Source organism: Candidatus Poriferisodalis sp., from assembly GCF_965262965.1.
Lineage (GTDB): Bacteria > Actinomycetota > Acidimicrobiia > Acidimicrobiales > Poriferisodalaceae > Poriferisodalis.
In genome coordinates this window covers 4,019,852-4,076,713 of record NZ_OZ253573.1, presented here as the reverse complement: position 1 = coordinate 4,076,713, position 56,862 = coordinate 4,019,852, and the positions used below count along the sequence as shown (strand labels likewise).

Below are 56,862 nucleotides of genomic sequence, written 5' to 3'. Positions count from 1 at the left end.
CGGGAAATCACCAACCGGAGGGCGCACGCTGTCTGGCGGCGGCTCGTTGTCCCAGGAAACCCACGTCGCGATGTTCGCCGCGTCGATCTCTGCGCTCGCATGCGCCTCGCGCAATGCACGAGCGATGGGCCGCAGCACTCGCTCGGCAACATCACTAGCCAATGCCGCAGCACGTTCGCTCACAAGCGCTTCACCTGCGAAGGCGGCCCAGTGAATCCCGTCGAGCAAGGCCTCTTCGAGTCGGGCGTCGTTATTGGCGACCTTGCCTCGCATCCCGTCGAGCGCCTCGTTGATCGCCGTCCCCCAGTCACGGGACCACGTCCGCTGCCGATCAACATCGTTGTCCGTCAGGTCCTGATGAACTTCGTCCGCCAAGTACGAGGCCGCATGGCGACACAACTCCGCTACAACAAGCAGCCCGTGGGAGGCAACCCATCGTTCCACGCTGCCGACGACTTGTTGGCTGACTTTGGGAATCCACTCCAACGTCGACGCAGCGAGGCTTGTCTGGTACTTGCGCTCGTACGACTGCTGAGCCGCAACAATCGCCTCGCTCAGCGTCGATCGCCATCGTTCGGCTTCGAGGTGATGGCTCTCGTCAAGGCCACACCTCTCTCTTGCTTCGCGTTCGAATTCTTCTCGGAGCTGCGCGTGCTCCGGCGGACGCAAATCGTCAACGATCTCGTTGTCGTCAGGTCCAAGTTCGGTCAAGCTGGCCTGCCGCAAGAACGCCGGTAGATGGTGCTTTGCAAGCTGAGTGAGGATCACGTCGGGGTCCTCGGTCGCGAGTTCGCGCCCGACCTGGACCGCTTCGTCGGAATCGCTGTGGTACCTCGACAGGTGCCCGAGCGCGTCCTTGACGATCCGCTGCAGCGCATAGCACTCGAGATACTCCGTTCCGACCGACAGACGCGAGAATCCGAGCGCAGAAAAGCAGGGCAAACCCCTCTCGTGAAGCTCGCCCTGGTCGACCAGGATCTCACCCTGCTGCTGCGAGGAAGCCGAATTCGCCCAGTTGCCCGCCGTATACGCAACAAACCGTGCCTGAACGACCTTGTCACTGACCCACGACAGCAACGAGCGGCCAGTCATCTCAAAGAGGCGGTCAGGGGTGCCATAGTCGACGCCGCCCTGGCCCACTCGCCCGACGAGGAAGGGGTACGTTGGCCCGCTGCGGACCTGAGCATTGGGCAAGCCTGCCTGCCGCAAGACCTCACTTTCTTTGGGCGCAGCGATATTCGGTGAACCGATGTCGCTGCCCTGCCACCACTGGCCACTGAGCATCTCGCAAATGGCGGCGAGACTGTTTGGGTACACGCCGCCGACGGCGGCGCCTCCGAGCGAATGGAAAACCTCGGGCGTGTAGAGCAGCGCGAAAATGTTGTCCCCCGCCGGGGTCTCAAGACCGCGCAGGATGTCACAAACGAGATTGAGCAGCCCCGCGCCGGTTCCACCCGCGAGCGAACTCACGACAACGACGTACATGTTTGAGTCCGGGTCGGCTTGTTGCCCCGTGACGGTTTTGTAGAGCTCGCCGATCTCGCCACGTGCTCCAGGCGCGGTGATGCGACGCACTCGCTCTTCGAGCTTCTGCCGGATGCGCAAGGCGTACGCCATCGCGACCGTCTGACCCACGGCCCTCATTTGGCCCGCTCCAAGCTGCACGCCGACATTGAGCCCCGCAGGCTCGACTCGCCACGTCTGCATTTCGGGCCACAGTCTCGGGTTGCCATCCAGAATGTTCTGCAACGCCCTGAAATCCATGCCCGCGCTGATCAGCCCGAGATATTCATCGGCAGCCAGCGGCTCAGCCACATCGTCGATCTCGTCGCCGTCGGGCCTAACCGGTGTGTCGATGTGCAGGAACTGCCAGCCGTTGGGAATCCCGCGATCTGCGTCGTGTGCTGCCATCCAACGCAGAATTTCGCGCTTCAGGAATCGCAGCGTCTTACCGCCGGATCCGCCTAAACCCACGAACAGAAACTTGCTGTACATCTCAGTCCTCGTTTGAAAGGTGGATATGGTTCGGTTTCACCGTTGTGGTGTTGCTGGCCGTCGCCTTGTGCAGCGACGGACTACACAGCGTTCGAGCGTTTGGATCGATCATCGGGCTAGCGCGGCCGCGGCGGCGGCCGGTCTGGGCGTTGGGGGGGCGGCGACCGTTCACCGCGACGATCGGTTGCGCCGCCTGACGGAGATCGCGACGACCGAGATTCTGCGTCGCTTGCGGTAGTCGAACCTCGCGTCGGACCTGATCGAAGCGGACTTCGGGGCGGGGGCGTCCCGCCCGCATCGGGACCCTCGCTTCCCTCGGCGGGACCGGGCGGTTCGCCAGGGCCATCGCCCGGCGCTCCGGATGCCGATTGCACCAAGAGCCCCTCAACCTCTCGAGCATCGACCCGTTCGATGTCTGCGCTCGGGCCGTGCCGTGGCAGGGCAATCCAGCTCGACGCGACATGCTCTCCATCGGGGGATCGGCGAGGCGTGCCGACGGCAATGAGGGCCGGGAATTCAGCTGCTGCTGTTACCGTCCGTCGGGAACGACGGCTCGTCGCAGGCCGTACGGCCATGGGCTCGTTCAAGTCGGAGCGCACCTCACTCCAAGCGCCCCGCAGGAGCCCAGGCAGCCAGAGCCAAGGAGAACGACGGAGTGTGATTCGCAGTCCAGCGCACTCCCACGCCATCCAGCGTCTTCCGCGTCCGCCCCGGCTGGCGAAGCCGCCGATTCGCTGGCCGTCCGCAGCGGTTATTGCACTGCGGGCGCCCGAGCCGAGGGAGGGTCTTCCCCTCGCATCCGTGTCCACGGGGACGTCGGCTCGGTACATCCAGAAACCCATCGGGTCCGGAAGGCTCATGTTCAGCACGAGTGCGCCACAGAAGAGGAGGTAGCTGACAACGATGCTGAGCACAAGCAGCAATAGCGTCAGCCAGAAGGCCAATGCTGAATTGCTCCGCGCCAAGTAATTCTGATCGACACGTAGCTCGACAGTCTGTTCAGCCATTTGGCGATCTGCTCCGGCCTGGAGATCGCTGTCACCGAGATCCCAGGACGGCACCAGCGTGATCACGCCTCCGATTTCCCAATCACCGTTCTCTAGCTCGTCCGTAGTCACGAAGTGCAATGTCACGCCCTGGGCTTCGCCCTCGACACCGAGCAACAGAGTGGCGCCGTCGCCGTGCACCGTGCCGCTGCTCGATTCGCCATGGAACTCCCCGTCGAAGCGCCAGTCGAGGTCGCCCGGAAGACCTGCCGAGCCGTCGTGGCGCCAGAACAATTCCACCTCCGCGGTGCCGCGGGTCGGCGGGAACACGACACAACCGGCATCGCCCCTCAGGCGCTCGCGCGGCACCTCCAGACTGACGGGCTCGACGCGCATACGCCGCGGTCGAGTCGGCGATTCCTGCGCATCGAGCTCGCCCTGCGTGCCGTCACCGTCCGATGCAATGAACGCCTCTTGTGCGTCCGCTCCGGCGCACGACAACACCGGCGCGCCGAGACAGTCATAGAGCACGGATGAGGGACCATCGATGTCGATTTGGGACACGACAATGAGCTGCCGCGGACCGAAGAGTGTGCCGGCGTGCTTCGGTTCGAATTCGGCCAGCAGCGGCGCCGCTAGGTCATGGGATTCTTGGCACTGCAGCGGCTCGAGCTCGAATACCACGGTGCCGTCGTCACGGCAGAACCAATCTTGCACTCGCTCATCAGGCCAAGCGAAGTGCTCCATGCTGGCCGCTCCACAAAGCTCGAGCGGCGCCTCTGCAACCACGAGCACTTCCAGCGGCGGCGAGTCAGGTCCGAACTCGCTGCGCTCCACCTGCTCCAGCAGCTGTCCCTCGCTATTGGTTACTTGGCCGGTCTCGCTCGGAACGTCGCTGCGAGCTTGCTTGATGTAGCAAGCGACGTCGATTCCGCCGTCTCCTCCGCTCGTGACGAATTCAATTGTCCAGCCCGATTCGAGACCTGCGAGATCTGCGTTAGCGAGGCGGAGCGGCTCGCTTCCGTTGCCAGCACCACGACGGGTCACACCACCAACCGTCACGATCTCGTACTCCTCGATCGAGGTGGCGCGCGGATACGCCACGATCGAATCGATGAATCTGCCCGCCGGAAGAGGCGCCGAACGGCGGTCGTCAATGGAGGCAAGCCCGCAGTTCGACCATTCGACGAGGCTGTTGGCGGCGACATCAGCCACCTCAAGCAGCTGGATGGCAAGCCGGTCGAGATCGTCAATTGCGATGATCGCGCCGTCACGGTCGGCAGGCTGTTCGTCGCTCCATTGGGCACAGTCGAACCCACTCGCATAGGGCAGGCCGCGTACAAGCTGCGAATCAGCGTCACCTGTGAGAGCGCGCAAGATCTGCATTGAAGCCGCCGCCATCTCGCGGCCGATGGCATCTGGCTCATCAGGATCCGAGGGACGTCCGGCGCTGCGGAACTGATCCCCCAGCAGGATCGTGTAAGTGTCGACATTTGATGTCTCGAACGACCGCTTGATGTCTGCGCAGATTTCGGTACGAAGCTGATCGGCCTGTTGCAGCGAAGGGTCGCCAGTCGGGTCGTAGATGCCGTCAGTGAAGAACAACAACAGCCGGCACGCACCCGGGGCACTGTCCCCGAATGCTGCCTCTGCCCCCCGCAGCGCTGTCAGGTAGTCGGTGTGCCGACCCTTAACGAGGAAGCCACCGAGATCGTTTGGGTCGCCGAGCGAGTTCTCGATCTCGGAATTCGATGGGTGCTGAGGCGATGGAGCTTCGAAACCCACGATTTGTTGAGCCGCTGTGTCGAACCTCCACAGCCCCAGCCGTATCTCTGGGGCGTCGCCGCCATGCAGACCCGCCACAAGGTCCGTCAACCGTGCACGGAAGTCGCGCAAGGCCGTTCTGCGCTTGGTGCCGTCGCGGTCGACCCCAGCGCTTTCGTGGAGGGAGCCGGAGGCGTCCATCATCACCAGCAAATCGATCGATTGGCCCGGTTGGCACGGCGAATACCCGGATGCGTCAGTCCCTTGCGCCGCAGCCTTCGAGCTCAGAGGCACAATTGACACCAGCAGGCCGAGCATCACGGTGACGACAACGGTGCCGCCGCGGCCACGCGCCCAGCTTTCTATCGTCACGGTCTCGTCAGATCCCGTGCCCAGAAGAGCAAGTGCAGCGCCCCGAGCGACCAGCTCCCAAACGCAAGAATATTGACGGCCTTTCTGGCCCCGAAGTAGCGCCATTCCGAATACCGCCGAGTGGCACGCGCTCTGCCGTCGGCCTTCAAGAATCGGTAAAGCACTGCGATGTTGACGAAACAGCCGACGATGTAGCCGAGCGTGTTGAAGTCAACCTCGCGTCCGGTGTCAAGTATCCCGATCTCGACTCGGCTGCCAAGCCAGAAACTGATAGCAACGAATACCAATGTGGCAACCACGGCCAAGAAGCTCGCGACGGGCGGCCCCGTGTCGCCGCTTCGAAGCGACGCACTGGGAATGGGTCGGGACGGACCATCTCGCCGAGGCCGCGCACCGGTGCGACGCTGCGGTGGACGATCCGTCATCGTCATGTTGTGCCTGCTTCCGAACCGGCGACCCGAAACCCACGCCGCTAGCCGACGGCGCGTGGCACTAATCTATTCGGTTCATACTCGTCGCCAATCGACTGTATGCTCGCCGACTTGTCAACCCGGCGGCTGCGTCACGCAGCGCGGGCAGTGCATGAGCCGGCGAAGGCTCAGCGGCGGCGGCCCAATTTGCGGGGGCGAGGCTGGGCTGTGCGGGTATAGCTCTCGGCTGCGAGCGCCTGTGCGGCGGATTCCATCGTGTCGTGGCGGCCTGCGGCCTCGGCGGCAGTGCGTGCAGAAGCCCACTGCGGTTCGTAGCTCTTCAGCCACGCAACCATCGGCATCGCCACGAACAGCGAGCTGTACGAGCCGACGAGCAATCCGATGAGCAGCGCGTTTGCGAACTCTGCCAGCGTGCCTGCGCCCAAGATGCCCGCGCCGACGATCAGCAGTGAGACAACCGGCAGCACCGACGTCACCGTGGTGTTGATCGAACGAGTGAGCACCTGATTGAGCGAGACATTCGCAAGTGCCGGGTACGTGAAGTGGCTGCGAGCCGGCAGCGATCGCTCATTGGACTTGACCCGATCGAACACGACGATCGTGTCGTACAGCGAGTAGCCCATGATCGTGAGGAACGCGACCACCGTCGCCGGCGTCACCTCGAAGCCGAACACCGCATAGGCGCCGACGGTGAGCAGGATGTCGTGGGTGACAGCGACGAGCGCTCCCACCGACATCTTCCATTCGAAGCGGAACCACAGGTACAGCGCGATCAGCACGAAGAACACGACCAGCGCACGGCGAGCCTTGCCCGCCACCTCGTCGCCGAACGACGGACTCACCTGCCGGGTGGAAAGGCTCCCGACATCGACGCCGACAACGGAAGACAACGCATCCGCGATGTCGGCCGCGTTCGCGCCCGGTCCGAGCACACCGCGAATCCGGAAGATGTCCGACGCGCCGGTGACCGTGACGAATTGCACCCGTGCATCGGGCACACCGGCAGCGTCAGCGGCCTCGGCGATGTCCTCGGTCGTCGGCAGATCGCTGGCGGGCACATCGGCCCCGTCCGCGCTCGCCGGCACCGGCACCTCCCACACCGAGCCGCCTTCGAATTCGATGCCCAGATTCAGTCCGCGTGCCAACAATGCGACGACACAGATCAGCACCGCCACCGCGGAGCCGATGAGCACCTTGCGCGACACACGCAGGAAGTCCCAGCTGTTCTCACCCCGATACAGGGTCCTCAGCGCCGCCATCACAATGATCCTCCTGTCGGAACAGCTACCGGGAGGTCTGGCTCGCGCGGCGAAACGCCCAAGCGGCGGGGCCGCTCGGCGACAAGCTTGCGAGCCACGAACACCACCAGCGGTCGCATGAAGAAGTACGACACCGCCAGGTCGATGAGCGTGGCCAAGCCCAGGTAGAGCGCGAAGCCCCGCACCGTGCCGCTGGTCAGCTGGTACAGCACACCAGCGCCGATGAGCGAGGCGAGGTCGGCCCACACGATCGTGGAGAACGCGGCCTTGAAGCTGGCGTCGGCCGCCGAGCGCACCGCCCGGCCGCGGCGCACTTCTTCCTTGATGCGCTCGTAGTAGACGATGTTCGAGTCGACCTGGACACCGATCGACACGATGATGCCCGTGGTGCCTGCAAGCGTGAGCGCGAGGCCGCGGCTCTCGCCCAGCCAGCTGATGAGCGACCACAGAACCGAGCCGCTGATGGCCAGGCTCATAATGGCAACCACGCCGAGCAGCCGGTAGTAGGCCAGCATGTACAGACCGACGAGGATCAGCCCGACGATGCCGGCGATCACACCAGCTCGAAGCGTCCCCTCGCCGAGGGTGGCCGATACCGTCCGCACGTCGTCCTGCTCGAACTCGACCGGCAATGCGCCGAATCGCAGCGCGACCGCGAGGTCGCGGGCCTCTTCCTCGCCGAAGGTCCCCGAGATGACCGCACGGCCCTCGAACTCGGTGGCTCGTATGGCCGGGGCCGATTCGACGACGCCGTCAAGCACGATGGCGATTTGCTGGCCGAAGTAGCGAGCTGCCATCGCGTCGAAGCCGACCGAGCCCTCGTCGGTGAGGTCGACATTGACGACCCACTCGTTGTTGAACGTGGCCGCCGCCTCGGCCACTGCCTCGCCGGTGAGCTCGGCCGGACCGAGCACGTAACCGACGGGCTCGCCACGCCCGGGTAAGACAACCGCCGAGTCGGCGACGTCATCTTCGGGAAGCGTGAAAGTCGGAATCTGATCGAGCTCGATGTCTTCGACAGCATCCTCGGTGGACTCGGGTTGGAGCGATTCGTTGTAGGCATCCGCAAAATCCCGCGCAGATCCGAATTCGGCCTCGTCGAAGCGGCCGAACGTGTGCAGCACCGGCCGGAAGCGCAGTTCGGCTGTCTGCCCGACGAGGTCCACCGCGCGCTGCTTGTCCTTGACGCCGGGCAGCTGAATCACGACTTGCTCGCCCTGGCGGGTGATGTCGGGCTCGGCGACGCCGAGCGCGTCGACGCGGGAGCGAATGATCTCGATCGCCCGGTCCAACTGTTCGTCGTCGGCCGGTGACGTCGGTCGCAGCAGCACCTCGACACCGCCCTGCAGCTGCACTCCCAGAACCGGAGTCCAGCCCGCGGCCAAGACCCCGGCGAGCGCGCCGAAGCCAATCAAGATCGCCAAGAGAAGCGAAATAATCTGCGATCGTCGCATCTCAGAATGGACGGCGAGCCGGGATCGTTGCCTTCAAGCGAGCGTGCGGGACTCAGTCCGCGTCGTCGGCGTCGGCGATGTCCTGCGAGTCAGCGTCGGCGACCCCCGGCGCGGGGGCGAGAATCTCGCCGATGGCTCGACGCTGCACCCGCAGCTCGACGTCACTGTCCACCTCGAGGTACACGACGTCGCCGGGCTCCTCGATGGCGACAATCTTGCCGATCACTCCGCCAGCGGTGGCAATCACATCGCCGACGTCCGCGCTGCGGATCATGGCCTCGCGTGCCTTCATCTTCCTCTGCTGCGGCCGGATCATGATGAAGTAGAGGACGACGATCAGCAGGATCGGCAGCAGAAGTCCGGCGTTCATCAGTTGCTCCACAGGGCTGCGGTGTCGGCAGTGGCACCGAGAGGTACGTGAGGTTCTCGCTCACCGAGCCGCTCCGGGATGGATTGCACTCGGCTGCGGCCGGCCAGCGGCCAGCACGGCGGGCCAGCGTACCGGCCTGTCGCCCCTGCGAGCGTCTCAGGACCAGACTTCGTTGACCTGGCGTCGGAAGGTCTCGAAGCTGCCCGCTGTGACGGCAGCACGAGCTTCCGCTACCAAGCTAACGAGGTAGGCGATGTTGTGCAGCGTGAGGATGCGGGCCGCGGTCGGCTCGTTCACGCTCATGAGATGGCGCAGGTAGCCGCGGGAAAAGCGCCCGCCCGGGCGCTCTGGCGCCGGATCCAGCGGTGTGTCGTCGCGGGCGAACCGTGCATTGCGGATGTTGATCCGGCCCTTCGGCGTCAACGCCGTGCCGTGGCGAGCCAGGCGGCTCGGCAGGACGCAGTCGAACATGTCCACCCCCGCCGCTATGGCGTCGGTGATCCGTGCCGGGTCGCCGACGCCCATGAGATACCGCGGTCGATCTGTCGGCAGGACGTCGGTCGCAGCCCGCAACGCAGGTTCCATCTCGGTGCGCGTCTCCCCGACCGACAGGCCCCCGATGCCGTAGCCGTCGAAGCCGATGCCCGCCAGGGTCTCCGCACTGTGGCGGCGCATCTGCGGGTCGCTGCCTCCCTGCACAATGCCGAACAGCGCCTGACCGCCGAGGGTGGCGTCACCGCGAGCCGCCTCCATGGCGACAGCATCACTCCGAGCCGCCTCCATGGCGGCCTTGGCACGAGCCGCCCACGCATGCGTGCGCTCCATTGCCAGCCGCACGTCTTCGGGCGGCGCCGGCAGTTCGGGGCACACGTCGAGCGCCATCTGGATGTCCGACGCCAATCGGCGCTGCGCGTCGACGGCGTTCTCGGGGGTCAGCCGGACCTTCGAGCCGTCGTACACCGACCGGAACGTGACGCCCTCGTCGTCCACTCGGGACTTGGCCAAGCGACCGCTTGGGGCGGCACCCGAGCGAGGCCGGCGACCCAGTGACATCACCTGAAAGCCGCCCGAGTCGGTGAGGAAATGGCCGCCCCAGCCCGTGAAGCCCTCAAGGCCACCGAGCGCGGCGACGGTATCCACACCCGGACGCAGCATGAGGTGGTACGTGTTGGCCAGCACGATTTCGAGCCCCAGCGATTCGTAGTCGCCGGCATCGAGATGAATGACCGCACCTCGGGTTCCGACCGGCATGAACACGGGTGTCTGGAACGTGCCGCGCGCTGTCGTTACCTGCCCTCGCCGGGCCGCACCGTCGCAAGCGAGCAGCTCGAAGCGGGCCGCCGGCCGTGCCCCCTCGCTCATGACCGCCCGCTTCGCTCGAGCAACATGGCGTCGCCGAAAGACAGGACGCGGTAGCCCTGCGCCAATGCCGACTCGTACAACCCACGCCACCGGGGCCCGATGAAGGCATCGATCAGCAACAGCAGTGACGAGCGAGGCAGATGGAAGTTGGTGAGCAGTGCGTCCACCACCCTGAACTCGTCGCCGCGCCGCAGGAACAGATCGGTGCGGCCCGACACTGCACCCGACGACGCCCCCAAACCTGCATCGCAGCGCATCCTCGCTGCCGATTCGAGCGCCCGCACCGTCGTCGTGCCGACCGCCACCACTCGCTTCGCTGCCCCGCAGGCTCGCAAGGTCGCCGACGGCACGCTGAAGTGTTCGGCGTGCATCGTGTGCTGCGAAGCGTGCTCGGCGATAACCGGAGCGAAGGTGCCCAGGCCGACGGTCAGATCAACGGTGACCACTTCGATGCCCTGCTGGCGCACGTCTGCCAGCAATGACTCGGTCAGGTGAAGTCCAGCCGTGGGCGCGGCTGCAGACGCACCCGTGCGCGCGTACACCGTCTGGTACCGCGCCAGCAGCGCCTCGTGTGGCGAGACGTCGACTGCCGAGCTCGCCGAGGCGAGATCGGCCACACCGCGTCGAGCAATCGCAGCGTCGATGTAGGGCGGCAGCGGCGGTTCGCCCGCTCGGTCCAGCTTTGCGGCGTCGGACGCGTCGACGAGCGGTGCGTCGCCCACGACAACGGTCACTGCTCGCCGCTGATCGTCGAGCCGCGCCCCCATCAGCACTCGCAGCGACGGATCGCGGTCCGATCTCAGCTCGGCCCCGTCGCGAACGCGTCGAGACGGCCGCACCAATGCTGACCACGCACCCTCACCTGCGCCAACCGCATCTGTCTCCGCGGCGGGGAGCGGCTCCAGCAGGAGCACCTCGACAGCGCCGCCACTGGACTTGCGCAGCGGAAGGCGGGCCGCCATCACACGCGTCTCGTTCAGCACGACGACGTCCCCGTCGCGCAGCAGTGAAGGCAGATCCGACACCGTCAGATGATCCGGCGCTGCGTCAGCACCGCGATCTACGAGCAGGCGGGCCGCGTCTCGAGGCTCGATCGGCACCTGGGCGATCGCCGAAGCCGGCAGCTCGTAGTCGAACTGGCACATCGCAAGCCGCGGCGCAGTCATCGCCCGGCGAGGCTACGTCGGGCCTCGCGGCACCTGCGCAAGCGCGGTCCAGATATGTCGGAACGTCACCAAGGCGTTTCGTCGGTCTGCGGACGCTCGGGCGCGGACTCCGACTTGGCCCCAGACGCCTGCGCTGGCTCATCGGGGGACCCCGATTCGGGCTCGCCACCGGACGCAGCTTGGGATTCGGGCTGCGGCGAAGCTTGCTCAAACAGGGTGGCCTCGATTCGCTCGTCGCGCGGCTCCGCGAGCGCTTCGAGCGACAGTGGAACGGCGACGCCAAGGTGGGCATATGCCGCAGCGGTGGCGATGCGTCCGCGGGGGGTGCGCTGAACGAGTCCCTGCTGGATGAGGAACGGCTCATAGACGTCCTCGACGGTCTCGGCCTGCTCGCCCACCGTGATCGACAGCGTGGACAGTCCCAGCGGCCGGCCTGCGTGGGTGATTGCGAGAGCGTCGAGGATCGCCCGGTCCACCTTGTCGAGACCGAGGTCGTCCACTCCGAATACCGCCAGGCCTGCTTTGGCCACAGCGGCGTCGACGGCTCCGTCAGCACGCACCTCGGCGTAGTCACGGACTCGGCGCAGCAGCCGATTCGCGATACGCGGCGTGCCCCGGCTGCGCGTCGCAATCTCTGCGCCACCTTCGGAATCGATGCGCACGCCCAAGATGGATGCCGCCCGTCGCACGATGGCGGCCAGATCATCGGCGGAGTAGTAGTCGAGCCGCTCGACGAGACCGAAGCGATCACGCAGCGGGCCAGAGATGAGACCCGTCCGGGTGGTGGCACCCACCAGCGTGAAACGCGGCAGATCAAAGCGGATTGAACGCGCAGCAGGTCCCTTGCCGAGCACGATGTCGATTGCGAAATCCTCCATCGCCGGATACAGGACCTCTTCGACCACCTTGGGCAGGCGATGGATCTCGTCGATGAACAGCACATCGCCGTCGGCGAGGTTCGTCAGCATCGCAGCGAGGTCGCCGGCACGCTCGATCGCCGGCCCCGAGGTGATGTGCAGTACTGCGCCCAGCTCTGCCGCGATGATTCCGGCGAGGGTCGTCTTGCCGAGGCCCGGCGGTCCGGCGAACAGCAGATGGTCGGGGGGCTGAGCGCGAGCGACCGCGGCGTGCAAGGTGATGGTGATGTGTTCGCGCAGTTCAGGCTGACCGATGAACTCGTCAAGCGTGCGCGGCCGCAGGCTGGCCTCCTCGTCGGGACTGCGGTCGTCCTCTGGAGTGCGCACGGGGTCCGTCAGCTCTGATCGATCGACGCGGTCCTCGCGTCGGTACGCCTCGGTTCGCGCTGTCTCGGCGCTCATCGGGGACCGAGCTCCCGCAGCGCCACACGCAGCAGAGCAGCGACGTCGGCGTCCGCGTCGGCTGCGGCGGCGGCGGTCACGGCTGCCATTGCATCTCGCACCTCGGCGGGCCCGAAGCCCATCTGTGCGAGCGCCGTGCGGACTTCGGCGGCAGCAGAGGCCGCTCCGCCCCCCGACCCCGCGGGCGTGCCCGTGATCGCCAATTCAGGCACGCCCAACCGGTTCTTGAGGTCGAGCACCATGCGCTTGGACGTCTTCGCGCCGATGCCGGGCACCAGCTCGAGCGCCGCTGCGTCGTCAGCGGCGACGGCACGGCGAAGCTCGTCGGGCGGGAGGTGGCTGAGCACCGCAAGGGCGAGGGCAGGACCGACACCGTGCGCGGTGAGCAGCGCCTCGAAACAGTGCCGCTCGTCCAGCTGGGGGAAGCCGTAGAGATCTGAGGTGTCCTCGCGCACGTGATGGTGCACGTGAACGAAGCACTCCTCGCCGATCGCTCCGGCGCCAGCCAGCGTCGACGGGGCAACCGTGACGCGATACCCCACCCCGCCAACCTCAATGAGCAGTTCGCCAGAGGGATCCTTGTCGAGCAGCGCACCGCGCAGCGAGCCGATCATGGTCGCTGTCTCGCCCCGGAGCTCTCGTCGTTAGGCCGACGATGCACGCAGCTCACCGGGGTGTGGCCTGGGGCACGCGAGGGCCACCGCGCGCAGCCAACTCGTGCAGCGGGGCCTGCGCCAGGTGGCAGAGGGCCACTGCCGCAGCGTCAGCGGCGTCGGCGGGCCGGGGCGGCTCCCGCAGGCGCAACAGTTCTTGGACCATGCGCTGCATCTGGTCCTTGTCGGCGCCGCCCCATCCCGCAACCGCCCGCTTGATCTGCGTTGGCGTGTACTCGACGACCTCGACACCGACTGCGGCGGCTGCGGCCATTGCGAGCCCTGCCACCTGCGCCACGCCGATAGCGGTCCGAGCATTCGACTGAAAGAACACCCGCTCGACGGCCACGACGGACGGTTCGAATTCCGCAATCAACGCCTGTATCTCGCGCTGATGGGAAGCGAGTCGCTCGGGCACCGGCTGATCAGGCGGCGTGCGGATCACTCCGAGCGCCACGGCTTCGGTTCTGCTGGCGACGGGACCCGTCGCTCGTACCTGCTCGACGACGCCATACCCGCAGCGTGAGAGGCCCGGGTCGATCCCCAGTACGAACATCGGTACCACCGTACCCAGCGCTGCGGCTCAGCTCGTGTATGGCACCCGGCCCGCACACGCCAGACATGGCCCGCCCTCCGCCGGGCGGTCCGGCGTCACGGCGGTCAGCCTGCGATGGTTTCGAGCAATGACTCGCTGATGTCGAAGTTGGCGTAGACGCCCTGCACGTCGTCGTGATCGTCGAGTGCGTCGAGCACCGCCATGACCTGCTTGGCCGCCGATGCCTCGGTGAGCTCGATCAGGTTCTGCGGGACATAGGTCAGGTCGGCAGAGCTCACCGTGATGCCTGCGGCCTCGATGGCCTCGCGCACCGCCATCGTGTCGCCGGGGACGGTCGTGACCCTCCAGATGTCGCCTTCGCGCTCGAGGTCCTCTGCCCCGGCGTCGAGCGCAACGAGCATCAAATCGTCCTCGTCGACTGCGACGCCGTCAGGCTCGGCCGGCACAACGACGACGCCGGTGCGCTGGAACTGCCACGCGACTGCACCTGGCTCGGCCAGCGTGCCGCCCGCGCGCGTAAAGACGCTGCGGATCTCAGAACCGGTCCGATTGCGATTGTCGGTCAGCACATCCACGAACATGGCGACACCGCCGGGCGCATAGCCCTCGTAGTGGACCTGCTCGTACGAAACGCCTTCCAACTCGCCGGTGCCTCGCTTGATCGCCCGCTCGATGGTGTCCAGCGGCACGGAGTTGTCGCGGGCCTTGTAGTACATGGTGCGCAACGTGGCGTTGGAATCGAGGTCGCCGCCGCCTTCGCGCGCTGCCACTTCGACCTGGCGGATCAGCTTCGCGAAGAGCTTCCCGCGTGCCTTGTCGACAGCGCCCTTGCGATGCTTGATCGTCGCCCACTTGGAATGACCTGACACGGCCGGCCTCCCTCGTGACCTGCGCTGGCCCGGACATTCTGCCTGACGCGCACTCGCTGAACGGCGGCGGCCGCGACAACCGCAACCATCACACCCGTTATGTGCCTGCGGTGGCGACCATTTCCAAGAAGATCCTGTGGATGCGGTCGTCTGCGGTCAGCTCGGGATGAAAGCTGGAGACCAAGATCGGACCGGATCGGCACAAGACAGGAACCACGTCTGCGCCGGATGCCGAATTCGAGGGCACAACGATGGCGAGCACCTCGACATCGTCGCCGGTGCGCTCGACCCACGGCGCCCGGATGAAGACGGCATGAAACGGCTCGTCCAACCCAGCCGTGGGCACATCGGCTTCGAAGCTCGCTACCTGGCGGCCGAAGGCGTTTCGGCGCACTGAAATGTCGATGGCACCGAAGGAACGCTGATCCGGCCGGCCGTCGAGCACCTCGGCGGCCAACAGGATCATGCCCGCGCACGTCCCGAAGGCGGGCATGCCCGCCGCCAGACGCTGCTCGAGCGCATCAAAGAGGCCGCTGGTCCGCAGCAGGTGCGACATCGTGGTCGACTCGCCGCCGGGCAGCACGACAGCGTCGACGCCGTCGAGATCAGCTGGTGTGCGAACTTCGATCGCGCCCGCGCCGAGGCTTCGAAGTACCGCAACGTGCTCAGCCGCAGCACCCTGCAACGCTACGACTCCGACAAGCGGCACGCCTTGCGGCGTCGCCGGGCTAGTCGGCACGCCTTGCGGCGTCGCCGGGCTTGTCGGCACGCCTTGCGGCGTCGCTGTGCTCAGCGTCTACCAGCCGCGCTCGGCCAGCTTGGTCTCGAGCGTGTCGATCTCGAGGCCCTTCATCGGTGTTCCGAGGCCGCGGCTCACCTTGGCCACCACCGAGGCATCGCGGAAGTGCGTGGTCGCCTCAACGATCGCTTCGGCGCGCGGACCCGGGTCCTCGCTCTTGAAGATGCCCGAGCCGACGAACACGGCTTCCGCGCCGAGCTGCATGACCAGCGAGGCATCCGCTGGCGTGGCAATGCCGCCCGCACAGAACATCGGCACCGGCAAACGCCCGGTCTCGGCAATCTCTTGCACCAGCCCAAGCGGCGACCGCAGCTGCTTGGCCCAGTCGAACAGCTCGGCCGAATCTGCCTGGGTGATCTTGCGGATGTCGCCGCAGATGGAGCGCAGGTGCCGGACGGCTTCGACGATGTTGCCGGTGCCTGCCTCGCCCTTCGAGCGGATCATGCACGCGCCTTCGGAGATGCGCCGAAGCGCCTCGCCCAGGTTCGTGGCGCCGCACACAAACGGCACAGTGAACGCCCACTTGTCGATGTGGTGGGCTTCGTCTGCAGGCGTGAGCACTTCGGACTCGTCGATGTAGTCGACGCCGAGGGCTTCGAGCACCTGTGCCTCTGCGAAATGGCCGATGCGCGCCTTGGCCATGACGGGAATCGTGACCATGGCCTGGATGCCCTCGATCATCGCGGGGTCGCTCATTCGGGCCACACCGCCGTCTCGGCGGATGTCGGCAGGCACCCGTTCGAGCGCCATGACGGCGACGGCCCCGGCATCTTCGGCAATCTTCGCCTGCTCGGGCGTGACGACGTCCATGATGACGCCGCCGCGGAGCATGTCGGCGAGACCGCGCTTGACGCGCACTGTCCCCGTCAGGCCTGCGTTCTGCGCGGCGTCGGGCGCCTGTGGCGCGGCGGCGTGCGTTGGGGTTTCGGCGGACCCTGTGCTCATGGGGTCAGTGTACGAGCCGGTTCTCGAAGCGCAGACGGGATTGTCCGTCCCGAACGCCGCTTGCCCGGTTGCAATGCCGCAGGACATGCGCGGCCCACACCGCAACAGTGCGCAAGAGCCAGCTTGCGCGTCAATGCCGGTCGGTACGAGCGCTGCGGTGGTCTCAGAACTCGCGCAACACTGCGACGCGTGCCTCGAGGTCTGCGCGGCAGTCGGGCAGTGCGTCGGGTGCCGCGCTGGTGGCGGCTCTCGGGTCAGCCAGCCACAGCGGCCACGTGACCGCCGGCGCATCGACCCCGACACCGACCCCAGACATCGACTCGAGCGCGTTGGCGAGCCCAGGCGGATAGCGGGTCAGCCGCACAGCCTCAGCATCGGCGTCGAAATCGCTGCCGGTGCTGGCCTCGCGTTCCAGCCGAGAGCGCACGATGCCCCGCAAGCCGACCGACCAGAGTGCGGGCAGGCCCACTGTCGTCACCGCCGTGGTCATGTAAGCGGTGCGGCCATCGCGGATCTGTGTCAGCACACGAGCGACGGCGGCCTCAAGCTCGATGAGATTCAACGAGTCGAGGAGACCGCGCGTCACGACAAGTGTGGATTGATCGGATCGACGGCCGACCGCAGCGATGTTGGCTGCTGGGCTCTCGGAGACGACCAGCGAAGGTGCCTCGACGCCGACAAGCAGGCACAAGCCGTCGACGATGTTGGCCAACCGCGGTGCCCCAGCAGACCCGAGCATCGTCGAATCCTCGGGACACAGTGCGGTCGCAAGCCGTTTCTCGCCTGCGCGGTGTCCCCACAACGCGACGGCACCCGCCAGCGCAAGCGCCAGCGGCATCGACCACCAGTCGAGCGGGCTGAGAACCGCAACTAAGACGCCGAGGATCGCTCCCGCCCCCAAGTGGACCGCCCACAGCTCGGCCACAAGGCGATCGGCGCGGCTTCGGTAAATGACGAACAGCGGGTCCACGCCGCCCATTCAACCCATTGGACCGCCATGATCGAAACCGCGACGGGAAAATTGGGCGCCCGACGCGGCCGAGCGGCCGTCGATTGCTCGTTCGTAGATGTCGAGGTAGGTCTGCGCCAGACGTGCCATCGAGAACTGCTCGGCACGCTGTCGGCCTGCGGCCACGAGATCAGCTGCGCGGTCGGGCTGAGCCAGCACTCGCGTGAGCGCCTTGGCCAGCACGGCGGAATCGCCGGGCGGCACGAGCTCGGCCTCGTCGCCGACGCGGGCCACATTTCGATAGCCCGCCAGATCGCTCGCCACGACGGGTGTGCCGGCGGCCATGGCTTCCAGCAGCACCACGCCGAAGCTCTCGCCGTGCAGCGACGGCACGCAGAACACGTCAGCGCCCTTGATGCGCGCGAGCTTTTCGGCATCGCTGACCGGACCTAGCCATTCGATGCGGTGATCGTGCTGGTACCGGCGCTGCAACTCCTCGGTCTGGGGTCCGCGCGACATCACCCACAGTCGCACTCCCTCGGGGAGCTTCGACATGGCGTCGAGCAACACCGTGAGGCCCTTGCGCGGCTCGTGTCGGCCGATGTAGGCGATCGTCGGCCCACCGACGCGCATCGCCGTGGCTTCGTCGAATCGATCCAGCTCGACGCCGTTGAACACGACCTCGTACGTGCCTCCGACACCGTCGGTGGCCATCTGCGCAGCTTCGGCAGACACCGCCGCCCGCACTGCTATGCGGGACGCCAGCCAACGAGTCCCCGGCACCAAGTACGCCATGCTCTCGCCCGCTGCATGCCAGGTGCCAACGATCGGCGCTGAACGCAGGAACAATGCGGTCTGGGTCGGTCCTGGACACAGCGGCTCGTGCAGGTGCAAGACATCGAATTCCTCGTCGCGCAGCGCTCGCACCGTGCGCAGCGTGCATGCGAAGTCCGGGGCGATGGGTGCGACGGACCCGTTTGTGAAGGTCGGAATGCTCGCACCGAGCGGCGTGACGCCGGTCTGGGGTGGGGCGCCGTCACACGGTGCCAGCACCCGCACCGCGTGACCTCGGTCGGCCAGCGAGCGTGCTAAGCCCAGCACTTGCACCTGGACCCCTCCGGCGCTCGTCAGGCTGTACGGCGAAATGATGCCGATTCTCATCGGGCGAGCCTGGGGAGCCGCATCAGCACAACGAGCCTGGGGAGCCGCATCAGCACAACGAGCCTGGGGAGCCGCATCAGCACAACGAGCCTGGGGAGCCGCATCAGCACAGCGAGCCTGGGGAGCCGCACACGCACAGCGAGCCTTGCGAGACGAACCTCACAGCCGCAAACGCTAGGCGCGTCTCGGCAGAGGTGGTGCCCTCGCGCTGGGCCAGCGTGGTCGTTGCGGTCAGGAGCCTGATGCGCCCTCGGGCTCGTCCGACGGCCAGTTGGGGTTGAACAGGTGCCATTGATGCGGCTCCGACACGATCAGCTCGACGAGCTCGTCCGCGAGCTGCTGGGTGAGCTCGGCAACGTTGTCGCGGAAGCGACCGTGTCGCTGCGTGTCCAACGGCGGCCGCACGACACCGAGATGCCCGCCGCCGCGCCGGAAATACACCGCGGTCGGAAGCAGGGCCGCCCCAGAGCGAAGCGCCAGCACGGCGGGACCCGCTGGCAGTGTCGTGCGCTCGTCCCCGAAAGTGACCTCGATACCGTCATTCGTGAGGTCGCGGTCGCACAGCAAGCAGACGATCTCGTTGCGTCGCAGCGCTGCGAGCACTTCCCGACCCGCTTGCGGGCCAAGCGGCACCACCCGCATCCCGAGGCGCTCACGGAATTGCGCGAACCAGGCGAACATCTCCGGAGGATCCAGCGGCTCGACAACCACGGTGATCGGCAGCCGGTTCACCGAGGCCATCCAGAATCCCGCCCATTCCCAGCCGCCGAGATGCGGCAACGCCAAGATGACGCCGTTGCCGCGCTCGAGCGCCGCTTCCACGTGCTGATACGCGGGCACCTCGATACCGCGGTCCAGCGCCGCCTCGCTCAGCGCGGGCAGCCGGAATGACTCGAGCCAGTAGCGCGCGTACGAACTGAATGCCGCATCGGTCGCACGTCGCACATCGGCCGCGTCAACGACGTTCGATCCAGCCGAGCTGTCGTCGCTGCGTTCGATTGCCCATCGACGTGCCCTCGCCTGGTGTCGTTCGACGAGCGCTCGCCGCTCGGGCATGAGGCGGGAAAGCGGCGGTCCCGCGAGCGCCGCAAGCCGTTCGCCGAGCCACAACGGCACGGCGCGAGCCGCGGTAGCCCCCGCCTGATACATCAGCAGTGTCGCTCGGTCACTCCATCGCGAGCGCTGCGCCCCGATCACTTCGACGGCGAAGCGCTGGCCTGGCGCCACACCTTCGCGAAGCGCGTCACGGCAGTCACCACAGAGAGCACCAGCAGCACCCACAGCAGCGGGATCAGCAGCACTTCGAACGCCACCGCCACCGCAAGCACCACTGTGCGCTCAGCGCGCTCCATGAGGCCGCCCTTTGCGACGAAGCCCAGCAGCTCGGCCTTTGCGCGCTCGTAGGAAATGACTGCGCTGACACCCAGCACGGCCATTGGCAGCACAGCGATGTGCCCGCCGTGCTCGGAGGCGAGGTACCAGGCGATGCCGCCCAGCAGCAAGCCGTCGGTCACTCGGTCTGCAGTCGAGTCGAAGAAGGCGCCGCGGCTCGACGAGGTGCCGCGTGCGACCGCTACCGGGCCGTCGAAGAGGTCGGCGAGCGCGGTTACCACGAGAAACGCCGTGCCGAGGCCCAGACGACCCGAGCCGATCGCGACAGCGCTGGCACCCGACATCACCAAGCCGCCGGCGGTGAGCATGTCGGCACTCAGGCCGATCGCGGCGAGTCCGCGCCCGATCGGCGCTGTGACGCCGTCGACGCCCTTGCGGAACATGCCGTCAAACACGGCTACACACCACCGCCAGGTTCATCCGGCATCGCCGTCGCGGCCTCGGGCTGCACTGCGGTTGGCTCGTCCGACGATGGGGACTGCGGCGCCGTCTCGATCCAGTCCTCGGGATTGTCCTCGACCCAGCGCTCGAGTACCGCTCCATTGAGCGCATCCACCATGACCAAGCCGCGGCGTTCCGGCGGGTCCTCCGCGGAATACACGAGCACTCGCCACGTCGGACGGCTGAGCCAGCCTCGCCATCCGAGCTGCGCGCTCGCATGTCCGACGGCGAAGCCGACGTCGGTCACTGCCGCGACAAGCGCTTCGTTCTCGTTGACGCCAAAGCGGCGTCCGGCGGCGAATTGGTACAGCCCCGCCAGCGCCAGCGCGATCCCTCCGACGGCGACCCCTCCATTGAGCAGGACGGCATCGGAGTCCGCTGCAAAGGCGGCTGTGGCCGCCCACACCCCGACCGCGAAGCACAGCGCGCCGGTGATGCGGCGTCGCGAATTGTCGGGGAACTTGTAGGCGCCGACAAATCCGCGGTCCCCCTCGGCGGGAAGCTCGTCTCGGACATCGGCCAACCCAAGGTCACCCGAAGGGCCAACATCGTCACGACCGACAGTGCCGAGATCGGCCGCATCGGCCCCTGATTCCGACGGCTCGGGCATTTGAGCTGAGGCTACCGGGGTGCCTGCTGGGGCCTGCGACGAACGACGCGATGCCTCAGAGCACCACTCCCAGCAGCGCCGCTGCGTCACTGACACCCTCGCAGGCTTGGGCTGCCGCGTCGATTGCTGCGAGCGCACCGGGCGTGTCGAGGTCGTCGTCAAGACACTGACGCACGCTGGCCAGCGCACCATCGCCCCGGCCCGCTGCCCGCCAGCGCTCAAGGCGCTTCGCAGCCTCGGCAATCCGGCGTTCGGACCAGTCCCAGTCGGTGCGGTAGTGCTCATCGAGCAATGCCAGACGCAGCGCCATCGGCTCGGTGCGTTCCCGAAGATCGGACACGAACACGAGGTTTCCGGCCGACTTGGACATCTTGTGGCCCTCGTTGCGCACCATCGCGGCGTGCATCCAATGCCGCACGAACGGCTGGCCGGTTGCGGCTTCTGATTGAGCCTTGGAGCATTCGTGATGCGGGAACACGAGGTCGCTCCCGCCGCCGTGAACATCGATCGTGTGCCCGAGATGCGCCAAGGCAAGCGCTGAGCATTCCACGTGCCAGCCCGGCCGCCCGGGGCCCCACAGCGACGACCATTCCGGCTCGCCTGGCGCCGAGCGCTGCCAGAGAACGAAATCCAGCGGGTCTCGCTTGTGGGGGTCTTCAGGCCGGCCGCCTTGCCCGAGCGCCACCTCCAGCATCTGGGCGCGGTCGAGGCCGCAGAGCTCTCCGAAGCGGGCCGCTGTCGAGACATCGAAGTAGACCGCGTCGCCGCTGCGATACGCGTGCCCTTTGTCCGCCAACTGGCCGATCAGACGTCGAATCTCCGAGATCGCCGAAGTCGCCCGGGGCTCGCTGTCGGCCCGCAGCAACCCGAGTGCGGACATGTCCGCGTCGAATGCCGCGAGCGAGCCAGCTGCCAGATCCAGGTAGTGAACGCCCATGGCACGGGCGCGGGCCAGAAGATCGTCGTCCACGTCGGTGATGTTTCGCACGCAGTGCGTTCGGCAGCCTTGATCGTGCAGCCGACGCCGCAACACGTCGTACGCCAGGAACGTCGCGGCGTGGCCCACATGCGTCGCGTCGTAGGGCGTGATGCCGCAGACGTACATGCGCACGGTGTCACCGGCCCCAGCGCGCAACTCCACGATGCGGCGTTGCCGAGTCTCATAGAGCCGCATCAGACGCTCAATTCGCGTATGGGGATCACCCCGCCAACACCGCCCCGACGTCGTCCACCGGTCGAACGAGGCGTCGATCCTCCCTGCGGAGGTTCAGCGCCGTGGGGCCCCGGCGGTCTCGTCGGCGACCGGTTCGGGGCTCGGCCCGCCGCCGAGCTCGCTGATCGGAACGTGGTCCAGGCCCACGAGGCGCAGCGCCACCCGCGAGCGGTACCGCGTGTTTAGCTGCAACAACACTGCCGTGAAGGCCTCGATCGCGGTGGCGTTCGAGAGGTTCCCGCAGTCCAGCGCCCGCGCTCCCGGAATGCGGTCGACGATCTCGGCGATGTGCCAGGTGGCTTCCCGGTAGTCGCTGCAGATGAGGATGTCACCGTGGAGGGGCTCGTCAAGGTTTCCGAGTTCGGTGGCCGGCACATGCTGCAGCGCAGCCGCCACCCGTGAATCGGGCAGCGTTGCCTGCACCGAGGCCGCTACCGAGCCACGCGGCGGGATGAGCGGCACGAATTCGTCGTCGACTCGCGCGAGCGCGTTCGACATGGTCGCGACGATCTTGCCCCGCAGTTGATCACCGACGCCTCTCGCGGTGATCGCGGCGGCGTCCCAAGGTGTGGCGATCGCCACTGTCGGCTCGGCCGCCGCCGCGCTGTTGTCGCCCGGGTGGATGCGCAGGTGCCGATCGGGCCAGAGGTCGATGATGTTGTCGACCACTTCCATCGAGCGGTACTTCGAACGCGATCCCAGCGTGATGACGCAGCCGATGTCGGCGAGCCGAGCGGCCAGCGCTGCTCCGGCAGGGCCGGTGCCGCCGATAATGCCGATGCGCGTCGGCTCGGTGTCGATGGGTGCGATCGAAGACACGCCGATGCCCTCAGCGGTCCCGTTGCCCGTCGTGTCTGGTGCCACGGGTGCAACGGTATGGGCAGTCGGCGGATCCGACAATGAGCGCATGGGTCCGCAGCACGAGCGGGCCTGCGGCCGAGCGCTAGCTTCCGGCAATGGGCATCCCACGAGGGTGGCCCGCGTGCCACCGAACGGGAGCGTGCACATGGCTGATGGCGCCAGAGCTGGCAAAGGCATCGTGGAGGGCAAGAAGCTGCTCATCACGGGCGTGCTGACGGACGCGTCGCTGGCGTTCAACGTGGCCCGGCTGGCCCAGGAGCAAGGCGCGGAGATCGTGCTGACCGGCGCTGGTCGGGGCTTGCGTCTGACCGAGCGCACCGCCCGCAAGCTGCCTTCCGCATGCGATGTGCTGCCGCTCGACGTCACCTCTCCCGACGAGATCTCCTCGGTGCGCGACGACCTGACGCAGCGCTGGGGCCGCTTGGACGGGCTGCTGCACGCCATCGGCTTCGCCCCGGCGAGCTGTCTGGGCGGGAACTTCCTCAACGCACCGTGGGAGGACGTGTCCACCGCGATGCACATCTCTGCGTACAGCCTCGCCGCGCTGGCGTCACCAATGGCACCGCTGCTGGCCGAGGCGAAGGGCTCGGTGGTGGGCCTGACGTTCGATGCGAGCGTGGCGTGGCCCGTCTACGACTGGATGGGCGTGGCGAAGGCCGCCTTCGAGTCGACGGCGCGGTACCTGGCAAAGTCACTCGGACCGCAGGGCATCCGGGTGAATCTGGTCTCGGCCGGGCCCATCCGCACCATGGCAGCCAAGTCGATCCCTGGGTTCGCCGAATTCGAGGAAGCGTGGGAAGCACGCGCTCCGCTGGGCTGGGACATCGGTGACAGCGAGCCCGTGGCACGCAGCACGCTCGCGCTCATGTCGGACTGGTTCGCCAGCACCACCGGCGAGATTCTTCACGTCGACGGCGGCTACCACGCCATAGGCGCCTAGCCAGCCGTACCTGAGCTCTCGGGCGATGTGACGGTCGCGGGCGGATCGCCGAGGAGGCCGCGCAGCACGTCGTCGAGTGTCACCACGCCCAACGTCCGTCGCGACTCGTCCGCGACGACCGCTAGATGGATCCGCGTGCGCTGCATGCGGCGCAGCGCCTCGTCGAGCGTCGTCGTCGGTTCGAATCGCAGCATCTGACGCACGAGCCCCCGGCCGATCGGCGGCCGGGCTGTGGCGCGACGGTCGGCGTCAGCCAGATCGGCGGCACCCGTGGGGGACGCCACTGCAAGATCGTTGCTGTGCAGCATCCCGCGGACGTCGTCGGCGCTGTCTCCGAACACGACCAGCCGCGTACGGCCTGTTCTCGCGAACTGCTGCTCTGTATCGGTGACCGTGTCGGCGAGCCGCACGGCCGCCACGTCGCTGACGGGCGCCATCGCCTCGCTCACGGTGGCCGCGCCGAAGCGAAGCGCTCGTTCGATGAGCTCGCGTTCGGCCGCAGCGATATGTCCCTCGTCGTACGAGTCGCGAACCATGTACCCCAGCTCTGCGGGGGTGGCAGTGTCAGCGAGTTCGGTCGTCGGCTCGATTCGCAGCGCCCGCAAGACACCGTTGGACACCGCAAGCAGCGAGCGCACCACTGGCCGGGCGAGCACCAGGTAGGCCGCCATCGGGCGGGCGAGCACGAACAGCGTCCGCTCGGGCCCGATCAGCGCCAGATTCTTTGGAACCATCTCGCCGACCACCATGTGCACCATTGCCACCGCGCCGAGCGCGACGCCGAAGCCCACCGAGTGCAGAACGGTGTCGGGAAGCTCGACAATGCCCTCCAAAGCGCTCTCGATCAGCGCTGAGATCGCTGGCTCGGCAAGGCGACCGACGGCGAGCGAGCACAACGTGATGCCCAGCTGCGCTCCCCCGAGCGTGGTGAGCACATCGGACTGCATGCGCTGTGCAGCCAGCGCAGCAGGCTTGCGATCTGCCGCCCGCGCATCGACAACGGCTCGCTTCGCGCCAATGAGGCCGAACTCGGCCGCGACGAATCCGCCGTTGAACACGATGAGCACGAGGCTCACGATGATCGCCAGCACGGTCACGATGTCTGCCCTCCAAGCCCCAGACCCTCGACGCCATCGGGCTCGGGCGCCTTCACCAGCACACCGGCGATGCGGAGGCGGTCGCGGTCGGTGATCTGCAATCGCCAGCCATCCCACTCAGCAACGGCGCCAATCGGCGGTATCTCGCCGAAGCACTGAAGGGTGAAACCGGCCAGCGTTTCGTAAGGGCCTTCGGGCGCCGCGAGGCCGGTTGCCTCCTCGAGCTCGTCGAGCGTCGTGGTGCCGGACAGCACGATCGCCCGGCCGCGCCGGCGCGGCGTGAGCATGGCTGGTTCGTCGAACTCGTCGGCGATGTCGCCCACCAGCTCCTCGGCGATGTCCTCGCGCGTCAGGATCCCTGCGGTGCCACCGTGCTCGTCCACGACAACGCACAGCCGGGAGCCCGCCGTAGTCATGTCGGCCATGACGCCGTCGAGCTTGCGGCTCTCCGCCACGACGACAACAGGGCGCATGATGGCTTCGACGGTGGTGCCCGGGCGGTCAGGGGGCGCTATCTGGAAGACATCGCGCACCTCGGCGATACCGAGCACGTCGTCACTGCTGGTGCCCAGCACCGGAAACCGCGAATGGCCGCTCGAGCGCGCCAACTCGACGAGATCGTCGAGAGTGGCACCGGCGGCCAGCGACGACATGGCCGTACGGGGCGTGAGCGCATCCGCCGCGTCCTTGCGGCCCAGCCGCAGTGTCCGCACGAGCAACGCGGCCTGCGCGTCACTGAGCGTTCGGTGCCTCGACGAGCGCACCACGTACTCGAGCTCGTGCGGGTCCGAACGATCCGCAGCTCCTCGGTCGGCCGCAAGCCCAGCGCCCGCACGGTGGCGTTGGCGATCCCGTTGAACAGCAGCGTCACCGGTGCAGCGATGATCCCGTACAGCCGAAGCACGGGCGCCAGCGCAGTACTGACACCGAGTGGGCGCGACACCGCCAAGTTCTTGGGCAGCAGCTCGCCGAACACCATCTGCGTAACTGCAACCAGCGCAATGGCGACCACCGAGATTGCTGCGGCAGCAACGGCCGGCTCGGCCCACGAACCAAGCGCCCGAACGAGCAGTTCGCCGATGGTGCCCTCGGCGATGATGCCCAGCACCAGCGACGTCAGCGTGATGCCGAGTTGCGCCCCGCCGAGATGGAAGCTGAGCCGTCGCAGCAGCGCTCGAACGGCACGTGCCCGGCGATTGCCCGCTCCCGCCTTCACATCCACCTCGGACGTGTCCACCGCGAGCAGAGAGAACTCCCCTGCCACAAATACCCCGTTCAGCGCAATGAGCACGACGACCAGCGCCAGCCCTGCTGCGGTTGCCAGCGTCATGCCGGTTGCGTTCACCTCCGAATCGCCTGATGGGTACCGCAACCGTATCGGTGGTCCTCGCGATGGCCGCGTTCGGTCGGATTGATCCTCGACGGCGGTGGCATTGACAAGTTCGTCGCCAAGGTCGAGAGGTCTCTTCGCGCGGTGACACTCCGGGGCCGGATTCCGGCTCGCTGAATGGGGGCGCCGGTAGCCTCGCTTCGATGCGGGTAGCTGGGACCTCTGCGCCCGCAAAGCCAGGGCCGCAGCCACGGCTGGCGCCTGCGGGAACCGATGCATCCCCCGCCGAGCCGTTCGACGACCTGTCGGCCGACTCGGGACCTGCGGATGCAATTCGGGCCGACAGGTCGCTGAGCTGGATCCGGCGCCTGGGACCGCTGCTGGCACGACATCGGATGCGCATCGTCATCGCCGTGCTTGCTGCGATCGCCGCGATGACCACCCAGGTCGTGGCACCCCGCGTCGCGGGGTACGCCATCGATGCAGCGCTGCCGATAGAGGTCGGCGGCGAGTCGGGCACATTGTGGCCGTACGTCGCCGCGCTCGTCGCGCTCGGAGTGGCACGCGGCGTGTTCACCTACGCCTACCGCAACGGCCTGTTCTCGATGGGCTACCGCGTCGAGTTCCAGCTGCGCGCCCTGCTGTTCGACCACCTCAGCCGCTTGTCGTTCGCGTTCTACGACCGGGTGCAGACCGGCGAGATCATCTCCCGCTCGAACTCTGACATCCGCTCAGTCCAGATGTTCCTGGCCTTTGCCCCCATCGTCGCAGTCCAGCTACTGAGCTTCGTGGTGGCGATCTCGCTGATGGCGTGGATCAGCCTGACGCTGACGGCCATCACGATGCTGGCCATGCCCGCGGTCTATGTGCTGGGGCAGCGCCTGCGCAAGATTATGTTCCCGCTGTCGTGGATCATCCAGTCCCGTAACGCCGAAGTCGCCACGGTGACCGACGAGAGCGTGAGCGGGGTGCGTGTCGTGAAGGCATTCGCCGCGGAGGCCCGCCAGGTCGAAGCGATGGCGACCGCAGCCCAACGACTGCGCTGGGCCAACCTGGTGCAGCACAACTCCCGGGCGTCGTACACACCGGTGATCGAGAATCTGCCGCGCCTCGCGCTGACGCTCGTGCTGCTGGTCGGCGGGCATCAGGTGATCAACGGCTCGCTCACCGTCGGCGACATCGTCACCTTCAACCTCTACATCGTGCTCCTGCAGGCGCCGTTCCGATTCATCGGGATGCTGTTCATCATGGGTCAGCGCGCGAAAGCGTCCTCCGAGCGCATCTTCGAAGTACTCGACGAGCCGGTGCTCGCAGCGGATCGCCTCGGCGCAGTCTGCTTGCCGCGACGCACGACAGCCGCGGGCGACACGGCAGGCGTCGAAGTCGAGTTCAACGACGTGCGATTCGCCTACGGCACCGAGACCGTGGGCGGCGTGGATGCGCCCGAGCGGTCGGCGCCGCTGGTGTTCGACGGCATGAGTTTGCGCATCGGCGCCGGCGAGCGAGTCGCTGTGGTGGGCCGCACCGGTTGCGGAAAGACGACGCTCGCGCGACTGCTGCTGCGGTTCTACGACCGTCAAGGCGGTGCCATCACCGTCGACGGACACGACATCACCGACATCACTGCCGACAGCCTGCGTCGCACCGTCGGGTTCGTGCCCGATGAGCCGTTCTTGTTCTCCGCCAGCATTCACGACAACATCGCCTACGGGAGGCCTGACGCGGATCGGGCCGATGTCGTCGCTGCTGCGGTCGCCGCGCAGGCCCACGGTTTCATCTCCGAACTCGACGAAGGCTACGACACTGTTGTCGGCGAACGGGGCTACGACCTCTCGGGCGGACAGCGACAGCGAATCGCCATCGCGCGCGCGTTCGTCGCCGACCCTTCGGTGCTGATCCTCGACGACGCCACCAGCTCCATCGATGTCGCGCACGAGGCCGCCATCCACGAAGCCCTCGTCGACCTGCTGGCCGACCGCACCACCATCGTCATCGCGCACCGGCTCTCGACCATCAGCCTCGCCGAGCGAGTAGTGCTGATCGAGCACGGCAGGATCGTGGCCGACGGAACCCACGCCGAACTGCTGGCCAACGAGCCTCGCTACACCGAAGTCTTGGCCGCAGGAGCGAGCGACGAGACCGACAACGACGACGTGCAGCCCCCCGACGGCCCGTCCGCGCCGGAGGCCACAACGCGATGGTGATGGTCGGCGGCCACGGCGGCATGGCACCGAGCGCGTCGCAGTCCAGCGCAGCCGCAGGGCTGCCGTTCGCAGGCGTGCCCTCGGAGTTGCAGGAGGGCGCGAACCGGCTCCTTGCACATGAGCCCGAGCACCCACCGCCGCACATCGATTTCGACCCCGTCGCCGACAGATCCCCCAACGGCGCTGTGCGACGATTCGGACTTCGGGACATGCTGGTGCCGCACCGCCTTGGCGTGATCGGCGGCCTGGCGCTGCTGTGCGCAGAGACCGCAGCGATGCTGGCGGGGCCGGTGCTGGTTCAGCAAGGCATCGACCACGGCATCATCGCCGGCAACCGCTCCACGCTGAACCGAGTCGTGCTCATCTACCTCGGCATCGTGGCGACCAGCATCGTGCTCAGTCGAGTCCGCCAACGGCACAACGGCCGCATCGCAGAGCAGATGATGTACGACCTGCGCCTGCGCCTGTTCAGCCACTACCAGCGCCTGTCGCTGGACTGGTACACCAGCGCCAAGTCCGGCGTGCTGCTCAGCCGCATGACCTCCGACATGGAGTACGTGGGGCTGCTCGTCAACGAGGGCTTCGTCAACCTGATGATCCAGGCGCTGACGGTCGCGGTGGTAACCGTCGTGCTGTTCGTGTACAACCCTCTGCTGGCGGTCGTGCTGCTCGTCGGCATCGTCCCGCCGCTCGCAGCGCTGACGCTGTGGTTCCGGGCTCGCAGCGAAGCCGGCTACGGCGAAGTGCGCGACCGCATCGCTGACCTGCTCGCGGACCTGTCCGAGAACCTCGCCGGCATCCGGGTCATCGCTGCGCTCAACCGCCGCAAGATGAACGTGGCCCGCCACCGGCACGTGGCGGCCCGCTACCGCGACGCCAACTTGGAAATGGCGAAGGCTTCGGCGATCTACGGTCCCACGACCGAGGCGATCGGCATCGCGGCGCAGGGCCTGGTGCTCGCAGTCGGCGGCGCGATGGTGCTGCGAGGAGGACTCGCCGTCGGCGAGCTGACGGCATTCGTGCTGTTCGTCACGACGTTCTTCGCACCCATCCAGCAGCTCGTGCAGCTCTACAGCACCTACCAGCAAGGTCAGTCAGGTCTTGCCAAGATCGGCCAGATCCTGGCCCGGCATCCGTCGGTCGCCGAACGGCCCGATGCAGTCGAGCTGCCGCAGATCGAGGGCCGTATCCGGCTCGAGAGCGTGTCGTTCTCCTACGACGATGCGGATCCCGAGATCGACGGCTCGCCCAACGGCGAATCAGGCAGCATCCGCTTGACGGCCGACCCGATGGCGCCTGATGCAAGCCTGCAGGCGCTGTCAAACGCGGCGGCGCCTGTGGTCGGGCTGAACCCGGGCCACAACGGCGCTGCGGCTGAGCCCGAGGACCGCCCCGCGGTGCTGCGCGACGTCAGCTTGGACATCCGGCCCGGCGAAACGTTCGCGCTCGTGGGCCCGACCGGTGCCGGCAAGAGCACTATCGCAAAGCTCATCACTCGCTTCTATGACCCCACCGTCGGCAAGGTCACCATCGACGGCTGGGACCTGCGCGATGTCACGTTTGCATCGCTGCGCAACCAACTTGGCGTTGTGCCCCAGGAGCCGTTCCTGTTTCACGGCACCATCCGCGACAACGTGGCGTTCGGGCTGCGCCATCGCAGCGGCGGCGCGGCCCGGGGCGAACAACTCGATGCGGACATCGACGCTGCGCTCGACCTGGTCGGGCTGCGCAAGCTCATCGAGAGCCTTCCCGACGGCGCAGACACCCAAGTTCACGAGCGCGGCGTGTCCCTTTCGGCCGGCGAGCGCCAGCTGCTGGCGCTCGCTCGCGCGTTCGTGGCCCGTCCGCGGGTGATCGTGCTCGACGAGGCCACCTCGAGCGTCGACCTCAGCACCGAGGCCGAGATCGAGGGCGCGCTCGACCTGTTGCTGGAGGGTCGCACCGCCGTGCTCATCGCCCACCGGCTCGCCACGGCGATGCGCGCCGACCGCATTGCTGTGATCGACGACGGCGGCATGGTCGAGCTCGGCACCCATGACGAGCTGGTCGCACTCGGCGGTCGCTACGCGCTGATGTACGCGACGTGGGTGTCGCACACGAGCAATGACCGACAGGCGGACTCGTGAGCAAGGGGTTGGGTTCGGCGGACCTCGTTTCGGAGCTGCCGTCTGCGCTTGATGCGTCGACGGAAGCGCCGACGGTCTCGCTGCGCAACGTCTCAGTGGTGTACGACGAAACAACAGTGCTCGGACCGCTCGACTGGGACATTGCCCCGCACGAGCGATGGATCGTGCTCGGCCCCAACGGCTCAGGCAAGACCAGCTTGGTGAAGGTCCTGTCGCTCTACCGCTTCCCGACCACGGGCACCGTGGAGGTGCTCGGTGAGCGCTGGGGCGCAGTCGACGTGCGCGAGCACCGGCGTCGCATCGGACTGGCCAGCTCGTCGCTGCGGGACCAGTTCCGCCGCAACATCACAGCACTCGACATTGTGATGACGGCTCGCTATGCCGCGCTCGAGACCTGGTGGCACACCTATTCCGATGACGATCGTGACAGCGCGAAGTCGTGCCTGCGGCGAGTCGGCGCTGCGCAGTTGTCCGAGCGCGCGTTCGGGACCCTGTCGTCGGGGGAGCAACAGCGTGTGCAGCTGGCTCGAACGCTCATGGGGCGCCCGGAGCTGCTGCTGCTTGACGAGCCGACCGCTGGCCTCGATCTCGCCGGACGCGAACAGCTGGTGGCCAGCCTCGAATCGCTCGCAAACGATCCGGCAACACCCGCGACGGTGCTGGTGACGCACCACACCGACGAGATCCCACCTTCGTTCACCCACGTGCTGCTGCTGCGCCATGGGGTGCCGCTTGCGTGCGGTCCGCTCAGCGAGGTGCTGACCGCCGAGTCACTCTCGGAGTGTTTCGCCCACCGTCTGCGCCTCGAGCAGCGCGACGGCCGGTGGCTCTCGTGGGCAGTCAACAACGACACCGAACTCGCCGAGCAGGTTCGGTCCGGCTCGTCGTGAGCCAGCGCCCCGGAGCCTGCGAGACTGCCAGCATGGGCAAGCACTCCCGAAGCGACGTGGCGATGGCTGTCGACATCACGGCCGATATCGAGCAGACGATCACGGGCTACTTCGACGCGTGCACATCAGGGCAGGCGGCTGCGGTTGCTGAGCATTTCACCGACGACGCAGTCATTTTCGACACCAACCATGTGCCGATCGCGAGCGCCGCGACGATCGGGCAGTTCTGGTCGCGCATCGCAGCCAAATGGCAAGGCGCCGCGTGGCACGTCGAGCGACTCGTGACCGACGGTGACACCGCCGCCATCGAGTGGGTGATGACCGGAACCGCACCGACTCCTGACGGCAGCGACGCAGCGTTCGCAGTGCGGGGAAGCGAGCACTACGACTTCGCTCAAAGCAACGAGACGGGCGAGCTGCTCATCGCCGAGATCCGGCAGTACTGGACATTCGATCCCAGCCAGCCCTCCAGTGAGCTCGTCGAGTACCCGTACGGCGAGCCGGGCCGCCTCGGCGCCTGAGACGAGATGGCCTGAGACGAGATGAACAGCGGGGCAGCAGCCAGCGAGAGCCCGCAGGCTGCTTGGGCCGGCGGCAGCGCCGACGTTCACCTGATCTACCCGGACCCGCAGTTCTCCGAACGAAGCCAGGCCGCGGGTGCCTTACGCCGGCTGGCCAACGCATTCGTCCGGTATCGCACCGACGAGGCCACGCTGGCCGAGATCGCCGCATGGGCGCACGAAACCGCTGCACGCCTGGAATCCGCCTCGGATCCTGTGCCGAGGCCTGCCGACTACTTCGCCCGCCGCTACAGCGATCCGCGCCCGCCCGACGGGGCCGAAGTGATGGCCTTCAGCGACCGCGCTTTCAGCGGGCCGGCCAACCCGACAGCCATGGACGTCGACATGCGGCGTCAGGGCGAGGGGGTCCGTGCCAGCGTCACCTTTGGCGCCGCGTTCGAGAGCGCCCCGGGCCGAGCGCACGGAGGCGCTGTGTGCGCGGTCACCGACGACGTGCTGGGCTACCTGATGGTCTGCTTGGGCATCGCGGCGTACACAGCCCGGCTCGAGATCGATTACCGCGGCGGCGTTCCGATCGACGAGCCCGTCGTGTTCGAAGCGCACGAGGCTCACCGCGAAGGCCGCAAGTGCCATGTTGCGCTGACCGTGCGTCCCGCCGACGCTGCCGCCGACGCCCCACCGCTCATCGAAGCCTCCGGCCTGTTCGTCATCGTGACGGCCGAGCAGCTCGCGAGCGACAGCTGACGCAACCGGGCGCCAGGGCCCTCTCCGCGCGGCCTCTCACGGCAGGCGGAGGATGATCCCTTCGAGTGGTTCACCGACGTGCGCCCGGCCAGAGGGCACCTCGTCCGGGCCGGCTTCGACGTCCCAGACCATGACGTCATCGGCGAGCGTGTACAGCAGGAAGCGGCTGTGTGGCGCCCACGCCATCTGACCGAGATCGACCCCGAGCTCAGGCGAGTGGCGGCCCCATTCCTCGTCAAGGTCGATGACCATGATCCCGACCGGGCTGCCGTTGCCGTGCTGCAGTCGCACCGCGAGCCGACTGCCATCGGGTGAGAGCAGCCCCTGCTCGCTCCAGCGATCCGGCGACGACGCCAGCAGTTCATCGGGCAGGTCCACGTAGCGCTCGGCGATGTTGCCCGTGGCGATGGGGTAGCCCTCGCAGACCGTCTCGCAGTCCTCGGCGGAGGCGCCCTCGGTGCCGTCTGCCGAAGAGTCGCCAGCGAGCTCGCCGCAGATCTCATCGCACCATTCGTCGCGTCGCTCGACCCCCACCGTCGCGCTGAACGCCGTAGCGATGACCTGACAGCCGTACTCCTCGCAGTGCAGCCGCACCACGTTTCCGGGACCCACGGCCAGGACCCGCCCGGCGCCGAGCTGAAGCGCTGCGTTGCGCCCGTCGACTGCCATCACGCGCCCGGCCAGCGTGACCACCACATGGTCGCCCAGCGCGCCGTGCACGACGGCTTCGTTCGGCAGCTGCACCGCGGAGCGGAACACCCCGTCGGGACCGACGACGCGAGCAAACAGATGCTCGGTGCCGCGTACAACGGCGACAATGCCCGACGGAGAGTAGGCAGGAAGAAGCTGCTCGACATCCTCGGCGAGCAGCACGAGATCACCGCTCGCCAGATCAACTCGCATCACATCGCGACGGATGCCGACGACAACAACGCCGTCGAGCTCGGTGAGCGTGTGCGGCAGTCCGGGCAGCGGCACGAACGTCACCTTGCCCGAAACCAGGTCGAGCTGGTAGAGCCACGCCGGCGGGCTGTCCGTCGGGTCTGCGGCGAGCGTGCCGATCAGTTCTGCTGCCGGCCGCACGGGCGGCAGATCGCCGACGGGAGTATCCAGCTCCGACGGCGGCGGAAGCGTCGTGCGCGGCGGGCGTGACGGCACCGTCGTGGAGGTGGCGGCTGGGGGCTCGCTGGTGGTCGTCGGCGCTGTTTCCGCTTCGGCAAGCTCGTCGCCGCCGCGGAGCCAGGCCACGGCGATTGCCGCAATGCCCAACGCGGCGACCAGCGCCAGCCCCGCGACGAGTCGCGGCGGCACCGGCGATGGCTGCCGTTCGATCAGCGATTCCTGGACACCGCCAAATTCGGCACCGCCCTCGGGCAGAATCTCCAAGCCCCGTGGCGGGTCAGGAACGCTCACCGTCTTACATCCGTCTCATCCAGTGGGCGCCAGCGTGGGGGCTCGCGTTCGAATGGCGTCTGCGCACGGAGTGTGCGAATCGGGAACCGTCACCAGGATGTGGCGTTCTGAGGCAGCTCGCGAAACGGCGTTGCGGGATCGGGACCGGGCTCTCTCGGCAATCCCAGCACGCGTTCGCCGATGATGTTGCGTTGGATCTCGTCGGTGCCGCCGTAGATGGACGGAGCGGGCGAGAACACCGTCATCTCCTGCAGCACGCCGTCGGTCGCCGCGTCCGCTCCCCACAGCGTCATGTCTGCGCCGAGGATGGAGCCGGCCAGCGATCTGGCACGCCGCAGCGCGGCAGTCATGCGAAGCTTCGCGAGGTTGCCCTCGCCGCCGGTGCGCTGCGAGCGGTGGCGCCCGCGAACAGCCGACAGTCGCATCAGCTCGAGGTCGGTGTGCAGCGCTGCGAGCTCTTGGCGGACAACCGGATCGTCGGCTCGGCCCCGTTGGCGGGCCTGCGCGGTGAGCTGGCCGAGCGTGCCCGGACCCACACCTCCTGCGGCCAGCGGCAAGCGCTTGCCGCGGAAGGGACCCGCCGGTCGGTCCAGGTGACCCGCGATCGAGCCAGGGTGAGCGGCTGCGTACGCGAGGCCGTGGCTGCCTCCGATGCCGGCTCGCTCGACCGCGAGCGTGGTGTTGGTCACGCGCCAGCCGTCGTTCAGTTCGCCGATGACATTCGCGTGGGGCACGCGTGCCTCGTCGAGGAAGACCTCGTTGAACAGCGATCGGCCCGTCATCTCACGAAGCGGGCGCACCTCGACGCCGTCGGCGGCCATGTCGAAGGCGAACCAGCTGAGTCCTCGATGCTTCGGCGCAGTGGGGTCGGTGCGGGCGACGAGCATGCCGAGGTCCGCGTGGGCGCCTTCAGAGGTCCACACCTTCTGGCCAGAGACAATCCACTCGTCGCCGTCTCGGATCGCTTTGGCCTGGAGGCCGGCAAGGTCGCTGCCCGCACCTGGCTCGGAGAACAGCTGACACCACGAGTCGGTGCCGTTGAGGATCGACGGGACATACCGTTCGATTTGCTCCGGGGTGCCGTGCTCCAAGATCGTCGGGGCGGCCAGCAGCATTCCCAGCCCAGCCGGGGAACCGATTGCACCTGCGGCACGGATGGCCTCTACCAGCACGCGTGTCTCGTTGCGGCTCCAGCCGCGACCAAACGGTTCACCGAGCGTGGGATTTGACAAACCGGCGGAGGCGAGCCGCTGCCACCACTCCCGGACGCTCATTGCCGGGTCCCAGTTGTCTGCCATCCACGCGTCCAGTTCGGCCCGAAGCCCGTCTGCCGACGTTGCACCGCCCACCGTTTGCCGCCCGCTCATGGCGCCGAACGCTACCTGCGACCCGATACCCGGGCGTTCGGCTGCCGAAGCAAGCTGAGGATCACGCTTGCTGCCCAAAGCGCAAGAAGATCGCTGTCGTCGGGGCGAAGAACAGACGCCATGCCTGCAGGATGCCGCCATTGGGACCGCAGACAAGTTGGGTTGTCGCGCCGGCCGAGAGCTCTACGACAACCTTCGGGCTGAAGATCCACAGCAGCTGGAGCCGGAGCGTGTAGCTGCCCGGACGCAGCACGTACGACTCGGTGCCGTCGTCGCGGATTCGGCCCACGCGCTGCCCTTCGATGAGGACGTGGTAGCTGCGAATGGTGTCCCGGTAGTGGTGGATGCGCTCGAGCACGATCTCGGAGGTCGGGCCGTCGTAGTCCTGCGGTTCGGACTCCGCCTCGGACTCCGCCTCTGGCATTTCAGGGATGCCCATCGGCCTACTCGGAGCGGTGGCGTTGTGATCAGCCATCTTTCGACGGGCTCGCTCCCAGATCGACGGGCTCGCCGAGGCTGCGCCGCTGCCTCCGACTGCGTCCCGATGTTCAGCCATTCGATCCTCCGCTCACCGGGGAGCCGTTGCGATGTTGCGAGACCGACCGGCCAGCAATGCCTCGAGCACAACTGCAACGCCGTCTTCGGAGTTGCTGGGCGCAATGACATCGGCCGCCGCACGCACCGAATCCGGGGCATTCGACATCGCGACCGAGTGCCCCGCCCACCGCAGCATCTCGATGTCGTTGAGCCCGTCGCCGAATGCGATGACTTCGGACGGGGCGATTCCGTAGCGTTGGCACACGATTTCGAGCCCCGTCGATTTGCTGACGCCGGCCGCTGCGATCTCTGCCATTTCCAGCCCTGACGGACGGATCTCGGTACCGAGCGGCATCTCCGACGCCAACTCGCTCACGACGGTGAGCGTGTCGGTGCTCGGTGCGTGCACCAGCCACGTGAGCACCGCGCCGTTGACAGCGGCGATGGCGTCGTCGACGCGCGAAACCTGAAGATCGGCGAGCAAGTCCGATGGCATGCCAGGCGCGAATTCGTGTTCCCACAGGTGCCGCCCGTCCGCTAGGTCGACCGCGAGATGCACGTCGGGCAGCAGCTTGCGGGTGATCTCGGCTGCCTCGATGGCCTCGGTGTGCGTCATGGAACGGTCTGCGATCCGCTCGCCGGTGGCGATGTCCATCACGACCGCGCCGTTCAGGCACACCGCGTACGTCAAACGGCGGGCACGACGCACGACAGTGGTCGTTTGCGGCCATGGTCGGCCTGTGGCGAGCACCGTCATGACACCGGCGTCAGCAAGCTCTTCGAGCGCGGCAGCGGTGCGGTCGGTGAGCACGCCGTCGCGGGTGATCAGTGTGCCGTCGACATCAAACGCCGCGAGCTTGGGCAGCGCTGCTGGCGTGTCCCCCGCTGTGTGAGTCGGTGGAGTCGTCATGACCAGAACCGTAGAGGGCAGGTGTGACATGCCGGACATCGCCCTGGAACGGTTCAGGTGCAACACCTAGTGCTCCACTCTGGTCGATGCCCACGCCCCGAGCGAAGCTCATTCCCCTCGTCCTGGCCGACTGGGCACGGGGCGGGCAGTCGCCGACGTCTCGCGCCGATGCCCGGGCGATGCTGGCAGGCTCGCTGCCCGGCTCGTCGGCACTGTATGACCGATCCCAGGATTGGCCTGAGTGATCGTCGCCGATGCGAGCTGGATCGCCGCGCTACGCGACCCGAACGACGGTCACCATGACGCAGCCGTCGAGATCAATCGTGAGATCGCCGACGAAGACGCCCTGCTGCACCCGGTAACGCTTGCCGAATGCCTCGTCGCGCCAGCCCGACTCGGTGCGCTCTCCGATGCGACGTCGAGGCTCCGCGCCTCGCTTGAAGTGCCCGACATGGACCGAGAAGCACCAGAACGCTGGGCATCGCTACGAGCCGAGACCGGCCTGCGACTCCCCGATGCAATCGTCCTCGACATCGCCCTGAATCACAATGCACGGGCGATCGCCACCTTCGACGCAAGAGTCGCAGCAGCCGCGAAACAGCACGGACTCGAGATATTGGGGCAGCCGAACCCCTCTCCCTAGTCCTTCGTCGTGATCGTGATCGGGGCTGCGTCTGCCCGGAGTGTGGTTATGGGCTGCGGGCTGTGGCTGGTGCTCGGGCGGGCGGACTGGAGTGGTCGTGCTCGGGTGGCAGCAGGCGGGGGCGGCCGTCGGGTGGGGTGTCGATCTTGGTGTCGTGCTGGTGCAGGTCGTGGTGGCAGGGTTCGCACAGCGACGCCAGATTGGGGATTTCGGTGAGGCCGTTGTTCTCGAAGTATTGGATGTGGTGGGCTCGGGTGGGCTCGCTGGTGAGCTCGCAGCCGATGCAGCCGCCGTCGCGTACGGCGAGGATGAGCCGTTGGGCGTCGCTGGCGTTGCGTGTGCGGCCCAAGGCAAGCTGGGACCAGTCGGCGCTGAACACTGCGGGGAGCACGTTGGCGTCGACGGCGTAGTCGGCGAGCTGTCGTGCTGATAGGGGGGTGCCGTCGTCGCCCATGCGCATCGACCCCGAACGCTCAAAGCGCTGCAACGCCAGCTCCGCGTCGATGGGGCTGAGCCCCGCCGCGGCGGCCTCGGCTTCGAGATCGGCGTACACCGCCAAGCTCTCATACGCCAACGGGTTGCGGGCAACGGTGTCGCAGGGATACGTGCGGCACAGCTCCAAGAACTCGTCTTCGCTGCGGCGGTGCTTTTGGGGAGCCTCGCGTGCGATCACCTTCGCATGCGACGTCTGGATCTGCCCGCACTTCAGCGCGTCGAGTGTGGCAGACAGGTCGTGCTCGACAAGGCTTTCTGCGAGCCGGGACTCCGTGCGTGCCTGGGCGGCGTTCATGCGGGTGAACTCGCGCAGCTGATATGCCGCGGACTGCGCGCCGCAACGCGACGTCATCTCGCCCAAAGCAGCCAGATACTCGCCCTCGACACGGGCCCGCAAAGCCACCAGGCCCACGACCCGGTCCTCCAGATCGCTGTTGCTCAACGCCCCAAGATCGACACCGGCAACGGCATCAAGCGCAGTCACGGCCGCGCCGGCCTCGTGCTCAGCGACGGCGGCGCAGCCGGTTGAACCGGTCGTGCTCGCAGCCGATCCGTCGCCGCAGGTGCGGTACGCGGGCGGGTCGATGAACATAGGTAAAACATACATATGTTCGCTGCCGGTTGCAATCGTTCGTGCGCATCAATTTCCAGAAATCTCCGAGAATCGCGGCGCGAACGGTCGCTTCACGCGCTCGAGGACCTCAGCTTGCACGTCTTTCCGGGAATCTTCGAGAATTGCGACGGTGAATCCGGCCGTGACAGGTTCACCGGCGTGCAACCCCGCGATACGCCGAAGCCCGGGCCACAAACGAACTGTCTCGCCCGTCGCCCGTCGCCAATCGCTCAGCCGGCTCAATGCTGCCGGCATGTTTAGATGAGGGTGCTTAGTTCGAGTGCGTGACTGTCACGGGATGGGGGCCGGCAGCCCGGCGAGCCCCAAGTTCTCAGTCCAGGTATTCGGCAGTTGCAGTAGCGGTCTGCAGCAGCCGGTCGGACTCGCCTGCGGTCTCGAAGATGCGGGTGCGGCTGGTCACCACATGTCCGGTTTGGGCCAACACCTCGCCGTCGACGCGAAACGGTCCGCCACGAGCCGGCGCCAAGTAGTGCATGTCTGCGAACACACAACGGGCCCGGCGCTCGCCCCCATCGCACATCCCAGCCAGATGTGTTGCCATGACCTCGGCAACCACGATCGAAGCCCCGCCCTGCAACGAGCCGAACGAGTTGCGGATGCGGTTGTGCATCGGCAACTCGATGCGCGGCTCGCCGGGCACAGGTGAGATGCGCAAGTAGTCCTCCAGCGGCGGCCGGGGATCCAGCTCGTGATCTTCGCGGTAGTGGACGGTGTTGTCGCGTGCCGTGGAGTCCACGACCGGCGTGTCGTCACGGCGGGGCAGGCGCGCGTACGTGCAGGTCGAGCGGGCAATCTCGGTGCCCGCCTCGTCCGTCACCGAGGTCTCGGTGACGACTTGATTCCGCCCGATTCGCAGCGGCGAGCACCGGGCCGTCACCACCGAACCCTCAGCTCGTGCTGCGAGCACCGTCGACAGGTGCAGCGTGGCCGACCAGTCCGGGGACACGACCAGGACCGCGTGGTGGCCCGCCACCGAGTCCACCAAGGTGGCGACGGCGCCGAGCCGCAGCCACCCGCCCTCGGTCAGCGGACCGTCAGCCAGATCGTCGAGGATCGGCATCGTCGCGGTCAGCGACCCATCGGATGACATCTGATGGCTGAGCTGCAAGTGCCGCAAGACGTGGTTCTGAGGCGGATAGCGCACCGGCTGGTCGCTCCGGGGGCCGTCGACAGTTAGATCGTCGCGTTGTGGTGGAACGCCAAGCTCACCGGTGTCAGCTGGCCGGCCACCGGACGGCGTCGCTGCTGTGGTCATGCGGCACGCTCGTCAGCCAGATTGCGCAGCGCGTCCCAGAGTTGCCCTGCCGCATCAGCCAAGTCGTCGGTGCCGCCACCGTTGCCGATGACGAAGTTCGACGCTTCGCGCCGTTGGTCATCGGTGGCTTGAGAGGTCAGGCGGGCCTTGGCGTCGTCGGTCGTCATGCCGCGGCCGGTGAGCCGTTGCAGTCGTACATCGGGCGGCGCTTCGACCGTCACCACCACTTCATAGGGAAACCGAGTGTCGCGGCCCAAGGTGCTCTCCACCAAGACCGCCATGTCGAGCACGACGACATCAGTTGCACGCGTCGCCGCAATCGCTTCGATCCGCTCGTCGAGGAGGTTGTTGATGGCCGGGTGGCTGATCTCGTTGAGAGCGGCGAGCTCGTCCGGATTGTTGAACACGACCGTTGCGAGCGCCGGCCGGTCGATGCCGCCGTCAGATCCGCGCAGGTGACTGCCGAATCGCTCGAGTACCGGCTTTACCGCCGATCCCTCTGGGGCGATGATCTCGCGTCCGAGCGCGTCGACATCCACCACCGCCGCTCCATGGGAGGCCAGCAGCTGCGCAACGGTGCTTTTTCCGGCACCGATCCCTCCCGTCAGCCCGACGATCAGCACCGCGCCTCCCGCGCACTTCTCGACACCGTGCTAGGCGGCGCGGCGGTGTTGGGTGTCGGTCGGCGGGCCAGCGAATGCCTGGGCGATGTCCATCCATGCCAGCGCAAGCGACCCCTTGATCGACAGCCCGGTCTCGATGTGGTGACGACGCTGGGTCACCGCCAGGCAGAACTCGTAGGCGTCGCCGCTGACCTTGTCGGCCGCGTCCTCGGGCCCCCAAGTCCACACAGCCCCGCTCGGGGCACCCAGTTCCACCCGTACCGGCCCGGCGGGCACCTCAAGGCCCCGGTTCGCATAGCTCCAGCCTCTGGTGCTGACCCCGATGTGGGCGACGTGTCGCAGCCGATCAGTGCGGGGAAGCTCTCGACCGTGCGTGTCTGCCACGTCGTGTCCGTGCGACCACGTCTCCATGAGCCGGGCGGTAACAAACGACAGTGCTCCCATGCTCGGGCCGAACCAGGGAATTCGGTCCTTGGGGTCAAGAGGCCGAACCGCCGCCACCATCTTGGCTCGCTCGGTGCGCAGCCAGTCCCAGATCTCCGCACCGGACATGGAGGCAAAGTCGAACCCCGCCGCCGTGTGCAGATCCATCTCGCCCCGAGCGGCAGCGGCCGTGAATCCAGCAAAGCCGTCAGGATCGACGACGGCCACCGTCGCCACCCAATCGGTCATGCCGAGGTGCACCATGGTTTCGCGGCTGTCCCAGCCCTGCGCGGGGGTGGGCAGGCGCCATTGCTCCTCAGTGATGCCGCTCACAACTTCGCCGAGAGCGTCGGTTTCCGCCTGAAGGTCGTCGCAGATGCCTTGCATGACGGGGGACACTACCCGTACCGCGCGACACGGTCCCGCGGCCCGCAGCACTGTCGGATCTGGCCGATGTGTGTCACAGGCGCTGAGTAACTTGCCATCGATGACCGATGCACCCAGCAACGCAGTTCCGGAGTTTGGTAGCCACGACCCCGCAGTGCTGTGGCGCCCTGACACACGGCGCCGCGAAGCCACACAGCTCTGGCAATTTGCAGAGCGGGTCGGCCTCGGGCTCCACCAGCACTCCTATCGCGACCTGCACGCATGGTCGGTACGACACCCGACGCAGTTCTGGCGTGCCGTGTGGGAATTCAGTGGCGGCATCGGCCACCTCGGGGAGCAATTCAGCGCCGCCGGCGACCGGACGACCGCGCCGCGACCCGGCCTTGAACTCTTCGCAGGCTCGCAGCTGAACATTGCCGAGAACTACCTGCGGCCGCTCGGCGGCGACGGACCGGCCCCAAGCGATGCAGCGCTCTTTTTCTTCGGCGAAGACCAAGTACGGGCGACGATGTCGCACGAGCAGCTGCGAGCCGAGGTCGCCGCGTGCCAACGGGCATTGGCGAACGACGGTGTCGGCGTCGGCGACCGCGTGGCGACCATGCTCCCCAACGGTCCCCACGCGCTCATCGTGTTCCTCGCCGCATCCTCGCTCGGCGCCGTGTACTCCTCGGTCAGCCCAGACTTCGGGACCGACGGCGTGCTCGACCGATTCGGCCAGATCGCGCCCAAAGTGCTCGTCACCGTCGACGGCTACTACTACAACGGCATCTGGCACCGCACCCTCGGCAAAGCGTCCGAGGTGGCCGACGGGCTCGCTGGCTCCGGTTCGCCCCTGCACCGGCTGGTGATCGCTCCCTACGACGTCGAGGGCGCTGGCGACGCCGCCGCCCTGGGCAGCACCAATTGGTCCGAGTGGCTCGATCCGCATCGGTCCGGCACCGGCACGGACATCTCGTTCGAGCGGCTGGGCTTTGACCAGCCCGTGTACATCCTGTTCTCGTCAGGGACGACCGGAAAACCCAAGTGCATCGTCCACCGGGCGGGGGGCGCGTTGCTCAAGCTCTGGAGCGAGCATCGGCTGCACTTCGACGTGCGCCCCCGCGATCGGCTCCTGTACTTCACCACCACCGGCTGGATGATGTGGAATTGGCTGGTCGCCGGGCTGGCCAGCGACGCCTCGCTTGTGCTCTACGACGGTTCGCCGTTTCACCCCAGTGGGTCGCGGCTGTTCGATGTGGCCGACGAGACCGGCGTAACGCTGTTGGGCGTCAGCGCCAAGTTCATCGAGAGCGCCGTGAAGGCAGGCCTGCGGCCCGCGCAGACTCATTCGTTGGACACCGTGCGCGCCGTCGCCTCAACGGGTTCGCCACTCGCCCCCGAGGGCTTCGACTGGGTGTACGAGAAGATGTCCGCAGACGTGCACTTGGCGTCGTTCTCGGGCGGCACCGACATCTGCGGCGGCTTTGTGATCGGCGACCCGACGGGTCCGGTCCGCCGTGGCGAGATACAGGTGCCTGCGCTGGGTCTCGACGTCGACGTTGCCGGAGGCGACGGCGCGACTGCCGCTACGGGCCAGCAGGGCGAGCTGGTGTGCCGCAATGCCTTTGTGTCCATGCCGCTGCGTTTCTGGGACGACCCCGGCCACGATCGCTACCGTGCCGCATATTTCGATCGGTACCCCGGCGTGTGGCACCACGGCGACTTCGCAGAGTGGACGACCAGCGGCGGCATGATCATCAGCGGCCGTTCCGACGCCACGCTGAATCCTGGCGGCGTGCGCATCGGCACCGCCGAGATCTACCGACAGGTCGACCAGATTGACGAGGTCCTCGAGAGCGTCGTGATCGGCCAGCGCGTCCCGGCCGGCGAGGCTGCGCCTTCCAGCAGCGACACACGCGTCGTGCTGTTCGTAAAACTGCGCGATGGGTTGACGCTCGACGACGAGCTGACCGGCCGCATACGTGCGCAGATCCGTTCGGGGGCGTCGCCGCGCCATGTCCCCGCAGTGGTCGCACAAGTGCCCACTATCCCCCGTACCCGGTCTGGCAAGCTGGTGGAACTCGCCGTTCGCGACGTCGTCGAGGGCCGGAAGGTTGCCAACGCCGAGGCCATCGACGACCCGGGTGCACTCGCCCATTTCGCCGATCACCCCGCACTGCGAGCACCGCGAGCCAGATGAACCCAGCGAGCACCGCTAGCAGGATGACCATCAAGGAGCCTTGAGACATGGCCTACAGCAAGCCCGTAGCCATCTACATGAAGCTGGTCGCCGCAGCCGTGGTCGCGAACTTCTTCGCCTACCCGTTCTACGGACCCGGCGACAACGGTGAGGCCGCCAACCTCGACATCTGGAATGTGCTGGATTGGTTCATGGCCGCAGCTCTGCTGCTGCTGCTCCTCACGACATGGCAGCGTCGCAGCGCAAACGGCAGCGACCCCGGCGCACGGCGGATGTTCTACGCAGCCGTTGCGCTCACCATCGCGTTTGTGCCGAACTGGTTCAACGCAATGGTGAACGACGGCGGCGACTTCACGATCTGGCATCTCATCGACACCGCGCTGCCCATCGTGCTGTGGACCGAAGGACACCGGCTCTGGAAGCGGGCGTAAGGGTCCATTCAGAACAGGGACTCGTCGGTGCGGCGCAACCCCTCGATGACCAGCACCGACAGCGCGGTCGCCGCCATGAGCACCACGGCAAGCGCCATCGCCTGACCCCGCAGGCTCTCGCCGGGCGTTCCGAGCAGGCGAAACAGCGCCAGCGGCGCGGTCAGCGTGTCGGGCCGGCGCGGCAAGAAGGCGGTCGCACCGAATTCGCCGAGCGAGACGGCGAACGCGAACGCGGCACCCACGGCGACGGCCCGCGAGGCGATGGGTATGTCAACCTCTCGGCGCGAGCGCAGTGGCGCCGCGCCCAGCACAGCAGCCGCTTCGCGCAGGCGATGGTCGATCGAGCGCAGTGTCGGCACCAAGGTCCGCACGACGAACGGCATGCCCACCAGTGCATGCGCGACGGGAATGATCCACCACGCGGTTCGGAAATCGAGCGGCGGCCGATCCAAGGCCAGGAGCATGCCAAGCCCGACGGTGACGGCGGAGACTCCCAGCGGCAGCGTCAGCCCGACGTCAAAGAGGCGCCTCAGCCATGCTGCACCACGCGACGCTGCGCTGCGGCGGACCGAACCCCCTACGACGACAATCGACGCCAGCACGCCGATGACAGCGGCAATGCCAGTCGCGAGCGCGGCGAATCCAAGCGAATGCCACAACGCCGCGACGGCCGTAGTGGGCAGCATGGGCACACGCTCGGCAAGTGCCGCGAAGTTGGCCCAGCCGTAGCCGTCTCCCGTCGACAGGGCACGCTCCACAAGCGTCGCGATCGGCACGCCCAGCAGCGCAATTGCCACGATCGCATTCACCCCGATCACGGCCCGGCTACGGCGCGGGGCTGTCCGGCCTGCTGAACGTCGGGCCACAGCGCGGCGGCGCTCGGCAATCCCCGCGAGCGCCACCAGCGTCGCTACCGCCACGAGTTGGCAGAGCGCCAGCGCTGCCGCTGTGTCGAAGTCCAGCCGCGTCACCGCGTACCGGTAGATCTCGGTCTCGACCGTGGCGCGCGTCGGGCCGCCCAAGATCAAGATCACCCCGAATGAGGTGAACGAGAACAGGAACGTGACCGCCGCCGCTGCCGCCACCGCGGGGCGCAGCAGCGGCCAGGTGACGTGCCAGAACGCCCGCGCCGGAGTGGCGCCCAGAATCGCCGCTGCGTCGGCACTGCGGCCGTCGAGGCCCGCCCACCACGAGCCGACCGTGCGCACGACGACGGCGTAGTTGAAGAACACGTGCGCCAGCAAGATTGCCCACACGGTGTGGTGCAGCGACAAAGCGCCCGCATCGAGCCCGAAGCGGTCGAAAACCGCCTCGAACGCGCCAGCCACCACCACTGTCGGCAGCACGAACGGCACGGTGATCAACGCTCGCACGACTCGACGCGCCCTTGGCCCGAGCCGTGCCAGCATCGCCGCGCCCGGCAATCCGACAGCCAGTGTCAGCGCCGTCGACGCGACCGCTTGCCAGAGCGTGAACCAGAGCACGCCGCGAATCGGGGCGCTCCCCAATAGGTCGCGCAGCCCGCTCAGCCCGTCGCCCACCACGGTCAGCACGGGGTACGCGAAGAAGATCGAGAGGAATCCCAGCGGCAACGCTGCTGCGACGGCCCAAGCGACCGTCGCAGCACCCCATCGGCGACGCGTCGGTGACACCTCGGTCAGCCGTTCAACGGTCAGCGCAGAACGATCTCCACCCAGCGCTCGGTCCAGGCGTCGCGATTGGCCTCGATCTCAGCCGGGTCGAGCATGAGCGGTGCGGCGGGAACTGCGGTGTGCTCGACGAATTCCGGTGGCAGCGCGGCACTGGAGATGACCGGGTAGACGAACATGTTGAGCGGCACATCGTTCTGCCACGTCTCACTGAGCATGAAGTCGATGAGCGCCTGCGCACCGGCTTCGTTGTCGGTCCCCGAAAGGATCCCGGCGAACTCGATCTGGCGGTAGCACGAGTCGGTGATGACTCCCGTCGGCGCCACATCGGTCGGCGGGTCGGCGTAGATCACCTCGGCTGGCGGACTTGACGCATAGGAGACGACCATCGAGCGCTCGCCGCCGCCGGCGATGAACTCGCCGTAGTAGGCGTCCTCCCAGCCGGCTGTTACCGCAACGCCATTCGCCCGCAGGTCCGCCCAGTACTGCTCCCAGCCGTCACCGAACGCAGCGATGGTCGCAAGCAGGAACGCCAGGCCCACAGATGACGTCTCGGGATGCTGCACCACCAGTTCGTCGGCGAAGTCTGCGTGGGTGAGGTCTGCGAGGCCGACAGGCTCACGCGGCAACGCGTCTTTCCAGTAGTTGACACACACGTCGCCGTAATCCACTGGAGTAACGCGATGGGAAGGATCGAGCTGGAGGTCGGCCGCCACATCGACAAGCCGTGGCGACTCGTACGGCACGAAGATGCCCGCGTCGAGACCTCGCTGGAGAAACGTGTTGTCGATCCCGAACATCACGTCGCCGAGCGGCGTGTCTTTCGTCAGGATCGCTTCTGCGACGAGCGTGCCCGCGTCGCCCACTTCGAGCAGCTCCACCCTCACCCCGGTCAGTTCGGTGAACGTCTCGAGTGTCCCGTCAGACAGGGTGAACGAGTCGTGGCTCAACAGCGTCACCGTCGTGCCCTCGACGGGGACGTCTTCAGCGTTGGACGCAGCACTCGGCGACTCAGTCTCGGGCGGCGCCGGAGACGCCGTCACAAAATCGTCGTCAAAGTCGGTGTCACCAGTGGCGGTGCCCGTGTCGCTGCCGCACGCGGCAGCGATCAGCACCACCGCGCCCAGCGCGACGATGAGTCTGAGGGTGAAAGGTGACTTCATGTGCTTCCTCCGCTGGCATTACCCAGATCAGGTTCTCGGGTCGGCGCCAGCGCATCCCATGCGCCACGCCCTCTCAGCCCTGCGGGCTCCCCGGTGTGTGTTGTGCGATTCACCCTACCGCCCCGCAGGGTTCACGCTGCCTGGGCGATGAACCCGCCCGTGCCGCTCGCCGAGCTCAGAACCAGCGGCGCGACGAGGTCACGCGGGTGAGCACCGGCGCGGTCGTGATGAGGTCCAGAAGCTCGAGCTGGTCGCCGGTGAGATAGCGGGTGTGGCCAGCGACCTCGCCGAGCGGTCGCAGCGCAATCTCGGTGGAGTGCACGCCGACGAGATGCCCTGTGCAGCCCTCCATGAGGACCTCCACCGCTCGAGCGCCCAACCTGCTGCCGAGCAGCCGATCCGATGGCGACGGCGGACCTCCGCGCTGGATGTAGCCCAACACGGTCGTGCGGGTCTCGAAGCCGGTTCGCTGCCCAAGCAGGTCGCCGACGAACTGGCCCATGCCGTCGAGGACGCGGTTGCCCCACTCATCGGTGCCCGTATCGGGGACTGCCACGCTGCCGTCGGGAATCGCTCCCTCTGCAACGACGATGATGGACGCATTGCGATCGCGGTGATGCCTGGCGATGAGGCGTTCGGCGATCTCGTCGATGTTGAACGGCGACTCCGGCACGAGGATCGCTGCCGCCCCGCCGGCGATGCCAGCGCCCGCGGCAATGTGCCCCGTTTCGCGGCCCATCACCTCCAGCACCATGATGCGGTCGTGTGACTGGGCGGTGGTGTGGAGCCGGTCGACGGCTTCGGTGGCCACGCCCAGCGCAGTGTCGAAGCCGATGCACACGTCTGTGCCAAAGACGTCGTTGTCGATCGTCTTGGGCACAGCGACCACCGCAAAGCCGGCCTCGGACAGCCGATGTGACGTGATGAGTGTGCCGTCACCCCCGATCGTCACCAGCGCTTCGACGCCGTCGCGTTCGAGCTGGGCGATCAGCGGTGCAGGGCCCTCGGTCTGAAGGCGTCGACTGCTGCGCGAGGTGCCGAGCATGGTGCCGCCGCGGGGCAGCGTGCCGCGTACGGCGTCGGGATCGAGCTCGACGCTGTCGCCGTCGAGCACGCCGTTCCAGCCACGGCGGTAGCCGACGACGCTGCGATCCAGCTCGTGTCCGGCGGTCCTCACCACGGCTCGAATGGCGGCATTCAGGCCAGCACAGTCGCCGCCGCCAGTAAGCACCCCGATTTGCACGCGCTCAGGCTACGTGAGGCGTCGCGAGCAGCCGGAGTCACACGTCGCCGTCAATCGGCCCGCATCACACGTCGCCGTCAATCAGCGACCAGCACTCCAGCGCTCTCGAGCTCGTCGAGCCGGGCGTCGTCAAGATCCAGCAGGCCGCCGATGGTCTCGCGGTTGTCGGCGCCACGGGCCGCAATGTGACCGTCAGTGCCGATGCCCGAACCGAGCGCCGGGCGTGCCGGCACCGCGTAGCCGCTCTCGGCTTGGGCCAACAGACCCCGATGCTGGGCCCAGTCGGTGCGAGCCAGCTCCGAGATCGAGCGCATCTCCGACACGCTGAACGGCGAGCCGGCTTCGAGGGTTCGGCGAAAGTCGTCGAAGTCGGCGAAGCCCGCTGCCCACTGGGTCATCTCGGCGTACAGCTCGTGCCGGTTGGCCATGCGAGCCTCGGGAGTGGCAAAACGCGGGTCGTCTGCGAGGTCGGAGCGCTCCATGACCGCCACCGCATCGTCGAACCATGCCGCAGGGTTGCCCGCGAGGCCCCAGACCCGTCCGTCAGGAAGGACGAGGATCGGGCATTCCTGGCAATTGCCTGCGTTGGGACCGTCCCAACCGCCCGCCAATTCAGTCGCAACCCACTCTTGGATGTACACCATCGACTCCACCATGCACACGTCGAGATGGCCGCCGCGCCCTGTGCGCAGCGCCTTGACGAGCATGCCGTTGATCGAGCTCGCGGCAAGCAGCGCCGTCACGATGTCGCCGAGCACCAGCGCCGGCTGCTGCGGGCCCGAGCCTGCCTTGCGCATGTTGTGCTCGATGTACCCCGACTCCATGTGCCCCACGGGCGCATACGCACGCCGATCGGCCCACGGCCCTGTCTGCCCGAAACCCGTCACCGAGCAGTACACGAGCGCCGGGTGCGCTTCGCACAGGACGTCGCGGCCCAGGCCGAACTTGGACATCACCCCCGGCCGGTAATTCTCCACGACCACGTCGCAGTGACCCACCAGCTCGCGGACAAGCTCCGGCGCCCCAGGTGCGGTGAGATCAACCGAGCAGAAGCGCTTGCCAGCGTTCTGCTGGGAGAAGTAGGGGTTCTGGCCTCCCGGTGCGTACGGCGGGAACGTCCGGCACAGGTCGCCGTCAGCGGGCTCAATCTTGATGACGTCAGCGCCGAGGTCGGCCATCACCCGTGTCGCGAGCGGCCCGGCCACGACGCGGGTGAAGTCCAGCACCCGGATGCCCTCCAAGGGCCGCTGATCAGCGCCGTTCGCACCCGATTCCGCCATTGCGCTGCGAAGTCTGGCACGGCAGGCCAGCGCATTTCAGATCCGGATCGAATTCGAACCGAGTGCCCGAGTTCGGTGGAGGCCTCGGTCGGGCTAGTTGCTAACGCGCTGAGCTGAGGCGGCCGCCGAAGCGCTGACCGTCTGGTCGCGCATCTCAGCGATGCGGTCGCGAAGCGCGGGCACCCGAGCTTGTAGGTGGTTCAATGCGTCGTTACGCCGGTCTTCGTAGTCGGGGTCGCTCGGCAGGGTGCCAGGACTCTCTAGCAGGCGGGTCATCTCTTCGAGAGCGCGGGGCGGGTGGGTGTATCCGAACCGCTTGCAGTAGTACCCGAGCCCGGCCTCGAGGCTGCACGCCCCGGACTGATCCATCGCGGCAAGATCCAAGTAGTCGCGTAGCTTGGGCCGGAATCTGATCACGTCGAGCTTGGCGGCCATCAGGTCCGGAATGGACCCCACCTTCATGCCTTCGATAGTTGTGCCCGCAGCAACCCATCGCATCCGTGAGGGCTCCACACCGTTCGAGGGCAGAGCGCGGAATATGTCGACTTTCACTCCGTCGACGAAGCCATGGAACATGTTGTCGGAGACCTCGTCGATCACCACGCTGGAGGCCGCTCTGCGCAGGCGCTTCTCTTGCGCTGTGCCTGAGAACTTGCGCAGTGTGATGACATCGAGATCCTCGGAGACTCGGTGGCGCAAATGGATCGCGACAGCTGTGCCTCCCATGAGGGCACCGCCGACGCGGTTCGCGCAGTCCGCAACATGAGGCCACACACGTCTCAGGTTCTCGGGCAGCACGTCGGCCCACGCGTCGAGTCCGCTCATGGAGCAACTGCGCGTCGGGCGATCTCGCCGTCGAGCAGTTCGGCCCTCAAGCCGGTGTCGAAGCCCCGCAGTGCGCGGCACTCTTGCAGCACCCCGGTCGGCAAGGCTGAGAGCGCCCACGCTCGCGCGCACGGATCGCGTCCGCCGACCAGCGTCTCGGCGATGTGCAGACCGTGCTGCGAGATTCTCAGCGTGTCAGCGGAGGCACCCGACCAGAAACTCCGCCAGAAGCGTTGGGGAACCTCGTCGTCGGTCTCCCTAGGCCGCTGCGTCGGCACGTCACGCAGAAACGACAAGACCACCATGGCGCCGTCCGACCACGACAGTGACCACACCGTTGCCTGTCGCAGTTCGTAACCGTGCTGGATTGTCGACTTGGTGCTCTCAACCCAGCCGCGTTGCTCTAGGGCGGCGAGGCAGCGCAGCGTCTGGGAATACGACACACCGGCGAGCTGAGCGATCTTGGCCGCGGTCGCGCCGAACGGCCTGGCCCTCAGCGCGTTGAGAACCGACTTGGACCCGTGGCTCAGCGTCGGAAGCGGGCTGTCGGTGGCCCGCAGCGTGGCCGGCAGCGGGTCGATCTGCCACGGGTCTCGCGTCGGGTGACGCTGCGGCCCGTTGCACAGAAGATGGCGCAGCCGCTCCTTGAAGGAGCGGGATTTCACGGGCCCGAGCAAGGCGGCGATCTTGCGTGCGGTGACCCGTGAGACGCCGATCTCCTCTGCGACGCTCGAAGCCGAAGGATCCTGCAGCTCGGCGACAGCGACCCAGGCCGAGGGGGAGAGTTTCGTGGAATGGATCGCGGTACTGGAGGTGACGGTGAATCGTCTGCGGCAGTCGCCGCAACGCCAGATGGACCACATGGCGCCGGCACCAACGCTCTGGTCCGAACAGCGCACGCTGCCGCACACGGGGCAAGTCGCAGACCCTTGCCATCTCGCATCGATCAGGAGCTGTTCGGCACGCTCGCGTTCAGTGATCGCCATATGGCCATGATACTCGCTGGTGGGCAGTTTTGTTTCCAATGCGAACCAGAGAGGAGGTCCGACGCCGAACACCATCGGCCTGAGACTGCCGGAGCACCACCAGATCGCCGAGAACTTCGAAGGAGTGCCTGGCCTCAGGCTTCGGGGCCGTCGCTGCCGGTATAGAAGGCGAGGGTGCGCTCTGCAGCGGCACGCGCTTGGTCGGGGTCGCCTCCGTCGGCGATGTCAGCGTCGGCCCACCCAACGCTGCTTGCGGCCATGAATTCGTTGAACGGGCCCTGGAGTTAGGGGTCCGCTGGATCAAGCGGCGGCGCATCCGGTGCTGCGAGGTATTCGGCAATGGCCAGGAGCGCCATTTCCCAACCGATTCCGGTTGCTCCTGGGCCGTACTGCTCCCAAAACTCTGGCGGTATCGCAGCGGTGTGCTCAACGGTGAGGCCGGTGCCGTCCCCGGACGGAGTCAGGGTTGCGTGCACCCAGCTGATGTCTCCGTCGAATTCCCAAGTCACTCCGATGAGTCGTGGCTTGTCGCAGGTGACGATGTCGCCGCTGGCGTTGTCCTCGATGTCGAACCGGCCACCGACTCGCAAGTCCCCACTCGTCGGGCCGAGCCAGACCTGGATCCGCTCGGGCGCAGTGAGCGCGTCCCACAACTCTTCGGGCGCAGCGTCGAACGTCCGAACCGCAGCAAGCACCCGCATCGGCCGGCCCACACGGGTTCTTGTGGACAGTGAGCGCTGGACCGCGCCGAGGTGACCAGTAACCGTGAACTTCATGGCGCGACTATTTCAGTCGCCGCTGTAGCGTCGAATGGCCGTGAACAGGTTGCTCGGGTTCCTGGTCGTGTTGTGCTGGGTTGCAGCGGCCTGCGGCACCTCAGCGGACACCACCGTCCCCGCCACCGGCGCGACAGCCGCCACCACGGCAACGTCCATTGGAGTGACGGCAGCCGAGCCCGCAGTCCCTGCAGCAATAGAGACAGTCCCTGCAGCGATAGAGCCGGTCACTGATCGCCTGCCGGCAGATCCCGACGCTCCGATGGCCGAGTGGGTCGCGGGAGTCAACGCAGCAGGGTGGGACTTCCACCGGCACCTGGGCGGCAACGCCGTGTCCAGCCCCATCAGCATCGGCGTCGCTTTCAGCCTGAGCCGAGCCGGGGCGTCGTCCGACACCGCAGCGATGCTCGATGAGATCTTCGGGTTCGCAGAGCAGGGCAGCCACAGCGCCGCCAACGCCGTCGGTCTCATGCTGGCCAAGGCGTCGGCAGAGCCCAACACCGTGGAAGTGGCCAACCGGCTCTTCCCCGACGACGGATTCTCTCCCCGGCCCGAGTTCCTCGACACCGCCGCCGCGCACTACGGAGCCACGATCCAACCGGTCGACACCGCCGACGGCGCCGCCGCTGCCGAAGTCATCAACCAATGGGTCTCGGGACGCACCCGCGGCCTCATCCCGGTGATCGTCAACGAGGCCGTGGTCCAAGACCAAGAACTCATCCTGGTGAACACCGTGTACCTCAAGGCCGACTGGCTGGAGCCGTTCTTGGCCGACCTGACCAGCGACGGCAAGTTCACCACCGACACCGGCCACTCAGTGATCGTGCCATTCATGCGCGACCCAGAAGCGGTCGATCGCCGTTACGTCCGGATGGACGGCGCCGACGCCGTGGAACTGCCCTATGTCGGCCGCGACCTGGCGATGTGGCTGATCGTGCCTCACGAGCGCGACGGCCTCGCAGCCGTCGAGGAATCGCTCGACGCCGCGGCTTTGGTCGGGCTGTCCGGCGCTGCCCGACAGGGCACCGTCGATCTCACCATGCCCAAGTGGGAACAGACACTGGCGCCGCCTGCGGATCTCTTCGAATGGCTGTGCCCCTGGGGTTCTGCCCCGGTGCGGGGTTCGACGGCATCGCTCCAGGCATCTTCATCACCTCAGCGCTCCACAGCGCCAAAGTGATCGTCGACGAGAAAGGCACCGAAGCAGCAGCAGCCACCTCCATGGGCTTCGAACTGTCCGCGCCGCCACCCCCTGATCTCACCGTTGTCGCCGACCGCCCCTTCCTATGGGCGATCATCCACCAGCAAACACAGGCCGTGCTGTTCATCGGCCGCCTCGTCGACCCCACCGCGTAGAACAACACCATCGTCCCTGATGCCTCCGAACTGATCGGCACCGCCTTCCTGTTCCTAATCCTGCTGGCCGTTTTCGGCGGGGGGATGTACTGGCTGCTCGGCTACGCCGCAAAGAAAAGCGGCAAACCGATCAAGCGTTGGGTCAGGACCGCCATCGTGGTGGTGTTCGGCATCGCTTTCGGGCTCTTCTTCGCGCCAACGTTCTCGTTCACCGATGAAGTTGTTCGGGTCGTGGAGCATTGAGATACGACCGAAGCTGAAGGGCCGCTTGTCTCGCATCGAGGATCTCGATGCCAAGGGACGCGCAGCGGATCTGCCGGCTGCTGGAACCAAAACGCCCAGAATTTCAACGCGGGCGCCCCCGAACGCCCACCAAACGCTCTTCTCGGGCTAACTCGCAAACATCAGATCCGGAAACTCCCAAACAAGCCGCTGGTGGCTTGTTTGCGAGTTAGGGCCCGGTGCCTCTGACCTGCGGCTTTGTTCGCCCGAAGCAGCCCGAACAAACGGACTCCACATTTGAGATCTGAACCGCTCTGGCTTTGTTGGAGACTCATTGGTTTGGTTTTCCAGCCCCGGCTGGGGTGGTCTTGTGGGCAGCGTAGAACGCTGATTCGAATTCTGCGGGCGGGGTGTCGTTGCAGTGGCCGTGGAGCCGTTGCTGGTTGAACCAGTGCACCCAGCCCAGGGTGGCGAGTTCGAGCTGGTCGACGTCGTGCCAGCCGTGTGTGTCGGGCCCGTAGGCGCATTCGGCCTTGTAGAGACCGTTGGTCGTCTCGGCCAAGGCGTTGTCATAGGAATCGGCGACGGTGCCGATGCTGGGGCGGGCGCCGATCTCGTCGAGGCGTTCGGTGAATTGCGATCCCGCGTCGGAGTGGGCCACGAGCCCGACCAGGCGGCGGTTGCCGCGTGAGCGGCGGGCCGTCTCCAATGCGTCGAGGACCATCTCGGTGCGCATGTGCGAAGCGACGCGCCAGCCCACGATGCGGCGGGAGAACGCGTCCACGATGAAGCACACATAGGCCATGCCTGCCCGGGTCGCGACATAGGTGAGATCGGTCACCCACAACGCGTCGGGCCGATCCGCGGTGAAGTCGCGGTTGACCAGGTCGGGAGCGCGAACCGCGTCAGGATCCTGACGCGTGGTGAACATCTTGCGCCGCCGGCTGACGCCGCGTACGCCCAGCTCACGCATCAGCCGGGCAACCTGGTCCCGGCCGATCTCGTGACCCGCGCGCCGGGCGGCCTTCCACAGCTTGCGTGCCCCGTAGACCTTGCGGTTCGCGACCCACAACGCCAACAAGACCCGCATCCACACCGCGTCCGAGACCGCCCGCGCGGACGGCTCGCGCTCACGGCGCTTGGCCGCGTAGTACGTGCTCGGGGCCACCCCCAGCGCAGTGCAGATGGGCTCGACCCCGAGCTCGCCACGATGAGCGTCGACGAACGACACCGTCACCTCAGTGGGCGGTCGAGCCCCTTACGCGAAAAAAGCCGACGCCTTGCGCAAGATCTCGTTCGCCCGACGCAGCTCCCGGTTCTCGGCCTCCAGCGCCTTGATCCGCTCAGCCTGCTCGCTGTTCACACCAGGGCGCAACCCAGCATCGACCCCGGCCTGGCGCACCCACGACCGCAGCGACTCCACCCCGATCCCCAACTGGGCCGCGACCCGCTTCACCGTCCCGTGATCGGTGCCCAGCTCCTTGCGGAGCTGACGCACAGCACGCACAGCACGCTCCTTTTCCGCCTCGCTGTACCGACGCGTCGTCGGCTTCCCAGGCGACATCTCATGTGGCATGACTCCATCCTCGTATCCAAGATCAGGAGCCTTCAACCAACCCAGGGCGATTCACCGACCCGGGAATCCCGCGCTCACCAACAGCCAATCGGTGGATTCAGGCTAAGGCACCCCACTCGCTTGAGCCCGCTGTCGTCCAGCGGCTGCCGTGGCCGCGAGGCCGAATGTCATTTGACGACGACGAAACCCTGAATCGGTCGCGGCCTGATTCAGGGTGGGCTATGTTGCAACCTCCCGTATGTGAAACTAAAGGTGAAATATGTCTGAGGTGGGTCTCGTGCCGACGCCATTCGGGGAACCCGTCGACGAGCTGTTCCTCTCCGACCCTCCGCTCATCGTGGCCGTCGCACAGATTCGGTTTCCCGCTGTCGCCTCGATCGCCCGCGAAGATTTCATCGGGCCGTTCCAAGAGCACATCCGTGACGAGTATCCATTCCTGCACGAGGAACGAGAAACGGTCAGCGTTCAGTTCGACGAGGGGGACGTGCGGGCTCAAACGAGCGGGTCACCTGTTTGGCGGTTTTGTGATCGCGCACAGGATCCTGTGTGGAAAGTATCGCTAGGGACATCGTTCGTGGCGCTCGACACAGTCGATTATCCGAGCCACGCAGAGTTCCTGAGGCGTCTTCGCGAGGTGCTAACGGCGATCCACGCGACGATGGGGCCCGCTAGCTGCACTCGCCTCGGAATTCGGTACGTCGACCGCATCGCGGCCGACTCTGACCTTCCGCAGCTCGTCAGGTCCGAGATGCTCGGAGTCGTCAGTGCTGAGGGCGGCGATGAGCTTGAGCTTCAGCACGCACTCACGGATGCACAGTTCAACTGTCCCTCAGCCACTCTCCACGGGCGTTGGGGCCTGTTGCCGCCTCGCGCCGTTCTGGACAGCCTGTACGGAAGCTCAGTTGCCACGCCTTCGTGGCTTCTCGATCTTGACATGTACGCTGATGACATCGACGGAGCGTTTGACGTCGATCGATTGCTGGATATGTCAAGGGGATTTGCGGAAGATATCTACCGGTTCTTCCGATGGGCAGTTACGCCCGAGCTGTTGCGCAGATGTGGCGGTCGGATATGACGGAGGCAACAGGTCAGAGCGCTGCTGGGTTTGAAACCTCGGTCTCCGCTGAGGCAGATTCGTCAGCGTCGCAGTGGGACGCGTGGATTTTGCGGGGGACTGCATCATCGGCGGCGTTTCTCGACGAAGTCTCGGTGCATAACTTCTTTGCCACTTGCCTTCCGCCCGTGGGCGGTGTGGTATCCATTCCGCATCAGTGGCTACCGAATCACGAGTTCCACGACGAGAAGCGCGCCCCATACCTGTTTGTGCTCACGCAGATCGCCGATACGAACATTCGAATAGCTCATGGGGATCAACGACACGTTGCCCTCCACACCCACGGATCTGTACTCGGTGCCGAACACTCCACGCCACGACAGACCAGCATTCAACAAATCGTTCATGAGATCCGGTACAAGACAAATCTCACTTGGTCTCAGATCGCCAATGCGCTGGATGTTCAGCCACGCTCGCTGCACTACTGGGCGGAAGGGCGACCGGCGAACAGTGGAAATGTCGAGCGCATTATGGAGCTGGCGAGGGAGATCAACCGGCTCGCAACAGACGACCCAGCCGAGACGACAAACCGCTTGCTCGCGCCGCGAGATGCTGAACCGTCGGTGTACATGGATTTCTGTCAGCGAAGCGAGTAT

Annotated in this window: 55 protein-coding genes, 1 pseudogene and 1 other annotated feature (2 of these 57 only partly in view); of the genes and pseudogenes, 15 read left to right on the top strand and 41 right to left on the bottom strand. The window is 66.9% G+C overall.

The window, feature by feature from the left end; translation table 11 throughout:
• The 21 genes from ACQY5K_RS19440 to npdG all read right to left on the bottom strand — a co-directional run.
• A protein-coding gene (locus tag ACQY5K_RS19440; protein WP_428118888.1) for a tubulin-like doman-containing protein crosses the window boundary here: on the bottom strand, window positions 1-1,995 show its 5' portion. Its footprint begins 1,476 nt before the window's first position; 1,995 of the gene's 3,471 nt are visible here — the first part of the coding sequence; it begins with the start codon at window positions 1,993-1,995; the stop codon falls past the left edge of the window.
• 116 nt (window positions 1,996-2,111) lie between these two features.
• Complete coding sequence (locus ACQY5K_RS19435) at window positions 2,112-5,117, bottom strand: vWA domain-containing protein (protein WP_428118885.1); 3,006 nt, start codon at window positions 5,115-5,117, stop codon at window positions 2,112-2,114.
• The gene (locus tag ACQY5K_RS19430) at window positions 5,114-5,416 is read right to left on the bottom strand and encodes a hypothetical protein (RefSeq protein WP_428118882.1); all 303 of its coding nucleotides are present in this window, start codon (window positions 5,414-5,416) and stop codon (window positions 5,114-5,116) included. The genes ACQY5K_RS19435 and ACQY5K_RS19430 overlap by 4 nt, the downstream gene beginning before the upstream one ends.
• Before the next feature lie 299 nt (window positions 5,417-5,715).
• On the bottom strand, window positions 5,716-6,807 hold the full coding sequence (secF, locus tag ACQY5K_RS19425) for a protein translocase subunit SecF (RefSeq protein WP_428118879.1): 1,092 nt from the start codon (window positions 6,805-6,807) through the stop codon (window positions 5,716-5,718).
• Window positions 6,807-8,231, bottom strand: a complete 1,425-nt coding sequence (gene secD / locus ACQY5K_RS19420; RefSeq protein ID WP_428118876.1) for a protein translocase subunit SecD — start codon at window positions 8,229-8,231, stop codon at window positions 6,807-6,809. Before secD ends, secF begins: the two co-directional genes overlap by 1 nt.
• A gap of 82 nt (window positions 8,232-8,313) precedes the next feature.
• Window positions 8,314-8,631 carry a preprotein translocase subunit YajC gene (yajC, locus tag ACQY5K_RS19415; protein WP_428118873.1) on the bottom strand — a complete coding sequence of 106 codons (318 nt, stop codon included), beginning with the start codon at window positions 8,629-8,631 and terminating at the stop codon, window positions 8,314-8,316.
• Window positions 8,632-8,787: 156 nt separating this feature from the next.
• On the bottom strand, window positions 8,788-9,993 hold the full coding sequence (gene tgt, locus ACQY5K_RS19410; RefSeq protein WP_428118870.1) for a tRNA guanosine(34) transglycosylase Tgt: 1,206 nt from the start codon (window positions 9,991-9,993) through the stop codon (window positions 8,788-8,790).
• The gene (locus ACQY5K_RS19405) at window positions 9,990-11,159 is read right to left on the bottom strand and encodes an S-adenosylmethionine:tRNA ribosyltransferase-isomerase (protein WP_428118867.1); all 1,170 of its coding nucleotides are present in this window, start codon (window positions 11,157-11,159) and stop codon (window positions 9,990-9,992) included. Before ACQY5K_RS19405 ends, tgt begins: the two co-directional genes overlap by 4 nt.
• Before the next feature lie 65 nt (window positions 11,160-11,224).
• Window positions 11,225-12,478: a Holliday junction branch migration DNA helicase RuvB gene (ruvB, locus tag ACQY5K_RS19400; protein ID WP_428118864.1), complete on the bottom strand. Its 1,254-nt coding sequence runs from the start codon at window positions 12,476-12,478 to the stop codon at window positions 11,225-11,227.
• Window positions 12,475-13,092: a Holliday junction branch migration protein RuvA gene (gene ruvA, locus ACQY5K_RS19395; RefSeq protein WP_428118861.1), complete on the bottom strand. Its 618-nt coding sequence runs from the start codon at window positions 13,090-13,092 to the stop codon at window positions 12,475-12,477. Before ruvA ends, ruvB begins: the two co-directional genes overlap by 4 nt.
• Window positions 13,093-13,144: 52 nt before the next feature.
• Window positions 13,145-13,687 carry a crossover junction endodeoxyribonuclease RuvC gene (gene ruvC, locus ACQY5K_RS19390; RefSeq protein WP_428118858.1) on the bottom strand — a complete coding sequence of 181 codons (543 nt, stop codon included), beginning with the start codon at window positions 13,685-13,687 and terminating at the stop codon, window positions 13,145-13,147.
• A gap of 104 nt (window positions 13,688-13,791) precedes the next feature.
• Window positions 13,792-14,556 carry a YebC/PmpR family DNA-binding transcriptional regulator gene (locus ACQY5K_RS19385; protein WP_428118856.1) on the bottom strand — a complete coding sequence of 255 codons (765 nt, stop codon included), beginning with the start codon at window positions 14,554-14,556 and terminating at the stop codon, window positions 13,792-13,794.
• 97 nt (window positions 14,557-14,653) lie between these two features.
• Entirely contained in the window at window positions 14,654-15,295 is a 642-nt protein-coding gene (pdxT, locus tag ACQY5K_RS19380) for a pyridoxal 5'-phosphate synthase glutaminase subunit PdxT (RefSeq protein ID WP_428118853.1), read from the bottom strand.
• Between the two features lie 57 nt (window positions 15,296-15,352).
• Window positions 15,353-16,300, bottom strand: a complete 948-nt coding sequence (gene pdxS, locus ACQY5K_RS19375; RefSeq protein WP_428118851.1) for a pyridoxal 5'-phosphate synthase lyase subunit PdxS — start codon at window positions 16,298-16,300, stop codon at window positions 15,353-15,355.
• A 163-nt stretch (window positions 16,301-16,463) separates the two neighbouring features.
• Window positions 16,464-17,279: a hypothetical protein gene (locus ACQY5K_RS19370; RefSeq protein WP_428118849.1), complete on the bottom strand. Its 816-nt coding sequence runs from the start codon at window positions 17,277-17,279 to the stop codon at window positions 16,464-16,466.
• A complete protein-coding gene (locus ACQY5K_RS19365; protein WP_428118846.1) occupies window positions 17,280-18,410 on the bottom strand; it encodes a glycosyltransferase family 4 protein in 1,131 nt (376 codons plus the stop codon). It lies immediately after the preceding gene.
• A 231-nt stretch (window positions 18,411-18,641) separates the two neighbouring features.
• The gene (locus tag ACQY5K_RS19360) at window positions 18,642-19,607 is read right to left on the bottom strand and encodes a phosphatidylinositol mannoside acyltransferase (protein ID WP_428122788.1); all 966 of its coding nucleotides are present in this window, start codon (window positions 19,605-19,607) and stop codon (window positions 18,642-18,644) included.
• Window positions 19,604-20,197 carry a CDP-alcohol phosphatidyltransferase family protein gene (locus tag ACQY5K_RS19355; RefSeq protein WP_419920547.1) on the bottom strand — a complete coding sequence of 198 codons (594 nt, stop codon included), beginning with the start codon at window positions 20,195-20,197 and terminating at the stop codon, window positions 19,604-19,606. The genes ACQY5K_RS19360 and ACQY5K_RS19355 overlap by 4 nt, the downstream gene beginning before the upstream one ends.
• A 2-nt stretch (window positions 20,198-20,199) precedes the next feature.
• A complete protein-coding gene (locus ACQY5K_RS19350; protein WP_428118842.1) occupies window positions 20,200-20,853 on the bottom strand; it encodes a hypothetical protein in 654 nt (217 codons plus the stop codon).
• A 55-nt stretch (window positions 20,854-20,908) separates the two neighbouring features.
• Entirely contained in the window at window positions 20,909-22,027 is a 1,119-nt protein-coding gene (locus ACQY5K_RS19345; protein ID WP_428118839.1) for a class I tRNA ligase family protein, read from the bottom strand.
• Window positions 22,028-22,120: 93 nt separating this feature from the next.
• Window positions 22,121-22,930 carry an NADPH-dependent F420 reductase gene (gene npdG / locus ACQY5K_RS19340; protein ID WP_428118836.1) on the bottom strand — a complete coding sequence of 270 codons (810 nt, stop codon included), beginning with the start codon at window positions 22,928-22,930 and terminating at the stop codon, window positions 22,121-22,123.
• A gap of 142 nt (window positions 22,931-23,072) precedes the next feature.
• Here npdG and fabI point away from each other — a divergent pair, with 142 nt between their 5' ends.
• Complete coding sequence (fabI, locus tag ACQY5K_RS19335) at window positions 23,073-23,867, top strand: enoyl-ACP reductase FabI (protein WP_428122786.1); 795 nt, start codon at window positions 23,073-23,075, stop codon at window positions 23,865-23,867.
• On the opposite strand, the gene ACQY5K_RS19330 is transcribed toward fabI, so the two are convergent.
• The 3 genes from ACQY5K_RS19330 to ACQY5K_RS19320 are packed head-to-tail and all read right to left on the bottom strand — an operon-like array spanning window position 23,864 to window position 26,309.
• Window positions 23,864-24,964, bottom strand: a complete 1,101-nt coding sequence (locus ACQY5K_RS19330; RefSeq protein WP_428118834.1) for a hemolysin family protein — start codon at window positions 24,962-24,964, stop codon at window positions 23,864-23,866. The genes fabI and ACQY5K_RS19330 overlap by 4 nt on opposite strands.
• Entirely contained in the window at window positions 24,961-25,539 is a 579-nt protein-coding gene (locus tag ACQY5K_RS19325; protein WP_428118831.1) for a transporter associated domain-containing protein, read from the bottom strand. The genes ACQY5K_RS19330 and ACQY5K_RS19325 overlap by 4 nt, the downstream gene beginning before the upstream one ends.
• Complete coding sequence (locus ACQY5K_RS19320; RefSeq protein ID WP_428118828.1) at window positions 25,476-26,309, bottom strand: CNNM domain-containing protein; 834 nt, start codon at window positions 26,307-26,309, stop codon at window positions 25,476-25,478. Before ACQY5K_RS19320 ends, ACQY5K_RS19325 begins: the two co-directional genes overlap by 64 nt.
• Before the next feature lie 188 nt (window positions 26,310-26,497).
• Here ACQY5K_RS19320 and ACQY5K_RS19315 point away from each other — a divergent pair, with 188 nt between their 5' ends.
• From ACQY5K_RS19315 to ACQY5K_RS19295, 5 genes are read left to right on the top strand one after another with little or no spacing between them, the layout of a single operon-like run.
• Window positions 26,498-28,498 (top strand): ABC transporter ATP-binding protein, encoded by a 2,001-nt coding sequence (locus ACQY5K_RS19315; protein ID WP_428118825.1) that lies wholly within the window; start codon window positions 26,498-26,500, stop codon window positions 28,496-28,498.
• On the top strand, window positions 28,492-30,624 hold the full coding sequence (locus ACQY5K_RS19310) for an ABC transporter ATP-binding protein (protein ID WP_428118822.1): 2,133 nt from the start codon (window positions 28,492-28,494) through the stop codon (window positions 30,622-30,624). Before ACQY5K_RS19315 ends, ACQY5K_RS19310 begins: the two co-directional genes overlap by 7 nt.
• Window positions 30,621-31,514, top strand: a complete 894-nt coding sequence (locus ACQY5K_RS19305; RefSeq protein WP_428118819.1) for an ABC transporter ATP-binding protein — start codon at window positions 30,621-30,623, stop codon at window positions 31,512-31,514. Before ACQY5K_RS19310 ends, ACQY5K_RS19305 begins: the two co-directional genes overlap by 4 nt.
• A 32-nt stretch (window positions 31,515-31,546) precedes the next feature.
• A complete protein-coding gene (locus ACQY5K_RS19300) occupies window positions 31,547-32,035 on the top strand; it encodes a nuclear transport factor 2 family protein (protein WP_428118817.1) in 489 nt (162 codons plus the stop codon).
• Window positions 32,036-32,056: 21 nt separating this feature from the next.
• Window positions 32,057-32,779, top strand: a complete 723-nt coding sequence (locus ACQY5K_RS19295; RefSeq protein ID WP_428118814.1) for a PaaI family thioesterase — start codon at window positions 32,057-32,059, stop codon at window positions 32,777-32,779.
• 36 nt (window positions 32,780-32,815) lie between these two features.
• On the opposite strand, the gene ACQY5K_RS19290 is transcribed toward ACQY5K_RS19295, so the two are convergent.
• The 4 genes from ACQY5K_RS19290 to ACQY5K_RS19275 form a co-directional block, all read right to left on the bottom strand.
• Window positions 32,816-34,192, bottom strand: a complete 1,377-nt coding sequence (locus tag ACQY5K_RS19290; RefSeq protein WP_428118811.1) for a hypothetical protein — start codon at window positions 34,190-34,192, stop codon at window positions 32,816-32,818.
• A gap of 89 nt (window positions 34,193-34,281) precedes the next feature.
• Entirely contained in the window at window positions 34,282-35,559 is a 1,278-nt protein-coding gene (locus tag ACQY5K_RS19285) for an acyl-CoA dehydrogenase family protein (protein WP_428118808.1), read from the bottom strand.
• A 61-nt stretch (window positions 35,560-35,620) separates the two neighbouring features.
• Window positions 35,621-36,115, bottom strand: a complete 495-nt coding sequence (locus tag ACQY5K_RS19280) for a hypothetical protein (RefSeq protein WP_428118806.1) — start codon at window positions 36,113-36,115, stop codon at window positions 35,621-35,623.
• A 12-nt stretch (window positions 36,116-36,127) separates the two neighbouring features.
• Window positions 36,128-37,006, bottom strand: coding sequence for an HAD family hydrolase (locus tag ACQY5K_RS19275; RefSeq protein WP_428118803.1), 879 nt, complete (start codon window positions 37,004-37,006; stop codon window positions 36,128-36,130).
• An 86-nt stretch (window positions 37,007-37,092) separates the two neighbouring features.
• On the opposite strand from ACQY5K_RS19275, the gene ACQY5K_RS19270 reads away from it, so the two are divergent.
• Both ACQY5K_RS19270 and ACQY5K_RS19265 read left to right on the top strand, forming a co-directional pair.
• Entirely contained in the window at window positions 37,093-37,251 is a 159-nt protein-coding gene (locus ACQY5K_RS19270; RefSeq protein WP_428118800.1) for a hypothetical protein, read from the top strand.
• The gene (locus ACQY5K_RS19265; RefSeq protein WP_428118796.1) at window positions 37,248-37,649 is read left to right on the top strand and encodes a type II toxin-antitoxin system VapC family toxin; all 402 of its coding nucleotides are present in this window, start codon (window positions 37,248-37,250) and stop codon (window positions 37,647-37,649) included. Before ACQY5K_RS19270 ends, ACQY5K_RS19265 begins: the two co-directional genes overlap by 4 nt.
• Window positions 37,650-37,695: 46 nt before the next feature.
• Here ACQY5K_RS19265 and ACQY5K_RS19260 read toward each other — a convergent pair whose 3' ends face one another.
• The 4 genes from ACQY5K_RS19260 to ACQY5K_RS19245 form a co-directional block, all read right to left on the bottom strand.
• Window positions 37,696-38,736, bottom strand: a complete 1,041-nt coding sequence (locus tag ACQY5K_RS19260; RefSeq protein ID WP_428118793.1) for an HNH endonuclease — start codon at window positions 38,734-38,736, stop codon at window positions 37,696-37,698.
• A gap of 352 nt (window positions 38,737-39,088) precedes the next feature.
• Entirely contained in the window at window positions 39,089-40,033 is a 945-nt protein-coding gene (locus ACQY5K_RS19255) for a hypothetical protein (protein WP_428118790.1), read from the bottom strand.
• On the bottom strand, window positions 40,030-40,656 hold the full coding sequence (coaE, locus tag ACQY5K_RS19250) for a dephospho-CoA kinase (RefSeq protein ID WP_428118787.1): 627 nt from the start codon (window positions 40,654-40,656) through the stop codon (window positions 40,030-40,032). The genes ACQY5K_RS19255 and coaE overlap by 4 nt, the downstream gene beginning before the upstream one ends.
• Before the next feature lie 30 nt (window positions 40,657-40,686).
• Complete coding sequence (locus ACQY5K_RS19245) at window positions 40,687-41,478, bottom strand: TIGR03084 family metal-binding protein (RefSeq protein WP_428118784.1); 792 nt, start codon at window positions 41,476-41,478, stop codon at window positions 40,687-40,689.
• 88 nt (window positions 41,479-41,566) lie between these two features.
• On the opposite strand from ACQY5K_RS19245, the gene ACQY5K_RS19240 reads away from it, so the two are divergent.
• Together ACQY5K_RS19240 and ACQY5K_RS19235 are read left to right on the top strand one after the other, a co-directional pair.
• A complete protein-coding gene (locus ACQY5K_RS19240) occupies window positions 41,567-43,645 on the top strand; it encodes an acetoacetate--CoA ligase (RefSeq protein ID WP_428118781.1) in 2,079 nt (692 codons plus the stop codon).
• 47 nt (window positions 43,646-43,692) lie between these two features.
• Window positions 43,693-44,076, top strand: a complete 384-nt coding sequence (locus ACQY5K_RS19235; protein WP_428118778.1) for a hypothetical protein — start codon at window positions 43,693-43,695, stop codon at window positions 44,074-44,076.
• Window positions 44,077-44,084: 8 nt separating this feature from the next.
• On the opposite strand, the gene ACQY5K_RS19230 is transcribed toward ACQY5K_RS19235, so the two are convergent.
• The 8 genes from ACQY5K_RS19230 to ACQY5K_RS19195 form a co-directional block, all read right to left on the bottom strand.
• Window positions 44,085-45,728, bottom strand: coding sequence for an ABC transporter permease (locus ACQY5K_RS19230; RefSeq protein WP_428118775.1), 1,644 nt, complete (start codon window positions 45,726-45,728; stop codon window positions 44,085-44,087).
• Window positions 45,729-45,748: 20 nt separating this feature from the next.
• Window positions 45,749-46,888 (bottom strand): thiamine ABC transporter substrate-binding protein, encoded by a 1,140-nt coding sequence (locus tag ACQY5K_RS19225; protein WP_428118772.1) that lies wholly within the window; start codon window positions 46,886-46,888, stop codon window positions 45,749-45,751.
• 175 nt (window positions 46,889-47,063) lie between these two features.
• A complete protein-coding gene (locus ACQY5K_RS19220) occupies window positions 47,064-48,131 on the bottom strand; it encodes a 6-phosphofructokinase (protein WP_428118769.1) in 1,068 nt (355 codons plus the stop codon).
• Between the two features lie 77 nt (window positions 48,132-48,208).
• Entirely contained in the window at window positions 48,209-49,411 is a 1,203-nt protein-coding gene (locus ACQY5K_RS19215) for a CaiB/BaiF CoA transferase family protein (protein ID WP_428118766.1), read from the bottom strand.
• A 93-nt stretch (window positions 49,412-49,504) separates the two neighbouring features.
• The gene (locus tag ACQY5K_RS19210) at window positions 49,505-50,236 is read right to left on the bottom strand and encodes a nucleotidyl transferase AbiEii/AbiGii toxin family protein (RefSeq protein ID WP_428118763.1); all 732 of its coding nucleotides are present in this window, start codon (window positions 50,234-50,236) and stop codon (window positions 49,505-49,507) included.
• On the bottom strand, window positions 50,233-51,222 hold the full coding sequence (locus ACQY5K_RS19205; protein ID WP_428118760.1) for a helix-turn-helix domain-containing protein: 990 nt from the start codon (window positions 51,220-51,222) through the stop codon (window positions 50,233-50,235). Before ACQY5K_RS19205 ends, ACQY5K_RS19210 begins: the two co-directional genes overlap by 4 nt.
• Window positions 51,223-51,356: 134 nt before the next feature.
• A complete protein-coding gene (locus ACQY5K_RS19200) occupies window positions 51,357-51,482 on the bottom strand; it encodes a hypothetical protein (protein WP_419920576.1) in 126 nt (41 codons plus the stop codon).
• Window positions 51,483-51,506: 24 nt separating this feature from the next.
• A complete protein-coding gene (locus ACQY5K_RS19195) occupies window positions 51,507-51,998 on the bottom strand; it encodes an SRPBCC family protein (RefSeq protein ID WP_428118757.1) in 492 nt (163 codons plus the stop codon).
• A gap of 40 nt (window positions 51,999-52,038) precedes the next feature.
• Here ACQY5K_RS19195 and ACQY5K_RS19190 point away from each other — a divergent pair, with 40 nt between their 5' ends.
• From ACQY5K_RS19190 to ACQY5K_RS19180, 3 genes are all read left to right on the top strand, one after another.
• Window positions 52,039-53,178, top strand: a complete 1,140-nt coding sequence (locus tag ACQY5K_RS19190) for a serpin family protein (protein WP_428118754.1) — start codon at window positions 52,039-52,041, stop codon at window positions 53,176-53,178.
• A complete protein-coding gene (locus tag ACQY5K_RS19185) occupies window positions 53,085-53,354 on the top strand; it encodes a serpin family protein (protein WP_428118751.1) in 270 nt (89 codons plus the stop codon). Before ACQY5K_RS19190 ends, ACQY5K_RS19185 begins: the two co-directional genes overlap by 94 nt.
• An 84-nt stretch (window positions 53,355-53,438) precedes the next feature.
• Window positions 53,439-53,597, top strand: coding sequence for a hypothetical protein (locus ACQY5K_RS19180; RefSeq protein ID WP_419920579.1), 159 nt, complete (start codon window positions 53,439-53,441; stop codon window positions 53,595-53,597).
• Window positions 53,598-53,907: 310 nt separating this feature from the next.
• On the opposite strand, the pseudogene ACQY5K_RS19175 reads toward ACQY5K_RS19180, so the two are convergent.
• A pseudogene (locus ACQY5K_RS19175) lies at window positions 53,908-55,152 on the bottom strand (IS3 family transposase).
• Window positions 54,736-54,850: a sequence feature (AL1L pseudoknot), on the bottom strand. Its footprint overlaps the pseudogene before it by 115 nt.
• Before the next feature lie 259 nt (window positions 55,153-55,411).
• Here ACQY5K_RS19175 and ACQY5K_RS19170 point away from each other — a divergent pair.
• Together ACQY5K_RS19170 and ACQY5K_RS19165 are read left to right on the top strand one after the other, a co-directional pair.
• The gene (locus ACQY5K_RS19170) at window positions 55,412-56,227 is read left to right on the top strand and encodes a TIGR04255 family protein (RefSeq protein ID WP_428118748.1); all 816 of its coding nucleotides are present in this window, start codon (window positions 55,412-55,414) and stop codon (window positions 56,225-56,227) included.
• Window positions 56,179-56,862, top strand: the 5' portion of a protein-coding gene (locus ACQY5K_RS19165; protein ID WP_428118745.1) for a hypothetical protein. 168 nt of this gene lie beyond the right edge of the window; the window shows 684 of its 852 coding nt (coding positions 1-684); it begins with the start codon at window positions 56,179-56,181; the stop codon falls past the right edge of the window. The genes ACQY5K_RS19170 and ACQY5K_RS19165 overlap by 49 nt, the downstream gene beginning before the upstream one ends.

Coding starts and splice junctions, on each gene's coding strand:
- secF (WP_428118879.1), bottom strand. CDS start 6,807: ATGGCGGCGCTGAGGACCCTGTATCGGGGTGAGAACAGCTGGGACTTC.
- yajC (WP_428118873.1), bottom strand. CDS start 8,631: ATGAACGCCGGACTTCTGCTGCCGATCCTGCTGATCGTCGTCCTCTAC.
- tgt (WP_428118870.1), bottom strand. CDS start 9,993: ATGAGCGAGGGGGCACGGCCGGCGGCCCGCTTCGAGCTGCTCGCTTGC.
- ACQY5K_RS19405 (WP_428118867.1), bottom strand. CDS start 11,159: ATGACTGCGCCGCGGCTTGCGATGTGCCAGTTCGACTACGAGCTGCCG.
- ruvB (WP_428118864.1), bottom strand. CDS start 12,478: ATGAGCGCCGAGACAGCGCGAACCGAGGCGTACCGACGCGAGGACCGC.
- ruvA (WP_428118861.1), bottom strand. CDS start 13,092: ATGATCGGCTCGCTGCGCGGTGCGCTGCTCGACAAGGATCCCTCTGGC.
- ruvC (WP_428118858.1), bottom strand. CDS start 13,687: ATGTTCGTACTGGGGATCGACCCGGGCCTCTCACGCTGCGGGTATGGC.
- pdxS (WP_428118851.1), bottom strand. CDS start 16,300: ATGAGCACAGGGTCCGCCGAAACCCCAACGCACGCCGCCGCGCCACAG.
- ACQY5K_RS19370 (WP_428118849.1), bottom strand. CDS start 17,279: ATGGGCGGCGTGGACCCGCTGTTCGTCATTTACCGAAGCCGCGCCGAT.
- ACQY5K_RS19365 (WP_428118846.1), bottom strand. CDS start 18,410: ATGAGAATCGGCATCATTTCGCCGTACAGCCTGACGAGCGCCGGAGGG.
- ACQY5K_RS19350 (WP_428118842.1), bottom strand. CDS start 20,853: ATGCCCGAGCCGTCGGAATCAGGGGCCGATGCGGCCGATCTCGGCACT.
- ACQY5K_RS19345 (WP_428118839.1), bottom strand. CDS start 22,027: ATGCGGCTCTATGAGACTCGGCAACGCCGCATCGTGGAGTTGCGCGCT.
- fabI (WP_428122786.1), top strand. CDS start 23,073: ATGGCTGATGGCGCCAGAGCTGGCAAAGGCATCGTGGAGGGCAAGAAG.
- ACQY5K_RS19315 (WP_428118825.1), top strand. CDS start 26,498: ATGCGGGTAGCTGGGACCTCTGCGCCCGCAAAGCCAGGGCCGCAGCCA.
- ACQY5K_RS19310 (WP_428118822.1), top strand. CDS start 28,492: ATGGTGATGGTCGGCGGCCACGGCGGCATGGCACCGAGCGCGTCGCAG.
- ACQY5K_RS19300 (WP_428118817.1), top strand. CDS start 31,547: ATGGGCAAGCACTCCCGAAGCGACGTGGCGATGGCTGTCGACATCACG.
- ACQY5K_RS19295 (WP_428118814.1), top strand. CDS start 32,057: ATGAACAGCGGGGCAGCAGCCAGCGAGAGCCCGCAGGCTGCTTGGGCC.
- ACQY5K_RS19285 (WP_428118808.1), bottom strand. CDS start 35,559: ATGAGCGGGCGGCAAACGGTGGGCGGTGCAACGTCGGCAGACGGGCTT.
- ACQY5K_RS19280 (WP_428118806.1), bottom strand. CDS start 36,115: ATGGCTGAACATCGGGACGCAGTCGGAGGCAGCGGCGCAGCCTCGGCG.
- ACQY5K_RS19275 (WP_428118803.1), bottom strand. CDS start 37,006: ATGACGACTCCACCGACTCACACAGCGGGGGACACGCCAGCAGCGCTG.
- ACQY5K_RS19270 (WP_428118800.1), top strand. CDS start 37,093: ATGCCCACGCCCCGAGCGAAGCTCATTCCCCTCGTCCTGGCCGACTGG.
- ACQY5K_RS19260 (WP_428118793.1), bottom strand. CDS start 38,736: ATGTTCATCGACCCGCCCGCGTACCGCACCTGCGGCGACGGATCGGCT.
- ACQY5K_RS19255 (WP_428118790.1), bottom strand. CDS start 40,033: ATGACCACAGCAGCGACGCCGTCCGGTGGCCGGCCAGCTGACACCGGT.
- ACQY5K_RS19240 (WP_428118781.1), top strand. CDS start 41,567: ATGACCGATGCACCCAGCAACGCAGTTCCGGAGTTTGGTAGCCACGAC.
- ACQY5K_RS19235 (WP_428118778.1), top strand. CDS start 43,693: ATGGCCTACAGCAAGCCCGTAGCCATCTACATGAAGCTGGTCGCCGCA.
- ACQY5K_RS19225 (WP_428118772.1), bottom strand. CDS start 46,888: ATGAAGTCACCTTTCACCCTCAGACTCATCGTCGCGCTGGGCGCGGTG.
- ACQY5K_RS19215 (WP_428118766.1), bottom strand. CDS start 49,411: ATGGCGGAATCGGGTGCGAACGGCGCTGATCAGCGGCCCTTGGAGGGC.
- ACQY5K_RS19210 (WP_428118763.1), bottom strand. CDS start 50,236: ATGAGCGGACTCGACGCGTGGGCCGACGTGCTGCCCGAGAACCTGAGA.
- ACQY5K_RS19205 (WP_428118760.1), bottom strand. CDS start 51,222: ATGGCGATCACTGAACGCGAGCGTGCCGAACAGCTCCTGATCGATGCG.
- ACQY5K_RS19200 (WP_419920576.1), bottom strand. CDS start 51,482: ATGGCCGCAAGCAGCGTTGGGTGGGCCGACGCTGACATCGCCGACGGA.
- ACQY5K_RS19195 (WP_428118757.1), bottom strand. CDS start 51,998: ATGAAGTTCACGGTTACTGGTCACCTCGGCGCGGTCCAGCGCTCACTG.
- ACQY5K_RS19185 (WP_428118751.1), top strand. CDS start 53,085: ATGGCTGTGCCCCTGGGGTTCTGCCCCGGTGCGGGGTTCGACGGCATC.
- ACQY5K_RS19180 (WP_419920579.1), top strand. CDS start 53,439: ATGTACTGGCTGCTCGGCTACGCCGCAAAGAAAAGCGGCAAACCGATC.
- ACQY5K_RS19170 (WP_428118748.1), top strand. CDS start 55,412: ATGTCTGAGGTGGGTCTCGTGCCGACGCCATTCGGGGAACCCGTCGAC.